This is a genomic window from Actinophytocola sp. (genome assembly GCF_035762905.1).
In the GTDB taxonomy this organism is placed as follows: domain Bacteria; phylum Actinomycetota; class Actinomycetes; order Mycobacteriales; family Pseudonocardiaceae; genus DASYTH01.
Genome location: NZ_DASUCC010000041.1, coordinates 1 through 57,671, shown reverse-complemented (window position 1 = coordinate 57,671; position 57,671 = coordinate 1). Strand labels below are relative to the sequence as shown.

The 57,671-nt window shown below is 69.6% G+C and carries 45 protein-coding genes (1 of these 45 running past the window's edge); 14 read left to right on the top strand and 31 right to left on the bottom strand.

What is annotated here, in order from left to right; translation table 11 throughout:
* The 5 genes from fxsT to VFV67_RS07710 form a co-directional block, all read right to left on the bottom strand.
* Positions 1–2,967, bottom strand: partial view of an FxSxx-COOH system tetratricopeptide repeat protein gene (gene fxsT, locus VFV67_RS07730; protein WP_326468360.1) — the 5' portion only. It extends 1,395 nt beyond the left edge of the window; the window shows 2,967 of its 4,362 coding nt (coding positions 1–2,967); the start codon lies at positions 2,965–2,967; the stop codon falls past the left edge of the window.
* Positions 2,964–4,073: a MoxR family ATPase gene (locus VFV67_RS07725; protein ID WP_326468358.1), complete on the bottom strand. Its 1,110-nt coding sequence runs from the start codon at positions 4,071–4,073 to the stop codon at positions 2,964–2,966. The genes fxsT and VFV67_RS07725 overlap by 4 nt, the downstream gene beginning before the upstream one ends.
* 12 nt (positions 4,074–4,085) lie before the next feature.
* On the bottom strand, positions 4,086–5,849 hold the full coding sequence (locus VFV67_RS07720) for a hypothetical protein (protein ID WP_326468355.1): 1,764 nt from the start codon (positions 5,847–5,849) through the stop codon (positions 4,086–4,088).
* Positions 5,850–5,979: 130 nt separating this feature from the next.
* On the bottom strand, positions 5,980–7,203 hold the full coding sequence (locus VFV67_RS07715) for a cation:proton antiporter (RefSeq protein ID WP_326468354.1): 1,224 nt from the start codon (positions 7,201–7,203) through the stop codon (positions 5,980–5,982).
* Between the two features lie 3 nt (positions 7,204–7,206).
* Complete coding sequence (locus VFV67_RS07710) at positions 7,207–8,796, bottom strand: tryptophan halogenase family protein (protein ID WP_326468352.1); 1,590 nt, start codon at positions 8,794–8,796, stop codon at positions 7,207–7,209.
* A 161-nt stretch (positions 8,797–8,957) separates the two neighbouring features.
* On the opposite strand from VFV67_RS07710, the gene VFV67_RS07705 reads away from it, so the two are divergent.
* The 3 genes from VFV67_RS07705 (at position 8,958) to VFV67_RS07695 (ending at position 12,161) form a co-directional block, all read left to right on the top strand.
* On the top strand, positions 8,958–10,193 hold the full coding sequence (locus VFV67_RS07705; protein ID WP_326468351.1) for a sigma-70 family RNA polymerase sigma factor: 1,236 nt from the start codon (positions 8,958–8,960) through the stop codon (positions 10,191–10,193).
* 97 nt (positions 10,194–10,290) lie between these two features.
* Complete coding sequence (locus VFV67_RS07700) at positions 10,291–10,569, top strand: YidH family protein (RefSeq protein ID WP_414636198.1); 279 nt, start codon at positions 10,291–10,293, stop codon at positions 10,567–10,569.
* A 131-nt stretch (positions 10,570–10,700) separates the two neighbouring features.
* Positions 10,701–12,161, top strand: a complete 1,461-nt coding sequence (locus VFV67_RS07695) for a sialidase family protein (protein WP_326468349.1) — start codon at positions 10,701–10,703, stop codon at positions 12,159–12,161.
* Positions 12,162–12,209: 48 nt separating this feature from the next.
* Here VFV67_RS07695 and VFV67_RS07690 read toward each other — a convergent pair whose 3' ends face one another.
* From VFV67_RS07690 to VFV67_RS07665, 6 genes are all read right to left on the bottom strand, one after another.
* Positions 12,210–13,463, bottom strand: coding sequence for a cytochrome P450 (locus VFV67_RS07690; protein WP_326468492.1), 1,254 nt, complete (start codon positions 13,461–13,463; stop codon positions 12,210–12,212).
* Between the two features lie 105 nt (positions 13,464–13,568).
* Positions 13,569–15,161, bottom strand: coding sequence for a heme peroxidase family protein (locus tag VFV67_RS07685; RefSeq protein ID WP_326468347.1), 1,593 nt, complete (start codon positions 15,159–15,161; stop codon positions 13,569–13,571).
* Positions 15,162–15,387: 226 nt separating this feature from the next.
* On the bottom strand, positions 15,388–17,061 hold the full coding sequence (locus tag VFV67_RS07680; protein WP_326468345.1) for an endo-1,4-beta-xylanase: 1,674 nt from the start codon (positions 17,059–17,061) through the stop codon (positions 15,388–15,390).
* A 98-nt stretch (positions 17,062–17,159) separates the two neighbouring features.
* Positions 17,160–19,886 carry a cellulose binding domain-containing protein gene (locus VFV67_RS07675; protein ID WP_326468343.1) on the bottom strand — a complete coding sequence of 909 codons (2,727 nt, stop codon included), beginning with the start codon at positions 19,884–19,886 and terminating at the stop codon, positions 17,160–17,162.
* 196 nt (positions 19,887–20,082) lie between these two features.
* Positions 20,083–22,647, bottom strand: a complete 2,565-nt coding sequence (locus tag VFV67_RS07670) for a glycoside hydrolase family 9 protein (RefSeq protein WP_326468341.1) — start codon at positions 22,645–22,647, stop codon at positions 20,083–20,085.
* Between the two features lie 79 nt (positions 22,648–22,726).
* Positions 22,727–25,603 carry a glycoside hydrolase family 48 protein gene (locus VFV67_RS07665; protein ID WP_326468339.1) on the bottom strand — a complete coding sequence of 959 codons (2,877 nt, stop codon included), beginning with the start codon at positions 25,601–25,603 and terminating at the stop codon, positions 22,727–22,729.
* 307 nt (positions 25,604–25,910) lie between these two features.
* On the opposite strand from VFV67_RS07665, the gene VFV67_RS07660 reads away from it, so the two are divergent.
* Positions 25,911–27,107, top strand: coding sequence for a lytic polysaccharide monooxygenase (locus tag VFV67_RS07660; protein ID WP_326468337.1), 1,197 nt, complete (start codon positions 25,911–25,913; stop codon positions 27,105–27,107).
* A 351-nt stretch (positions 27,108–27,458) separates the two neighbouring features.
* On the opposite strand, the gene VFV67_RS07655 is transcribed toward VFV67_RS07660, so the two are convergent.
* Positions 27,459–29,240, bottom strand: a complete 1,782-nt coding sequence (locus VFV67_RS07655) for a glycoside hydrolase family 6 protein (RefSeq protein WP_326468335.1) — start codon at positions 29,238–29,240, stop codon at positions 27,459–27,461.
* Between the two features lie 290 nt (positions 29,241–29,530).
* Positions 29,531–30,076, bottom strand: a complete 546-nt coding sequence (locus tag VFV67_RS07650) for a hypothetical protein (protein WP_326468333.1) — start codon at positions 30,074–30,076, stop codon at positions 29,531–29,533.
* A 218-nt stretch (positions 30,077–30,294) separates the two neighbouring features.
* Here VFV67_RS07650 and VFV67_RS07645 point away from each other — a divergent pair, with 218 nt between their 5' ends.
* Positions 30,295–31,536: a helix-turn-helix domain-containing protein gene (locus VFV67_RS07645; protein WP_326468331.1), complete on the top strand. Its 1,242-nt coding sequence runs from the start codon at positions 30,295–30,297 to the stop codon at positions 31,534–31,536.
* A 274-nt stretch (positions 31,537–31,810) separates the two neighbouring features.
* A complete protein-coding gene (locus tag VFV67_RS07640; protein ID WP_326468329.1) occupies positions 31,811–33,142 on the top strand; it encodes a helix-turn-helix domain-containing protein in 1,332 nt (443 codons plus the stop codon).
* An 82-nt stretch (positions 33,143–33,224) separates the two neighbouring features.
* On the opposite strand, the gene VFV67_RS07635 is transcribed toward VFV67_RS07640, so the two are convergent.
* Together VFV67_RS07635 and VFV67_RS07630 are read right to left on the bottom strand one after the other, a co-directional pair.
* Complete coding sequence (locus tag VFV67_RS07635; protein ID WP_326468327.1) at positions 33,225–33,869, bottom strand: LPXTG cell wall anchor domain-containing protein; 645 nt, start codon at positions 33,867–33,869, stop codon at positions 33,225–33,227.
* Between the two features lie 297 nt (positions 33,870–34,166).
* Entirely contained in the window at positions 34,167–34,496 is a 330-nt protein-coding gene (locus VFV67_RS07630) for a hypothetical protein (RefSeq protein ID WP_326468326.1), read from the bottom strand.
* Positions 34,497–34,610: 114 nt separating this feature from the next.
* Between VFV67_RS07630 and VFV67_RS07625 the strand changes: the two genes are divergently transcribed.
* The gene (locus VFV67_RS07625; RefSeq protein WP_326468324.1) at positions 34,611–35,417 is read left to right on the top strand and encodes an SAM-dependent methyltransferase; all 807 of its coding nucleotides are present in this window, start codon (positions 34,611–34,613) and stop codon (positions 35,415–35,417) included.
* Positions 35,418–35,453: 36 nt separating this feature from the next.
* Complete coding sequence (ligD, locus tag VFV67_RS07620) at positions 35,454–36,470, top strand: non-homologous end-joining DNA ligase (RefSeq protein ID WP_326468322.1); 1,017 nt, start codon at positions 35,454–35,456, stop codon at positions 36,468–36,470.
* 54 nt (positions 36,471–36,524) lie between these two features.
* On the opposite strand, the gene VFV67_RS07615 is transcribed toward ligD, so the two are convergent.
* From VFV67_RS07615 to VFV67_RS07605, 3 genes are all read right to left on the bottom strand, one after another.
* Positions 36,525–36,680: a hypothetical protein gene (locus tag VFV67_RS07615; protein WP_326468321.1), complete on the bottom strand. Its 156-nt coding sequence runs from the start codon at positions 36,678–36,680 to the stop codon at positions 36,525–36,527.
* Positions 36,681–36,774: 94 nt separating this feature from the next.
* The gene (locus VFV67_RS07610) at positions 36,775–37,752 is read right to left on the bottom strand and encodes a glycosyltransferase (protein ID WP_326468319.1); all 978 of its coding nucleotides are present in this window, start codon (positions 37,750–37,752) and stop codon (positions 36,775–36,777) included.
* On the bottom strand, positions 37,749–38,000 hold the full coding sequence (locus tag VFV67_RS07605; RefSeq protein WP_326468317.1) for a hypothetical protein: 252 nt from the start codon (positions 37,998–38,000) through the stop codon (positions 37,749–37,751). Before VFV67_RS07605 ends, VFV67_RS07610 begins: the two co-directional genes overlap by 4 nt.
* A gap of 86 nt (positions 38,001–38,086) precedes the next feature.
* On the opposite strand from VFV67_RS07605, the gene VFV67_RS07600 reads away from it, so the two are divergent.
* A complete protein-coding gene (locus VFV67_RS07600; RefSeq protein WP_326468316.1) occupies positions 38,087–38,281 on the top strand; it encodes a DUF2795 domain-containing protein in 195 nt (64 codons plus the stop codon).
* Positions 38,282–38,306: 25 nt separating this feature from the next.
* Here VFV67_RS07600 and VFV67_RS07595 read toward each other — a convergent pair whose 3' ends face one another.
* The 6 genes from VFV67_RS07595 to VFV67_RS07570 form a co-directional block, all read right to left on the bottom strand.
* A complete protein-coding gene (locus VFV67_RS07595; protein WP_326468315.1) occupies positions 38,307–39,608 on the bottom strand; it encodes an ABC transporter substrate-binding protein in 1,302 nt (433 codons plus the stop codon).
* 24 nt (positions 39,609–39,632) lie between these two features.
* Positions 39,633–40,751 carry a branched-chain amino acid ABC transporter permease gene (locus VFV67_RS07590; protein ID WP_326468313.1) on the bottom strand — a complete coding sequence of 373 codons (1,119 nt, stop codon included), beginning with the start codon at positions 40,749–40,751 and terminating at the stop codon, positions 39,633–39,635.
* Positions 40,748–41,635, bottom strand: a complete 888-nt coding sequence (locus VFV67_RS07585; RefSeq protein ID WP_326468311.1) for a branched-chain amino acid ABC transporter permease — start codon at positions 41,633–41,635, stop codon at positions 40,748–40,750. Before VFV67_RS07585 ends, VFV67_RS07590 begins: the two co-directional genes overlap by 4 nt.
* A gap of 94 nt (positions 41,636–41,729) precedes the next feature.
* Positions 41,730–43,598, bottom strand: a complete 1,869-nt coding sequence (locus VFV67_RS07580) for an AMP-dependent synthetase/ligase (protein WP_326468309.1) — start codon at positions 43,596–43,598, stop codon at positions 41,730–41,732.
* Entirely contained in the window at positions 43,595–44,425 is an 831-nt protein-coding gene (locus VFV67_RS07575) for an ABC transporter ATP-binding protein (protein WP_326468307.1), read from the bottom strand. Before VFV67_RS07575 ends, VFV67_RS07580 begins: the two co-directional genes overlap by 4 nt.
* Entirely contained in the window at positions 44,422–45,249 is an 828-nt protein-coding gene (locus VFV67_RS07570; RefSeq protein WP_326468305.1) for an ABC transporter ATP-binding protein, read from the bottom strand. The genes VFV67_RS07575 and VFV67_RS07570 overlap by 4 nt, the downstream gene beginning before the upstream one ends.
* A gap of 245 nt (positions 45,250–45,494) precedes the next feature.
* Here VFV67_RS07570 and VFV67_RS07565 point away from each other — a divergent pair, with 245 nt between their 5' ends.
* A complete protein-coding gene (locus VFV67_RS07565) occupies positions 45,495–46,667 on the top strand; it encodes an 8-amino-7-oxononanoate synthase (protein ID WP_326468304.1) in 1,173 nt (390 codons plus the stop codon).
* Here the strand turns inward: VFV67_RS07565 and VFV67_RS07560 are convergent.
* Together VFV67_RS07560 and VFV67_RS07555 are read right to left on the bottom strand one after the other, a co-directional pair.
* Positions 46,624–47,079 carry a GNAT family N-acetyltransferase gene (locus VFV67_RS07560; RefSeq protein ID WP_326468303.1) on the bottom strand — a complete coding sequence of 152 codons (456 nt, stop codon included), beginning with the start codon at positions 47,077–47,079 and terminating at the stop codon, positions 46,624–46,626. The two genes, VFV67_RS07565 and VFV67_RS07560, sit on opposite strands and share 44 nt — an antisense overlap.
* A 12-nt stretch (positions 47,080–47,091) precedes the next feature.
* Positions 47,092–47,850: a serine protease gene (locus tag VFV67_RS07555; RefSeq protein WP_326468301.1), complete on the bottom strand. Its 759-nt coding sequence runs from the start codon at positions 47,848–47,850 to the stop codon at positions 47,092–47,094.
* Positions 47,851–47,967: 117 nt separating this feature from the next.
* On the opposite strand from VFV67_RS07555, the gene VFV67_RS07550 reads away from it, so the two are divergent.
* Positions 47,968–48,852 carry a M15 family metallopeptidase gene (locus VFV67_RS07550; protein WP_326468300.1) on the top strand — a complete coding sequence of 295 codons (885 nt, stop codon included), beginning with the start codon at positions 47,968–47,970 and terminating at the stop codon, positions 48,850–48,852.
* Here VFV67_RS07550 and VFV67_RS07545 read toward each other — a convergent pair.
* The gene (locus VFV67_RS07545; RefSeq protein WP_326468298.1) at positions 48,849–49,922 is read right to left on the bottom strand and encodes a M48 family metallopeptidase; all 1,074 of its coding nucleotides are present in this window, start codon (positions 49,920–49,922) and stop codon (positions 48,849–48,851) included. The two genes, VFV67_RS07550 and VFV67_RS07545, sit on opposite strands and share 4 nt — an antisense overlap.
* A gap of 100 nt (positions 49,923–50,022) precedes the next feature.
* Here VFV67_RS07545 and VFV67_RS07540 point away from each other — a divergent pair, with 100 nt between their 5' ends.
* Genes VFV67_RS07540 through VFV67_RS07530 form a run of 3 tightly spaced genes read left to right on the top strand, consistent with a single transcriptional unit; the run spans position 50,023 to position 52,655 of the window.
* Positions 50,023–50,559 carry a YbhB/YbcL family Raf kinase inhibitor-like protein gene (locus VFV67_RS07540; RefSeq protein WP_326468296.1) on the top strand — a complete coding sequence of 179 codons (537 nt, stop codon included), beginning with the start codon at positions 50,023–50,025 and terminating at the stop codon, positions 50,557–50,559.
* Between the two features lies 1 nt (position 50,560).
* Positions 50,561–51,961: a mycothione reductase gene (locus VFV67_RS07535; RefSeq protein ID WP_326468294.1), complete on the top strand. Its 1,401-nt coding sequence runs from the start codon at positions 50,561–50,563 to the stop codon at positions 51,959–51,961.
* A gap of 10 nt (positions 51,962–51,971) precedes the next feature.
* A complete protein-coding gene (locus VFV67_RS07530; protein WP_326468293.1) occupies positions 51,972–52,655 on the top strand; it encodes an alpha/beta hydrolase in 684 nt (227 codons plus the stop codon).
* On the opposite strand, the gene map is transcribed toward VFV67_RS07530, so the two are convergent.
* The 4 genes from map to ispG form a co-directional block, all read right to left on the bottom strand.
* Positions 52,656–53,513: a type I methionyl aminopeptidase gene (gene map, locus VFV67_RS07525; protein WP_326468292.1), complete on the bottom strand. Its 858-nt coding sequence runs from the start codon at positions 53,511–53,513 to the stop codon at positions 52,656–52,658. It lies immediately after the preceding gene.
* A gap of 59 nt (positions 53,514–53,572) precedes the next feature.
* Complete coding sequence (locus VFV67_RS07520) at positions 53,573–55,384, bottom strand: penicillin-binding transpeptidase domain-containing protein (RefSeq protein WP_326468290.1); 1,812 nt, start codon at positions 55,382–55,384, stop codon at positions 53,573–53,575.
* Between the two features lie 55 nt (positions 55,385–55,439).
* Positions 55,440–56,291, bottom strand: a complete 852-nt coding sequence (locus VFV67_RS07515) for a GNAT family N-acetyltransferase (RefSeq protein ID WP_326468289.1) — start codon at positions 56,289–56,291, stop codon at positions 55,440–55,442.
* Positions 56,292–56,371: 80 nt separating this feature from the next.
* Positions 56,372–57,529 (bottom strand): flavodoxin-dependent (E)-4-hydroxy-3-methylbut-2-enyl-diphosphate synthase, encoded by a 1,158-nt coding sequence (gene ispG, locus VFV67_RS07510; RefSeq protein ID WP_326468288.1) that lies wholly within the window; start codon positions 57,527–57,529, stop codon positions 56,372–56,374.
* Between the last annotated feature and the right edge of the window lie 142 nt (positions 57,530–57,671).

The window sequence follows — 57,671 nt, the reverse complement described above, 5'->3', positions numbered from 1 at the left end:
GGGAGAAAGGGGGTCGTTGGGGTCGTAGCTGGCGAGCAGGACGTGGGCGCCGTGTTGCATGACTTCGCGTTGTTGGGGGGACATTCGGTTGCGTAGGACGAGTTGGACGAGGCGGTGGAGTTGGAGGGTGTTGTTGCGGTGGTCGATCTTGGCAAGGCCGTAGCGGTTGATGTCGCGGATGGCGCGGCCGAGTTGCATGGGGTCGCGCAGGGCGACGTCGAGCTCGGGGGAGATGGAAACACCGCGGGCACCGGCGAACAGGGCGCGGGAGATGGGTTCGGGGGCGAAGAAAGCGCATACCTGGAGGAGTTGGTGGGCGGCGGGGCTGCGGTGTTTCAGCGCGTCGAAGGAGACGTTCCAGGCGGCGGCGACGGAGACTTCGTAGCCGCTCGGTGCGGAGGTGTCGAGGATCTCGGCGACCTTCTCGTCGAACAGCCGCAGGTACTCGCGGACCGGCATGCCGGTCTCGGCCCGCCAGGCGGCCGCCTGTTCGATGGCCAGGGGCAGGTCGCCGAGCGCCTCGGCGAGTTGATCCGCCTCGCCCTCGTCGATTTCCGGGCCCCGGCGCTTGAGTAGCTCGATGCTTTCCGCACGGTTGAACACCGTGATCTCGAGCGGACGGGCGATGCTGGCCCAGTCCGGATTTCGTGAGGTGATCAGAATGTCGCCGGGTCCGTTGCTGGGGAAGTAATGCCGGATCGTCTCCGGGCTTTCCGCCGCGTCGAACACCAGCAACCACCGGTCGTACGGATCGCCGAGGCGCAGGGCTTCGAGAACCTCGGGCACGGCGGCGTTGGCCTCGGAGGCGCCGGGCAGCCGCAGCCGCCGGGCCAACTCGGTGAGCCCGGCCCGGACCTGCCCCACCTGGGCGGCCTGAATCCACCACACGACGTCGTACTTGGCCAGGTGCCGGTAGATGTACTCCACCGCCATATGGGTCTTGCCGATCCCACCCATTCCGTGCAGCGCGGCGGGGAGGATGGCCGTCGTGCCGGTTTCCAGCCGCCGGTCGAGCTCCTCGAGCAGTTCGGTCCGGCCGGTGAAATTGGGGTTGCGCGGCGGTACGTTGCCCCACACCGGCGGGTTTCCGTCGGTCCGTCGCTCCTTCGGCGGCAGACCGACCGCGGGCGCGGGATCGTACGGCACAACGGGTGTCGGGTCGGTGGGGCCGGTCCGGTCGACCACCGGGGTTTCCGGATCAGCTATGGAAGTCGCACTCCGCTGGCTGGGCAGCTCGGCGTGCTCGGCTACGTCTGGCATGTTTTCGCTCACCGTATTCTTCGAAGCACGTGTTGCAGTTTCTGAGCTTAAGGTAACCGGGGCCGGTTGGTGAGAACTCGTCGATTGGCTCAGTCGATCGGCCCGGGAAAGATACGGTCCGCTCAGTGCCCGCATGACGGTGCGCTCAATCGCTACTAAGTAGGCATTGTCCGCGGTGAGATCGGGATCCGGCGTGGCGTCCGGCTTGTCCAGGGCGGCCCGGACCCGGCCGAGCACACCGAATCGTTCCGCCACAAGGCGGATCACCTTCGCCGTCTCGGACCGCCGGGCTCCGCTCAACAGCACCTGGCGGACCGAGTCGTTGATGTCAAAGGTAACCGCTTCCCAAGATCGCTCATCGGTACCGGGATCCGGCGGGTGCAGCAGCCCACTGTTGAACACCTCGGCGAGATGCGCCGGCCCGGAGTCCGGAATCAGCTCGGCCTGCACGAAACGCGCGATCGGCATGCTGACCGGAACGGCCGCAAGCAGCGTGGCGAGCCGATAGGCCGGCGGCGAGGCCACGCTGAGAAAGCGGAGCACCTCGGCCTGCGCGTCGCGGTCCCCGGCCGGCGCCGTGCCGGCGGGGGTTTCCGGCCGGGGCGGCCACCCGGCCGGGTTGGCCAGCAACACCATCGCGTTGGCGGAACTGCTGTGCTGCCCGGCGACCAGCCGGGCCCACCAGCCGAGCCAGCGCGGCTCCAACTCGAGAATCGGCACCGGGACGGTGCCGGCCGGGATGAGCGAACCGGGGTCGGCAAGTGACCACGCGTCCGGCAGTTCCAGTCCCCACCGCCCGTTCGGCCGCAGCGAGCCCGGAACGGTCAGCCGGGCGCGGTGCAGCGCCAGGCCTCGGCGGCCCCATTGCCACTGTGGCAACGGGTTCAGCACGGCCACCGGCATGGTGGTCCCCCACCGGCACAGCATCGGCGACACCTGCTCGGTCCGCCAGCACTCGCTCACGCAGTCGCTCACCACGAGCACGATCCGCCGGCCGGACGGATCCAGCAGTTCGGCGGGACCGCGCACCGGCGTTCCCGGGGTGCCGCCGCGCAATGCCGGGATCGTCGGTGACCCGCCCGCCGACCGGTGCGTGTCCAGCAACCGGAGCTGGATGGTGCGAAACGCGCCGAGCTGTTGCACCAGCGACAGGAACGCGGTGACCGTCGACCGCCAGATCGCCATGGACGGCCCGGTGTCCACCACCACCGTGAGGTCGAGCCAGCGGGTGGTGTCCGGCTTGGTGACCGGCAGCCACAGGCCGTCCTGGGCCGCGCGCTCGGCCGTGGCCACCTCGTCCAGGATCACCTCGTCCTGGTCCGCGGACGGCACCTTGCGGCGCAGCGGCCGCAGCGCGCGCACGATCTCCGCCGACCGCCGCAGCAGCTCGGTGGCGGCCGGCGCACCGTCGCCGATGGCCGGCAACAGGCGCACGACGTCCTCCTCCCGGCGCGGGGCCGGGGCGGCGGTCGTCACATGGCCGTCCAGCCAGTCCCGCGCAGGTGGTTCGGCCGCAGGACCGGAATCGGCGGGTGGCGGGCCGGCGAACGGCTTCGCGGCCGGCGTGGTCTCCGGTTCGGCCTCCGGCTCGCATCGCTGGGTCGCCGCGGCCAGCCAGACCGCGTCGGCGAGTTCCTTGTACACGAGGTCCTCGACCCGGAGGCGGTCTATCCCGGGTAGGTCGTTGCCGGCAGCGTCCACGTTCACGGCACCATCGAGCTGAGCGGGCGCCACAACGCGTCGATCAGGCGGCGCCAGGAGGCGTCGTTCTGGCGGTAGGCACCCGACGTCGCCAGGAACATCGTGTCCAGCAGTTTGTCCGCCGGCAGCCCGCCGCTTGCCTTGCCGCGCTCCACGAACTCGCGGACCAGCGGCCGCAGCTGGCCGTCCCGGTCCAGCAGGTGATTGGCGGCCATCTTCACCAGCTGGCTCTCGGTCGGTGGTTTGATGTCCAGCCGCACGCACCGGCGCAGAAACGCTGGCGGGAAGTCACGCTCACCATTGCTGGTGATCACGATGATCGGGAAGGCATTGCACAGCACCCGGCCGCCGACAATCGTGGCGGACGCACCCGGATCGTCGGTGAAAACGGTGATCTCAGGGGTGCGCTCGCGGACCCGGTGCAGCTCAGGAATGGTGAACTCGCCGTCCTCGAAAATAATCAGAAGATCATTGGGCAGGTCGGCTTCGCTCTTGTCCAGCTCGTCGATCAACAGCACCCGCGGCCGCCTGCGCGGCAGAAACGCGGTGCCGAGCGGACCGAGCCGCAGAAACTCCCCGAGCGGCGGCTCCCACCGGACCGGCGCGTCGCCGGCCGGCCCGTACCGTGCGGCGGCGTGCAGCGCGCCGGCCGCCTGCGCCCGCGCGATCGCGTCGTACTCGTACTGACCGGACCGCAGGGTGGTGTGGCTGGTGATCGGCCAGCGCAGCACCCGGCCGAGGTTCAGCTCCCGGGCGATCTGGAAGGCCAGACCGGACTTTCCCGTGCCCGGCTGACCGGTCACCAGCAGCGGACGGCGCAGGTACAGCGCCGTGTTGACCATGTCGACCTCGTGCGGGTTCACGTCCTGCTCGGTCAGGTGGTACTCCGAACCGAGCCGGCGGGCTGCCTGACCGTCGTCCTCGGGTGGCTCGTCGGGCTCCGGCAACGGGCCGCCGTTGAAGTCTCGCCACGGCGGCGGAGGTGGTAGGTCCACGTCCAGCCGGACGCCGTCCTGCGGCCGGCTGGTGCCGCGATAGATCCACCAGTCCGGCGGAACAAAAGACGATGCGCCGTCCGGCTGTTCGTCGGGGGAATGCTCGTTCGCGCTCATCTGCGGTATTCCTCACAACCGCGGGCGTCCTGGCGACTGATCGAGAACGACCACCCGAGAAGGATCATCCCACAATATCACCAAATCACGTACCAACTCCGCGTCGAATGGCGGCGTCGGTTCCAGCAAGGGAGCAAGTCGGCAGGCCTGTGCACGCTGCGGAAGATCATTCATGCCATCGCCCTTGACCAGCCAGTTGACAATATCCCGCAATGCTTCCGACGAGGCCTCGGAATGCCATATTAGTGCCGGCATCCCGGCGCGCAAGGCCGCGGTCAGTTCGTCCGGCGATCCGGCCGCCGGGTCGTGCTGGACCGGCGGGGCCCGATTCAACACCATCAGTGTCCAATGTGTACTGCTCAGGATCGCGTCGACCCGGTGCCGGTCGGCCAGGTTCTCCGGTTGGCTGAAGTGCACCCGGTCCGGGGACGGGTCGTGCACCATGGCCTGCCAACGCTCGTGCCAGACCCGGTGCCAGTGCGGAGAAGTCATGCGTTCCAGGGAACGCACCACGATGGGATAGTCCAGAAACAGTGGCCGCGGGTCACCCGAGTCGTGTTCCTTGCACCACCGGTGCACCGGCAGGTGCAGCAACGCGCGCGGCAGCAGAAACTCCAGCAGCACCGATCCGCCGTGGCCGGACCAGGCCCGCTCGGCGTCCAGGACCAGCTCGTCCACCCGCGGTTCGAGCTCATCAAGGGCGACCTCCCGGATTTCCCCGCGGGTCGGTGGCCACACCGCCGGATCGTCCTGCCGCCAGCTGGACAGCAGGTAGCGTCCGGGATCGATGCCGTCGTGCAGCACCACGATCATCAGGTGCAGCCGGGTGTCGGTGAACGCCCGCGCATGGTGCTCCCGCCGGACCCGCATCGCCGGGCCGAGCCGCAGCCGGCGGGACTGGTTCTCGATCCACTCCGCGAGCTGGTCCCGAGCGGGGCCGGTGAGTTGCGCGGTGATCAGCTCCAGAAACGCCAGTGCCGGCGGAATCCCGTCGGCACCGGCGTTGAAGTCGGCCAGATGCAGGAACGCTTCCCAGGCGTCGGCCCCGTGCGGCGCGGGTTGCACCCCCGGACCGCCCGCGCGCTGCACCAGGGTCGGCAGTTGGGTCACGGCCACATCGGAGAGCCAGGTCCGCAGCCGGTCCAGGTCGCGCGCCGGCAACAGGTCGAGCACCGCCTCCGGTACGTCCGAGACGGTGGCCGGCCGGTCCGGCAGGCGCAGCCAGGCCAGCGTCGAGGTTTCCTTGACCAGCACCAGGATCCGCCGGTACGTGTCCGGTGCGGTCCCCGGGTCCTGGACGATCACGTCGCGGTAGAACTGATCGGACGCGATCACGGCCAGCACACTGTTTGACATATTAAGGGCATTTTTGGCGTCCGAAGCGTCCAGAATGCGAAATGCGAGGTTGATGGCCGGGCCGACCGAGCCGTGGGCGTTCTGGTGCACCTCGCCGGCGTGCAGAACGAGCCGGAGCGCAACGGTGGCCGCGGCGGAATGGACCGCGTTGTACCGGCGCAGTCCGGCCACCAACCGGTCCGGAAGGCGGTCAACCAGAAGACTTTTGGGAATATCCGGGGGCAGCAGGATCAATGCGCCGTCGCCCCGGTCCTCGACCCGACACTTACCGAGGTTCACCCCCGCTTCGGTGAACGCCTGGTTCAGTACCTCGTAAAGGCCCTCGTGCACCGCGGTCTGGTGCACCAACGTCCGCATCGGGTTGGTGAAGCCGGCCACATCAACGGCGACGATCGTCCGGTGGAGTGGCAGCGGCTGCACATGACATCACTCCCAACGAGCGCCGTCCGCGGGCGGAGACCGGGTGCTGGCAGCATTCATTTCAACATGACGCCAGTCACCTGGACAGCACTAGTTCAGGACAAACTCAATTGCCAGATGCCGAAAATGGCTATTGAACCGATGTGGCCCGGTCCAACTCGGGGTCGGAGGCGGGTTTTCTGCCGATCAGGTGCAGCATCGGGCCGGCCATGCCGGTGGTCACCAGGGCCATGACGACCATGAGGGAGTAGAGGGTGGTGTCCAGTACGCCGAGCTGCAGGCCGACGGTGAGGATCACCAGTTCGGTCAGGCCGCGGGTGTTCATCAGGGTGCCGAGCACGGCGGCGTCCCGGGCACCGACGCCCTGCAGGCGGGCACCGGCGAAGGCACCTGCGAACTTGCTGAGCACCGCGACCAGCAGGATCAGGCTCAGGTCCAGGATCCCGATGGCGTCGATGCCGGACAGGTCGACCTTGAGCCCGGCCACGACGAAGTAGACCGGCAGCAGCAGGGTCATGCTGACCTGCTCGACCGGGCCCAGGATGTCCTCGCGGAGCAGGGTTCCGCGCGGCATCACCACGCCGAACAGGAACGCGCCGAAGATGAAGTGCAGGCCGAAGTACTCGGTGAGGGCGCCGGAGAGGAGCAGGCCGACCAGCACCACGGCGAACCGGGTGCGCGCCGGCGTGCGCTCGCCGCCGACCAACCGGCGCAGCACCGGCCGCACGAACGCGAACATCACCAGCAGGTACGGCACGGTGAGTACCAGCTGCCACTGCATCGCCCCGCTGACCATCGCCACCACCACGGCCAGCAGCGACCAGGCCAGCACGTCCGCGATCGCCGCGCTGGCCAGCGCCAGCCCGCCGATCACCCCGCGGTGCAACCCCCGGTCGGTCAGAATCCTTGCCAGCACCGGGAACGCGGTGACCGACATGGCCGCGCCCATGAACAGGATGAAGCCGAGCCGGTCCCCGGTCGGATGGTGCCGAAACAGGTAGAGGGCGAGCAGCATGCCCAAGCCGAGCGGCAGCAGCATCGAACCGGCCGACACGCTCAGCGCGACCCGCAGCTTGCCGCGCACCAGGCCCTGATCCAGTTCGAGGCCGACCACGAACATGAACAGCGCGACGCCGAGGTTGGCCAGCGCCGCGAGGAACGGGCGCACGTCGGTGGGGAACAGCGTCTCGGACAGCGTCGCGCCGATCAGCGTCGGCCCGAGCAGGATCCCGCCGGCCACCTCGCCGATCACCGCGGGCTGGCCGAACCGGGTGGCCAGCGACCCGAACAACCTGGTGACCACCACGATCAGGGCGAGGTCGAACAGCAGGACCGTGGCTTGGTGCGTGGTCACCGGCTACTTGCCGTGCAGCAGGCGCAGGTACTCGTACGTCGTCGGCAGCGTGTCCAGCAGTTCGCGCTGCCTGCGCTTGATGTCGGCGAACACCGGATCCGCCTGGCTGATCACCTCCGGCCGGGCGGCCAGCGTGGGCAGCGGGTGGTCGGGCAGGAAGTCCAGCCCCGCGTAGATGCAGTAGTAATTGGAGTTGTTCCAGAAATTGCGGAACTCGGCGTCGAAGTTGCCGTAGTAGTTGGTCTCGTCGACGATCGGCATGTTCACCGCCAGCCCGGCCCGGTACATCGCGATCTTCTCGCTGATGTTCGGGGACAGGTCCAACTCCTTGCAGGCCCGCCAGAACGCGGTGTCGTTGCGCGGGGCGAAGCTGAAGTGCGCCTGCACGAAGTCGCGCGAGTCGTCGAACATGGTCTCGATCTCGGCGTTGAACCGGCGGGACATGATCGGGTCGAAGTTCTTGTCCGGGAAGTGCTTGGCCAGTTGGTAGAGCGCGGCGTAGATGAAGTAGATGCCGGTGGACTCCAGCGGCTCGAGGAAGCACGAGGCCAGGCCGATGCTCACGCAGTTCTTCACCCAGGCGCGGCGGTTGCGGCCGACCCGGAACTTGATCTGGTTCAGCGGCTGGGTCTCCGGGTCCAGCCCCCACATCCGGCAGAACTCCAGGGTGGCGTCGTCCCGGGACTGGAACCGGCTGGAGAACACGTAGCCGGTGCCGAACCGGCCGAGCATCGGGATCTTCCAGGTCCACCCCGAGGTCATCGCGATCGAGGAGGTGTACGGCTCGACGCCGAGCGCGGCGTCGTCGTTGGGCACCTGGGTGGCCACCGCGCTGTCGTTGAGCAGGTGGTCGCTCATGTCCAGGAACGGCTCCTTCATGACCTGGTTGATCAGCAGGCCGCGGAAGCCGGAGCAGTCGATGAACAGGTCACCGTCGATGGTGCGACCGCCCTCGGTGCGCAGTGACGTGATGTGCCCGCGCTGGTCGATCACCGCCTCGGTCATCTTGTCCTCGATGTGGATGGCGCCCTGTTTGCCCACCGCGAACCGGCGCAGGAAGTCGGCGACCAGCGCGGCGTCGAAATGCCACGCGTAGTTCGTCCACTTGGTGCCGTCCAGGAAGCGCGGCGAGAGCTTGGCGTCCAGTGCCGGAGCGCCGGGGTAGCAGGCGTAGTCGAACGGCTCGTCGGTCGCCCCGGCCAATCGCTTGTGGACCCAATAATGTGACAGGGGTACGTTGTTGACATTCGGCAGCAGTCCGAACTGGTGGTAGTAGTGGTCGGAGCCGCCCCGGTGCGGGCGCGGCGCGGCCGCACCGGCACCGTCGGTGCGCCAGTTGACGAACTTGATGCCGATCTTGAAGCTGGCGTTGACCTCGCGCATCCAGTCTTCCTCGGATAAGCCCAGGAAGTCGAAGAACGTCTTGTGCAGGTTCGGAACGGTGGCCTCTCCGACGCCGATCCGGGGGATCGCCGGTGCCTCGAGCACCGTGATCGTTACGCCTGGCCCAAGGGCCTTACCCAGGTAGGAGGCCGCCATCCAGCCGGCCGTGCCGCCGCCGACGATTACGACACGCGCGATCTTGTTGTCCATCGGACCCCGTTCAGCCTTCGCCTGCATCGATCTTGGAACGAGCCGGAAGTTTTCCAGGATGATGTCCGGTCAGGACACCGCCAAACGGGTTTTGCTCGTTACTACATACGGTGTCCGCACGGAACGCGACAACTCCACTCTCGTGCCGTAATGTTTCGGCGATGTCTCCCGAGTCCGCGAGCGACGCCGCATTGATCGCCGCCGTACGGCGTGGCGACACCACCGCCTACGGCGTCCTGTACCAGCGGCACCTGCCGGCGGCCAACCGCATGGCCGGGTGCCTGACCCGCACCCGCGCCGAGCGGGAGGACCTGGTTGCCGAGGCGTACACCCGGGTGCTGCAGGCATTGCGCTCCGGCCGGGGCCCGACCGAGGAGTTCCGTCCTTATCTCTTGGTGACGATGCGGCACCTGGCGATCAACTCCGGCCGGCGCAACCTCGCCACGGCGCTGTTCGCGGATCTGCCGGAGGCGATCCTGTCGGAGATGCCGGCCGAGCCGGCCGGCGACGAGTCGCACGCCAAGGCCGCGCACGCGTTCGCCGGCCTGCCGGAGCGCTGGCGGATGGTGCTCTGGCACACCGAGATCGAGGGCGAGTCGCCGACCGAGATCGCGCCGCTGCTCGGCATGACCCCGAACGGGGTGGCCGCGCTGGCCTACCGGGCCCGGGAGGGACTGCGCCAGGCCTACCTGCGCCAGCACGTGCCGGCCGGCAGCCATCTGCGGGAATGCCGGGTGGCAAGGGACAAGCTGGCCGGCTGGGTGCGCCGCAGCATCTCCGCCCCGCAGCAGCGGAAGATCGACGCGCACCTGAACCGGTGCGGCCGGTGCCGGGACCTGGCCGACGGGTTGGCCAGGGTCAACGGGGACCTGCCGGCCATCCTGGCCGCGATCGTGCTCGGCGCGCCGCTGGTCTCCGGGTATCTCAAGCCGGTGGTCTGGACCGGTGTGGCGGCGGCGTCCTGGCTGACCGGGGTGAAAGCGCTACTGTCCACCGGCGCGGCACAGGCCGGCGCGGCCGCGGCCGTCGCCGCGGTGACGGCGGTGACCGTGACGGCCAGCGGTCCCGGCGAGGCGGTCCCGGCGCTGCCCGGCGGTGACCGGGCGATCTCCGGCCCGCAGGCGCCAGGGCCGGGCGCCGGCCGGCGGCCGGGCGCGGTTCCGGTCCCCGACCGGAACGGGGACGAATCCGGCGCGGTGAATGCGCCGCAACCGGCGGACCCGCAGGACGAGTCGGAAACGCCGGCGGAGAATTCCGCGGAAAACAGCCAGGGGTCGCCCAACCCGACTCCGGGAAAGCCGCCGAAGAATCCTGGAAAACCAGCCGGGAACGGTAATCCGAACGACCAGGGAGAACAGAACCAGCAAGGGCGGTCCCGAGGAGAGAACGGCCAGTAGAATGGCCCGAATTCGGGGGTGGACTCCGGACCGGTCGGTCCGCGAGGTCGGCGAGCCGCCGGACTACCGTTTCTCGCTGGCCAATGAGCGCACTTTCTTGGCTGGCATCCGCACCTCGCTCGCGCTGCTGGCCGCCGGCATCGGCGTCATACAGTTCCTGTCCCCGACCATTCCCCGGGCGCCCCGGCTGATTCTCGGGCTGCTGCTGATCGGCCTCGCGCTGCTGCTGGCCGCGACCGGCCACCGGCGCTGGCTCCGGGTGGAGCGGGCCATGCGGCTGGGCGAGCCGCTGCCTCCGTCCTGGACCGCGTGGATCCTCGGCACCGGACTCACATTGGCCACCGTGCTGGCCGCGGTGCTGATGCTGATCGTCTGACAACCGCTGCGGCATTCCACTAGGGCTCTTGCCGTTTCGCCGGACCCGGTGCTACACCTCAACCGCCAAGGCCGGCCTTTTCCCTACCTAAAACGCCTAAAACGCCCACCACAAACGGGAAGGGAACGCTCATGCGTCTTGTCGGCCTATTTGCGCGCTTTGGCGTCGCCACCATTTCAGCCGCCACCGCGGTCCTGCTCGCGGCACCTCCGGCCATTGCCAACGTCCCCGTCACCCCGGTCAGCAGCGATCCCTACACAGATGCCCAGGCACAACACCAGACTCAGGTCCAACCGGACACCTTCCAGTTCGGCAGCACCATCGTGTCGGCCTTCCAGAGCGGCCGGGTGTTCGGTGGCGGCGCGTCGAACATCGGCTGGGCCACGTCCACCGACGGCGGGTCCACCTGGACCCGCGGCTTCCTGCCCGGTCTCACCGCCAACAGCAGCCCGCGCGGTTCGTACGGCCAGGTGTCCGGTCCGGCGGTGGCCTTCGACGCCCGGCACAACGTGTGGATGATCACCTCGATCGGCATCACGTCGAGCACCGGCGACATCCTGGCCAGCCGCTCCACCAACGGCGGACTGACCTGGTCCAACCCGGTCCGGGTCGCCTTCGGCGAGTTCCTGGACAAGCCGTGGATCACCTGCGACAACAACGCGGCCAGCGAGTTCTACGGCAACTGCTACGCCACCTACGACATCGTCGCCGGCAACGTCGTGCGGATGAAGACCTCCACCGACGGCGGGCTCACCTGGGGTCCGGGCCGGTCCCCGGCCGACGCGGGGGTCGGCATCGGCGGGCAGCCGGTGGTGCTGAACAGCGGCGCCGTCGTCGTTCCCTACTACGACCTGGTCCTCGACCAGATCCGCTCGTTCCGCTCGGTGGACGGCGGGGCCTCCTGGCGGGCCACGGTCGGCGTGGACACCGTCCAGCACGACAACCCCTCGGGCGGGCTGCGCGAGTTCCCGTTCCCGTCCGCCGACCGGGACGGCCCGGGCACGATCTACCTGGCCTGGGCGGACTGCGGGTTCCGGGCCGGCTGTGCCACCAACGACATCGTGCTGGCCAAGTCGACCAGCGAGACGACTTGGGGCCCGACGGTCCGGGTGCCGATCGACCCGGTGACCAGCGGGGTCGACCACTTCGCCCCGGGCATCGCGGTGGACCAGACCAGTGGCGGTGCCGCCGCCCGGATCGGCGTCACCTATTACTACTACGCCAACGGTTCGTGCACGGCCGCGACCTGCCAGCTCAACGTCGGGTTCATCTCGTCGACCGACGGCGGCTCGACCTGGAGCGCGCCGACCCAGATCGCCGGACCGATGTCGCTGTCCTGGCTGCCCAACACCTCGCAGGGCCGGATGTTCGGCGACTACATCTCCACGTCGATAGTGCCGGGCGGGAACGCGTTCCCGGTGCTCCCGGTGGCCGGCGCGCCGTCCGGCGGCTCGTTCCGGCTGCCGATGACCGTGCCGACCGGCGGGCTGGAGCTCACCGGCGGGACGGTCGCGGCCACCGCGCGGACCTCGTCGGCGCCGGCGACCGCGACGAAGGCGGCGGGTGCGGCGCCGAGCCTGCGGTTCCACTGAGCGGTTGCTCCGGTGGCCCGGTCGCCGTGGCGGCCGGGTCACCGCCGGTCAGTGCAGCAGCACCGGCAGCGAGTCGACGCCGTAGACGATCGAGGTGGGGCGGAACGACAGCGCGTCGTCGTCGATGGCGAGCCGGATCTTCGGGAACCGCCGGACCAGCGCCGGATAGGCGGCGCGCAGCTCCATGCGGCCAAGCTCGGCGCCAACGCACCGGTGGATGCCGTAGCCGAACGCCAGGTGCGAGGTGGGCGCGCGGCGTGGGTCGAACTCCTCCATGCCGGGGCCGAGCTTGCCGTCCCGGTTGGCGGCGCTCAGCGAGACCACCACGATGTCGCCCTTGGCGATCCGCACCCCGGCGATGTCCATGTCCGCCGTGGCGAACCGGGGGAAAGCCACCTGCACCACGGTCAGGTAGCGCAGCAGGTCCTCGACGAACCGGTTGACCGAGTCCTGGTCGCGCACGACCAGCTCGGCCGAATCGGGGTTGCGCAGCAGCACCAGCGCGCCGAGGGCCAGCATGCTGGCGGTGGTCTCCAGCCCGCCGGTGAGCAGGCCGTCGGCCAGGCCGGCGAGCTCCCGGTCGTCGATCTCGTGGCCGTGTTCCTTGATCAGCATGCCGAGCAGCCCGTCGCCGGGCGACTCGCGCTGCTTCTTCACCACGTCCAGCAGGTAGGTCAGCGACTCGGTGATCGCCCCGAGCGAGGCGTTGGCGCCGCCGAACAGGTCGAACCTGGCGGTGGAGAGTCGCTGGAAGTCCTCCCGGTCCTCGTAGGCCACCCCGAGCAGCTCACAGATGGTCAGCGACGGGATCGGCAGCGCGAACATCCGCCACAGGTCGACCGGCCCGTCCACCTCGGCCATGGCGTCGAGCTGGTCGGTCACGATCGCGTCGATCCGCGGGGTGAGCCGGCCGAGCCGGCGCATGGTGAACTCGGGCGTGAGCAGCTTGCGCAGCCGGGTGTGCACCGGCGGATCGGCGAACCCCAGCCCGCCGGGATTCTGCTCGGCCGACGCACCGAAATTCCCCATCAAATTGGTGAAATCGTTGCTGAATCCCTCGTTTTTGCCGAGCACGGCCTTGGCTTCGTCGTAACCGGAAACCAGCCACACCGTCACACCGAGTGGTAGTCGGATCCGACTGATCGGCTCCTCTTCCCGCCGCTCCCCCAGCTCACGCACCGGATCCAGGCCGTCCCGCCGCAGCGGCATCAGCGCGGCATCCGGCAACAGCGAAAGCTTTGACAGGTCAAAGCCGTCTTTTTGGGTGCGCGCGAGGTATCGCCGCCCGATCCAGGCGATTATTCGTGAACGAAGAGGCCCCACGCGGCAGATACTAGACACCACTTTCCGCGGCCCGCGCGAGGCTCCCGCCCGGTCACCGTGTGTGGCCGGGCGGGAGCGGATCCGCTACTGACCCCGGCTGGTGGGGTCGACCTGGGCGAACGTGAGCAGGTCGACCATCCGGAAGTCGCCGGTCGGCGCACCACCCCGGCGGGGCAACGTGGGCACCCAGTTCGGGTTGGTGGCCAGGAACGACGTCGGGTCGAGTTGGAGCAGCCCGATGAACACCTCACCGACGATCCGGGCGCCGACGCCGGCCAGCCGCAGCCCGCCGGCCATGACCTCGGCCTCCTTGAGGATGTAGTACCAGAGCGGCGTGCTGCTCGGCAGGCCGTGCGCGAACTGCTGCAGCTCGGGGAAGTTCTGCGCCCACAGCGGCGGGATGCCGAGGGCCTGGGCGATCGCCTGACCGCTCGGGATCGACCAGGTGATGTGCCGCAGCAGGTTGCGCGCCGGCAGCGCGGTCGGCGGCGTCCCGTCCGGAAGCGTCTGCAGTGGCAGGTTCAGCAGCGCCGAGGAGATCTTGGTGTCGATCCGCTTGTTCGGCCGCACGTGCTGGGTCTGGTCGCCGCCGAAGTCGAAGAACGTCTGCCAGCCGATGAACCGCCGGGGGGCCCGCGCCCCGCCGCGCAGGTCGACCGGGTCGGCCTGGCCCTCGCCGGCCGGGTCGAAGATCATTCCGAAGAAGGCCGGAGCGCCGATCGCCGGGTTTCCGTTGGGGTCGCCGCGCAGGTTGGCCCGGTAGGACGGCCGGACCTGGCTGTGCCCGAACCGGTAGCAGGCGCCCTGGAACTCCACCGGGATGAACTGCTGCCCGGCGGGCGGCCGGTAGACCCGCCGGCCGTTGCGCAGGATGTCGTCCACCAGTGCCTGCCCGAGGATCGCCGGCAGGAACTCCTTCAGGATGATCCACTGATAGTGCCAGCGGACCTGCTGCTGCGCGGCGGCGAACACATTGGTCTGGCCCTGCGAGCGCAGCCGGTCCACCACCCGGTTGTGGAACAGCAGGAACGCCGCGTGCAGCCCGGAGATCATCAGGTTCTCGTCGTTGCGCGGGTCGGCGATGATCGCGGTGCGGTTGGCCTGCCGGGGCAGGTCCTCGAACAGCCCGCCGCTCTCGACCCGGAACTTGTCCCGGTCCCCGGTCTGGTAGAGCTGCGGGTCGCCGCTGGGCCCGCGCCCGTACACCGAATCGAGGTCCAGCGCCGGGGTGCGGGTGTTGGGCGAGGTCTCCGGCGCGGTCACCACGCCGAGCGGCGAGGTCTGGTCGAAGGTCATGTCATGGTCGAGGAACTGACCGAGGAAGGTCACTCCCGCCGTGTTGTTGGGGTTGTCCAGGTTGTTCGGGCTCAGTGCCGGCTCGGTGATCAGCCGCACCGGTCCCACCTCCACCGGGTCCCTGGCGTCGACGACGCCGCCCGGCCGGCCCATCGCCATGAGCGCGTTGCGCAAACCGGTGGCGTTGAAATCGGCGAACGGCGCCAGGTTGAAGATCCGGCCGAACCGGTCCGGACTGGTGGCGAGTCCGCCTGCGGCGTCGGTGACGACGCTGGCGATGGCTTCCATCGGACGCAGCGCGAGCACACCTGCGCCGGCGCCGATACCGGCGAGGAGACCGCGCCGGCTCACCGTGGTTCTGCTGTTGCTGGGCTTCGACATCGTGCCGACCCTCCTGTCGACATGACCGCCCCTCCACCGGAAATTGGAACCAGTAAAGGGAAGCGGATTGCCAGCCCATTCCACCAATGTTAATTGGTGTTTCCCAGACCCTGTTCCCACTAGGGGAATGACCACAAAGGACTGAAGGCAGAGCGAAGAGACCCAACCACGGAATCTGTCGAATTCGACAGATTCCGCGGTGGGTCTGCTGTGGACCTCTGGTCGGTCAGACCACGGTGCAGGCTGTGTTGTTGATGGTGAAGGCGGTCGGCTCAGGGTTGCTGGAGCCGGTGAACGAGCCGTTGAATCCGATCTGGACCGAACTGCTCGGCGGGATGGTGGTGTTCCAGGAAAGTGGCGTGGCGGTGACGTTCGCGCTGCCCTGCGGCTGGTTCCAGGTGGCGCTCCAGCCCTGGCTCACCCGCTGGCCGGCCGGGAAGCTGAACGCGAGGGTCCAGCCGTTGATCGCCGCCGTGCCGGTGTTGGTGATCGTCACCCCGCCGGTGAACCCGCCGCCACCGCCCCAGTTCGTTGCGGTGTAGGCCACCTGGCAGGTGCCGGTGACCGGTCCGGCCAACGTGGTGAACGTGGCCGTCGCCGAGGTCGGCGACAGGTTGCCGGCACCGTCCCTGGCCCGCACCACCACCACGTACTGGGTGGACGGGGTCAGGCCGGTCAGCGTGGTGGAGTTGGTGGTGGACTGGCTCAGCAGGGTGTCCGTGGTGCCCTGCCGGCGGTAGATGTTGTATCCGGCCAGACCGCTGCCGCCGGTGTCGGTGGACGCCGCCCAGGTCAGGTTGGCGCTGTTGGAGGTCACGTTGGACGCGGCAGGCGTGCCCGGCGTGGTCGGTGGGGTCGGGTCGGGCGGCACCGGCTCATTGCCACCCAGCGCGTCGTGCACCGCGGTGTAGGCCGGCTTCGGGCTGTAGTTCTGGTCGTACAGCAGGGCACAGCACTCGCTGGGGAAGGTCTCCGGCACCCACGAGTACCGGTCGGTGAAGCCCCAGATGGTGATCTGGTTGCACCGGGTGACCGCGAGGCAGGCGTTGACCATGTTGCGGTAGTAGGTGGCCTGCGTGTTGTCCTTGGTGGCGTCCCGCGGGTTCTGCATCCGGACGTCCAGCTCGGTGATCTTCACGTTCAGCCCGAGGTTGGCGAACCGCTGGAAGTTCTGCTGTACCTGGTTGGGGAAGCTGAACTGGATCGCCAGGTGGCCCTGGAACCCGACACAGTTGATCGGGACACCCTGCTGGACCAACGACTGCACCAGGTTGAACAGGCCGTTGCTCTTGGCGCCCATCCCGTCGGTGTTGAAGTCGTTGATGCACAGCTCGGCATCCGGGTCGGCCGCCCGCGCGAACCGGAACGCGTCGGCGATGTAGCTCTGGCCCAACGTGTTGAACCAGAACGACTGCCGGAACGAGCCGTCCTCGTTGAACGCCTCGTTGACCACGTCCCAGGACCGGACGCTGTTCGCGTACCGGCCGACCACCGTGTTGATGTGGTTCTGCATGGCCGCACGCATCTGCGTCGCGCCCAGTCCCTGGATCCAGCCCGGCGTCTGGCTGTGCCATACCAGCGTGTGCCCGTGGATCTGCTGGTTGTTGGCCTGTGCCGCGGCCACCACCTGGTCCGCCTGACCGAAGGTGAACTGGTTCTGGTTCGGCTCGGTGGCGTCGAACTTCATGGCGTTCTCGGCGGTGACGATGTTGAACTCGCGAGCGCCCACGGTGCGGTAGCTGGCATCGCTGCCCTGCGCGGTGAGGTTGAGCGCGTAGCCGATGAACCGGCTGCCGGCGTGGCTGCGCAACGGGTCGGCCGTTGCGGTCGTGCTGAGCGCGACAAGCCCGAGCGCACTGAGCGTCGCGCAAATTGCCGCAGCAAGCAATTTCCTTCTCATCAAAGGCCACCTGTATTCAGTTCAGAGGGAGCCCGTCCCGTCGCCCAGGGCGGGCCACCGCGTCGTGTGCGGCGACCCGCCCAGGTGTCCAGCGCTCCCTAGCCGGTTGTGCACTGGTTGTTGTTCAAGGTGAAACTCGTCGGCGGTGGGTTGCTGCCGGCCCACGTGCCGTTGAATCCGACTTCTACCGAGTTGCCTGCTCCAATCGTCGAGTTGTAGGACACGTTGGTTCCGGTCACGTTGGCGCCGGCCGCCGCCTGGGTCCAGGTCGCGCTCCAGCCGGGTGGCGTGATCCGTTGCGTGCCGGGGTAGGTGAACGCGAGCGTCCAGCCGTTGATCGCCGCGCTACCGGTGTTGGTGATCGTGATGTTGGCCGTGAACCCGGTGTCCCACTGGTTGGCCCGGTAGGTCACCCGGCACGGACCGGCCGGCGGGTTCGTCGTGGTCGTGGTGGTGGTAGTGGTCGTCGTCGTGGTCGTCGTGGTGCTTGAACTCGTCGTGGTCGTGGTCGTCGAGGTGGGTAGGGTGCCCGACGGGTCGGCGTAGAGGATGCCGCGGCCGTTGGTGCCCAGGTAGACCCGGCCGTAGATCCTCGGGTCACCGGTGATGGCCTCGCCCATGTTGCCGTACTGGTGCGCGTCGTCGTTGATCCGCACCCAGGCGGCGGCGGCGTTGTCCGACCGGTACACGCCCTCCACACCGTCCACGGTGGCCACCGCATACAGCGCCGGGTACGTCTGGTTCGGCGCCGCCCGGCCGAAGCCGATGTTGCGTGCGGCGGTCACATTGGTCACCTTCGTGAAGCTAGTCCCGGAGTTGGTCGAGTGGAACAGGCCGGTGTCGCCGGCCAGCCAGATGTCGCCCTCCCGGCCGGGCACCACCTGGAACTTCGCCGTGGTCGGCAGTCCGGTCTGCACGGTGGCGGTGAAGCTCGCGCCGCCGTTGGTGCTCACGTAGAACCGGCCACCGTTGAACCCGTAGAACTTGTTGGCGTTGACCCGGTCCGACTCGACGATCGACTCGGTTGGCAGGCCCTGGATCTGGGTCCAGGAGTTGCCGAAGCCGACCGAGAAGACCGGGGTCTGTCCGCGGGGCGCCCAGACGAACCGGCTGCCGTCGGCGGCCGCGGCGACCTTGCCACCCTCGTTGATGCCACCGGGCTCGGTGCCCTGGAACCAGTTGGCGCCGCCGTCGGTGGAGAACGCCACGTGACTGTCGTTGGGCCGGTCGGCGTCGTTGAAGTTGCCGGCCCGCACCATCACGCTCGGGTTGCGTTCGGCGAAGTCCAGGCTGGTGGTCGAGGTGAAGTTGGGTTGGGTGAAGATCATCGGCGGCACCGCGTCCAGGTTGGTGTGCCGGAAGCCGCCGATGTCGCCGAGCCCGGAGACCAGCGGTGCGCCGGTCGGCGGGCTGATCAGGTCGAGCACGGCGGTCTCCTCGAGCCCGGCGACCATCGGCCTGATCTGGAACTGGGTGTTGGTGTCCCAGTTGGTGAGGTTGGTGGTGCCGTAGATGGTGGCGCCGGTGCCGTACATCAATCGGTTGGAGTTCAACGGGTCGATCTCCACCGACGCGTTCATCCAGCCCAGCTTCGGCGTGACCTCGGGCGGTTGCGGGTTGGTGCCGAAGGTCAGCCACGGTGCGGCGGCGACGTTCATCGTGTACCGGAAGCTGCGGTTCGGGAAGGAGGTCCAGTCCCAGATCCGGGTCCAGGTCGCCCCACCGTCGGTGCTGCGGAAGAAGATGGCGTCCGGCCACCAGGAGATCTGGGTGGCCACCATGATCGTGTTCGGGTTCTGCCGGTCGATGGTCAGGCCGCTGTAGCCGAAGTAGTCGTCGGCGCTGCTGGACGGGATCGGGCTGATCTGGGTCCAGCTCCCGGATGCGATGGCGTACTTCCACACGTCGCCCTTGGCGCCGCTGTACGGGCCGGCGGTGTCGCTGGTGGTGATGTACAGCACCTTGTTGACCGGATCCACGACACCCTTGTGCGCGAGGAAACCGGTTGGCTGGCCGGCGATCCGCTCCCAGCTGGTGCCGCCGTTGGTCGACCGGTACACCGTGTTCTGCTTGTCCGCCACCCCGACGTAGATGCCCTGGGTGGTGTTGCCCGTTGTCCCGGTGGACTTGTCGAACGCCACCCAGACCACGCCGGGCTGGTGGCTGTTGTAGCCGTTGGGATCCGCCGGGTCGTCGGCATAGTTGCCGGCGTTGGTGAAGCTGGTCACCCGGGCCCAGGTGGCGCCGAAGTCGGTGCTGCGCCACAGGCCGTTGCCGTTGGGCGCGCCGAAGTAGACCACGCTGTTCCGGTTCGGGTCGACGGCGAGCCGCTCACCCATGGCCCGGCCGGGCATGTTGCCGCCCAGCTTGAACGGCAGCGTGGTGATCTGCCAGCTGTCGCCCTTGTTGGTGGACCGCAGGATCGCGCCGTTGTTGGGGTCCCAGCTGTTGGTGTACATGCCGACCGCGGCGTAGACCCGGTTGGTCTGCACCGGGTCGGTGGCCATGCTGTGCACCCCGTTGTAGCCCCAGTTGTTCCAGCCGACGAAGTCCAGTAGCGGCGTCCAGCGCTGGGTGCTCTCGGTCCACCGGTAGGCGCCGCCGATGTCGGTGCGCGCGTAGATCAGGTTGCGCTCGGTCTGGTTGAAGATGATCCCCGGGACGAACCCGCCACCGGCGATCTGCACATTGCGCCAGTTGTGCGGCTGCGCTACCGCGGTGATGTCGGCGGCCGCCGACCCGGCCTGGACGGCCCCCTGGGCCACCACCACGGCCGAGCCGGCGACCACCATCCCGGTCAGCAAATGTGCAAGCTTTTTCCGCATAGGTCGGCCCTCCATTGTGGGTGCTGCAGCCCAATTCGTTGTCGACCCCTCCAGCAGACCTACACTAGGTAGGAATCTGTGGACAATGCCGCACTACCTGTAGACGATTCGGTTTGCGCAAACCTCCTATGCGGAATGAAAAGGTTTCTTCGTGCGGCGATCGTGCCCGCCTGACCGTTGAGCGTGCTGTCCTCGATCAGGCGGTCGTGCAGGGTTGGCCGTTGAGGGTGAAGCTGGTCGGTGCCGAGTTCGTGCCCGTGTGGGTGCCGTTGAAGCCGATGTTCACCGAGCCGTTCGACGGGATCGGCTGGTTACCCGACGCGGACACGTTTCCGCTGCCGGCTCCTTGCGTCCAGTTGGCGTTCCAGCCGGCCGTCACCCGCTGCCCGGCGGCATAGCTGAAGGCCAACGTCCATCCACTTGGGATGGTCGAGGTGGTCAGGTTGGTGATGGTGATGCTGGCGGTGAATCCGTTGGAGCCCGTTCCCCAGTCGTTGGCCGTGTAGGCCACCCGGCAGGTGGTGACCGGACAGGGTGGTGCGGTGCTGAATGCGATGGCGGCCGTCGCCGTGGACAGGTTGTCCGCGCCGTCCCGGGCCCGCACGTACACCTGGTAGGCGGTGCTCGCGGTGAGCCCGGTCAGCGTGATCGAGTTGGTGGTGGTCTGGCCGATCAGCGGGTCCGCCGCGCCCTGTTCGCGGTAGACGTTGTACCCGGCCAGCCCACTCCCGCCGGTGTCGGTCGCCGGTGGCCAGGAGATCGTCGCGGTGCTGCAGGTGATCGTCCCGACCACCGGGCTGCCCGGCGTGGTCGGCGGGGTGGTGTCGTCCACCGGGGGTGTCCCCCCGCCCGGCGGGTTGCCCCAGATCCGGGTGCTGCCGGCGAACAGCTCCATGTTCTGCACGGTCACCGGAGTGGCGCCCGGGGTCTTGGCCACGTCCTGGTAGGACCAGTCGTTGGTCGGGTCCCAGGTGGCCGAGCTGGCGATCCGGAACTGGATCTCCCTGCGGTGCTCGGACTGTCCGGCCGGGATGATGTTCTGCCCGGCGCAGTTGATCGTGACGTAGTAGACGTTTCCGGAGAACTGCGTTGGTCCGGTCGGCGCCGCGCACTGGCTGAACGCGGTGGACAGGGTGATCTGGCTCGGCGTGGTGGTCCCGTCCAGCGTGAAGTAGTACCGGAACGAGCCGTTGGTCAGCGCCCGCGCCGGCCACGCCGACCGGTTGAAGATCATGGTCTTGATCTCGGTGAAGTTGCTGCCGGCCGCGTTCACCGATGCCTGCAGGAAGATCTCCGGGCCGTCCGGCGGCTCGGCCACCGGGAAGTTGGCCAGCGGGGTGCCGCCGAACTCGGCGTACATCCGGGCCAGCGCGCCGGTGAAGGCGGCGTTGTAGTCGGTGGCCACCTCGTTCATCACGAAGTCCTGCCGGCTGTCGGTGTAGGCGTCGTTCGGATCCGGTGGCCCGCCGACCAGCGCGCCGTAGAGCACGTGCCGGCTGGCGACCGGTTCGGCGATGTTGTTCGACCACGAGCCGTGCGCACCGCGATGGTGCGGGTTGCGCGGCGGGTTGGCCCCGAACCCGACCAGGTAGGAGGCGTTGCGCGGGTTCTCGCCGAGCGTGTAGTTGATCTGGCGCACGGCGAAGTCGTGGTAGCGCGCCTTGCGGGTCGCGTCGGTCAGCCAGTCGCTGTAGACGAACGCGGCGAACGCGGTGTTCGCCGCGTAGCGCAGCGATCCCCACCGGTCCAGCACCGCCTGGCCGCCCGGCGAGTAGCGCACCCGCTGACCGTTGACGCCGACCGTCCAGAAGTCCAGCCAGCGGTTGGCGTCGTCGACGTACTTCTGGTTTCCGGTGATCCGGGCCAGCAGGATGTAGGTGCCGAACGACTTGTCGTCCCAGGCGATCGTCCACTTGTACGGGCGGAATCCGGTGCCCTGCTCGGTGGGCAGCCGGTCGTACTCGGCCTCCGCCTTGGTCAGGTAGGCCTGCTCGCCGGTGGCCCGGTACAGCCAGGCGGCACCCCAGACCAGCTCGTCCTGGAAACCGCTCCACGAGTTGTAGAACCCGGAGGCGTCGGTGATGCACTCGGAGTACTTGCGCCGCACGGTGTCGGCGAACGTGTAGAGCTGCCGGGCGTGCGACAGCAACGTGTTGGCATAGCCGGAATCGGTGCTGCGGAACACCATCGAGGAGGCGGCCATGGCCGCGGCGGTCTCCCCGGCGAGGTCCGAGCCGCCACAGCTGGCGTCGATCCGGAACGCCGGCCGGGTCATCCCCATGGCCTCCGGCGGACCCCAGAACGCGTGGTCCTGTCCCCCGTTGCCGACCTGTCCATAGAGGACATTGGCCGACGGGTGTGCCTTGATGAAGTAGTCGTTGACGAACCGCAGGTTGTTCAGCAGGTGGGTCAGTTGGCCGGACTGGCTGTACGCGGACCGGTACTCGATCGCACCCCAGGCCAGCATGGTGGCCGACGCGGCCATCGGGAAGCCGAACTTGACGTGGTCACCGGCGTCGAACCAGCCGCCGGTGAGGTCGGCGCCGGTACCCGAACCGTCGGTCATGGCCGAGTTTCCCCGCCAGTTGACCCGGTTCCACGCCGGTTTCGGACCGGACTGCTGTGCCTCGTAGAACCACAGCGACTTCTGGAGTGCTTCGGCGTAGTTGAACACCGCGGCGTGTGCCGGCGGCGCCGTCGGCGCCACCAGCACGACACCCAGTGCGACACCGAGCGCGGTCAGCATCGCTCGAACACGCATGTCCAGGTCCCTTCGCGTCATTGGGAAGGGGGGCGGGGCCCGCGCGGCGGGTTGGTGCAGCGGACCCCGCCTCCCGGGATCAGGACGGGAACAGCCGGGCGAAGTCGTTCATCGCCATCGCGATGTCGGCCTGCGCCCAGAACCGGTGGTAACGGAAGGTGGGCACCGCGCCGCCGTTGAGGTACGTCTGCACCTGCGACCAGGCCGGGTCTTGGCGGTACCAGGATCGGAGGCCGATGAACGTGGAACTGGCGTTGATCGGGTCTCCGTTCGCCATCGTCCCGGTGAAGCCACTCGGGATGAAGACCGGGTCGTCGAACCGGTTGTAGTCGGTCCGCGGCTCGACCGTGGTGATACCCCTTGTGCCCTGGTTCGGGGTCGCCCACATCGCGTCGAGCAGGTTCTTGGCCATGTCACGGGATGCGGTGTCGCCGGAGCGCGCCGCGTAGTACATCAGCGTCTTGGCCAGGGCCGCGGTCACACCCACGTCCTGTCCCCGCTCCAGCACCGAGACGTGCAGGCCGGCGTTGGCACCCGGAGTGGTCGGGTTCCAGGTGTCCGGCGCCCCGGACCAGCCCAGCTTGCTCGGCACCTGCCAGGTCCCGGCCGCCGCGTTCACGGTGGTGTTGGCCCTGGCCCATGCGGTCCACTTGTCCAGGACGGTCTTCGCCGTCGCGTTGCCGGTCACGTTGTAGTACTCCGCGACCCGCTCCATCGACCAGACCTGCATGCCGAACCACTCGTTGCTCGGCGGGTCGTGGTAGACGGGATCGACGTCGTAGAACATCCCGTAGAAGGTCGGCAGCCCGGCCGGCGGCGTGGCGTACCGGCCGGCCCAGCTGTTGGTCGCGCCACCGGCGATGCCGCCCTCCGCGGACTGCAGCCACCGGTAGAACTCGACCTGCCGGGTCAGGCTCTGCGACCAGTCGGTCACCGCGGACGGCGACACCGGGCGCAGGGCGGGCACGCTCGACAGCGCGAAGGCCGCGAGCGGGTTCTGGTAACCGAAGTGCGCCTGAGACGAGCCGATCCGCCAGGCCCAGCCGCCGTCCAGCGCGCCACCCCATGCGTAGTACCAGGTGAGCAGTCCGGTGGAGCTGTTCTTGCCGCTGCCGGCCGGGCAGGTGGTCGGGCCGACGCAGTTGCCGACCTGCTTGAAGTACTTGTCGTAGAACGAGTACCGCAGGTAGTCACCCATCTTGGCGGCCTTGGTCATGATCGGTGCCACGGCGGCCGCCTGGCCCTGCTCGGTCGCCCAGACATTGGCCCAGTAGGCCGCCTGGACGGCACGCGCGTCGGCGTCCGGCGCGTTGGTGTAGCGCCACTGCCGCGCGTAGGACGAGTCCTGGATGTACAGCGGGAGGAACCCGTTCGGGCCACCCTGGCCGCTGTTGAACGGTTCCCAGGACGGCTGCGGGACGGTCTCCCACACCGACTCCTGCGGGCCACGCTGGAAGGTGTTGATGTAGGACGGGCTGCCGGTGCGGTCGCCACGGCGGCCGTAGCCGTACCGGTTGTCCACGTCGAGCAGCCAGTGCATGCCGTAGATGTCCCGGGTGCCGTACGCGCTCTGCAGCTCGTTGGCCAGCGGGTCCGGACCGGTGGCGACGTTGGCGTCCAGCGGTGACGGGTACTGGTTGGGCAGGTCGAACTCCGGGGCGAAGGTCGCCGTGTCGTTCGGGTTGTAGGCCGCGTTGCTCGGCTGGTCGGTTGCGGTGGGGATGATGTGCGTCTCCATCGACGTCCAGGCCGTGTTCAACCGGGTCCAGTCCCGGGTCGCCTGGCCGTACTGCGCCTCGAGCCAGATCCAGTAGCTGTACGCCTCGGACGTGGTCACGTGGCCGTAGTCCGGCGCCTCGACGATCAGCGTCTCCACCGAGTGGTACGGGATCGGCGGGTTGTGGCTGCTGAAGTAGCCGTTGGCCGGAGCCTTGATCTTGTTGTACAGCTCCATGAACCGCTGGGTGTAGACCGACTGGTCGTTGTCCGCCTCGGTCGCCGCGATGGTGGCCGCGGTGTGGCCGGTGGCGGTCGCGGTGAACGTGGCCGTGCCGTTGGCGTTGTCGGCGTCCTCGGCGGCGGCCAGGGTCACGTTCTGCGGCGTGTTCCAGGTGGTCTGGTTGAAGGTGAGCGCGGCACCGGCGGACACGGTCAGGTTGGTGTCACCGGAGGTGCGCGCGGTGTTCACCGTGACCGAGCCGGTCGGCTGCTGGGACAGCCGGACGGCCACCGGTGCGGTGCTGCCCTCCGGCACGTTGATCGCCGCCGGGGCGACCACGACCGACGGGCCGGTGTTCGGGGTGACGGTCACGTCGACCGGCGCGGAGTTGGTGAACGCGCCTGCGTTGTCGATCGCGCGGGCCACCAGGACGTAGTTGCCGGCCGCGACGTTCTGCCAGCTGCCGGTGTAGGGGCTGGTGGTGTCGGTGGCGATCAGGGTGTTGCCGGCGTAGAACTCGACCTGGGTGACGCTGCCGTCCGAGTCGGCCGCGGTGGCGGCCAGCGCGATGTTCGAACCGGCGGTGAACGTGGAGCCGGTGGTCGGAGCCGTCATCGTCGAGGTCGGCGCGGTGTTCGCGCCGCCGCAGGTGACGCCGTTGACCGCGAAGCTGGTCGGCGCGGTGTTGGCGGTGCCGGTGAACGTTCCGTTGAAGCCGATGTCGGTGGACTGGTTGGCGGCCAGGTTGCGGTTCCAGTCCAGGCTGGTGGCGGTCACGTTGGCGCTGCCGGCGGCCTGGCTCCAGGTGGCGTTCCAGCCCTGGGCCACCCGCTGGTTGCCGGGGAAGGTGAAGCTCAGCGTCCAGCCGGTGAGCGGGTCGCCGAGGTTGGTCAGCCGCAGGCCCGCGGTGAAACCGCCACCGCCACCCCAGTTGCTGGCGCTGTAGTTGACCGAGCAGGCGATCGCCTGTGGCGAGATGTCCGAAGCTGTCGCGACAGGGGCTGCCGCAAGCAGCAAGGCCAGGGTTACGCTTGGGAGCGCTCCCAGCCTGTGGTGTCGTCTCATGTAGTGCTCCAGGTGGTCATGCCGCGTCCGGGTGGCCGCATGGGCGGTGCGAGACATTCTGGGAGCGCTCCCAGAATTCCGTAAACAAGTTGTTACCAGGTCATCACCTGAGGTGTCAATGTTTCACCAGAGCCAACCCGCCTGATGTGGCACATTGACAGCTTGATCAGCCGGCATGGGATTGACATGCACATGTAACCCTCTAGATCCTGGGAGCGCTCCCAATCGCTTTCGGTAACTGAGAGGAGACGGTGGGCGCATGAGAGCACTCCACAGGATGGGGGCCATCGGCACGATCGCGACCCTCACCAGCACACTTCTGGTGGTGCTGCCCGGACCGACGGCATGGGCACACGGCGCGTCGACCTTCCCCATGTCGCGCACCTACGCGTGCTTCGTGGACGGGTTGGCCGGCGGAAACGGGGGGAACCTGAACCCCACCAACGCCGCCTGTGCCAACGCCTGGCAGCAGGGTGACAGCTTCCCGTTCTGGAACTGGTTCGGGAACCTGATCAGCAACGCCGGCGGCCGGCATCAAGAGATCATCCCGGACGGCAACCTGTGCGGGCCGCAGGAGTCGTTCGCCAAGTTCCGCATGGCGCGGCAGGACTGGCCGACGACCGCCCTACTACCGGGGGCGAACATCACCTTCCGGTGGAACGCATGGGCTCCACACCCCGGCACGTTCACGTCGTGGGTGACCAAGGACGGGTGGAACCCCGATGCGCCACTGAAGTGGTCGGATCTCGAGGCCACCCCGTTCAACACGGTGACCAACCCGCTGCAGAACGGAAGCGGTCCGCACGGCTCGGAGTACACCTGGCCGGCGACCCTGCCCGCGAACAAGGCCGGCCGGCACATCATCTACTCGATCATGCAACGCTCGGACAGCCCCGAGGCGTTCTACAACTGCTCCGACGTGTGGTTCGGCCCGGGCGCACCGCCGCCCCCGCCGCCGCCACCCCCGCCCCCACCGGCGGACTGCTCGGTGCAGTACGTCCCGGGAACGGCGTGGAACAACGGGTTCCAGGCCGAGGTCCGGGTGACCAACAACGGCACCCAACCGGTGTTCGGCTGGACCGTCCGCTGGACCTTCCCCAACGGGCAGCGGATCAACCAGGGTTGGAACGCAGACATCCGACAGAACGAGGCTGAGGTCACCGCGATCAATATGCAGTGGAACCTCAGAATCAACCCAGGTCAGACCGTGTCCTTCGGCTTCACCGGGTCCCATACCGGAACCAACAACCCACCGACGGACGTCGTCGCCTGCGGCGTCCCCACGGCGGCCACCGTCGTCGCCCCCGAGGCCACCCCGCTGGCCCCGGTGTTCCAACGAATCCGTCAACTCCCCGCCATGATCGCGACCATCGCCGCCGGCCACGACGCCCACGCCGGTCACGACATGCACACCAGTCACGACACCCACGCCGCCCACCTGCACCACGGCGGCTGATCCACCCAACCCGAAGGCCGCCTTCACACCCCGAAGGCGGCCTTCGGCCTACCCAAAGCGTCCAACCCCCGACCCGAACCCCGCCCCCACCCCTCGACCCGAACCCCCCAACGCCCGACCCGACCCCCCACCCCACCCCTCGACCCGAACCCCCGCCCCCAACACCTGAGTTCTCGATTCGGGCAGCCGAGCTCCGGCGTCCAGCACCCGAACTGCCAGTCCGGCACCCACGCGCGGCTCCCGGCTCGGTGACTCGACTGCCCGAGCCGGGAACTCGCGCGCATGAACCGGGCCGCCTTCCCGGCGGGGACCGGGAAGGCGGCCTGGATGGTTACCGCAGTCAGCTATCCCTTACAGCGGCGGGAAGGCGTTCTGCATCAGCTGCGTCAGCTGAGCCGGGAAGAAGTGCCCGGACAGCGGCGCGTCGCCGAGTGCGCCGGACATGTGGTTGTTGTTGCGCGGGTTACCCGTGTAGGTGGGGTCGCACATCCGGTCGAAGCCCTTGCCCTCGTCGTTCGGGATCTCGGTGCTCGATCCGTCCGACTCGCCCGGAGGCTTGATCCAGACGTAGGCGTCGATGCCGCTGGCCGGGGCCGAGCGCGGACGCTCGCCGAGGCCGGCACCACTCTGGTTGCACCAGTTGCCGAGGTGGATCCGGCGGTCGATGCGGGACTGCTCCATGAACGTGATCGGGTCGGTCGACGTGCTCGCCGCGGTGGGCCGGTTCGGGCCGCCCCAACCGTTGCGCGAGGTGTCGATCAGCATGCCGATGTTCGCGTCGAAGCACTGCGAGTCGGCCTGGTTGCGGAACGCCTGCGCGAACGTGAGCTCGTCGACGTACCGGTTGAAGTCGACCCAGCCGCCGGACACCTCGCGCAGCACCCGGCCGCCGACAACGGTGTTGGCGTTGAAGAACGGCTCGGACAGCGCGCTGTAGTTGGCGGTGTTGGCGATGAAGCCCCACACGTCGGCCGGCGTGGCGCCGGAGGCGTTGGCGGCCTGGCACATCAGCTGGACGGTCGGGTTGAAGTTGTCGTCCCAGCCGATCCAGCCGTGGTGCCCGGCGTCGATGTAGTTGTACACGTTGGGCACGTCGCCCAGCCGGTTCAACGCGTAGCCGACACCGTTGACGTAGTTTCCGTTGGCCTTCATCGTGTCGCACTGCGGTGTCTGCGTGTTCCGCGGCGCGACGTTGGTGATCAGGTTCGGCAGCGAGTCGATCTCGATGATCGTCACGATCCGCAGGTTGGCGTACGCCGGCCGGGCCAGGATCGTCGCGATCGGGTCGATGTACTGCGTGCGGTACCGGTCGATCTCGGTCGGGCCGAGCTCACCGTTGGAGGCCAGCGCCGCACAGTCCCGGCCGGGCAGGTTGTAGATCACGACCTGGAACACCAGGCCCTGCGCGCCGTTCGCCGCGTCCTGCTGCACCGCGGCATCGAGGTGCGCGGCCAGGCCGCGGGCACCCGTCGTGCCGTTGATCGCCGCGATCCGGTCCATCCACACACCGGTCGGCTGGTTGGCGATCCGGCTGCCGCCGGCCACGCCGTTCACCCGGGCCGCCCAGTCCGCGTTCACGTACACGCTCGCGCCGGCGTACGGGTTGTTCTGCCGGTTGCCCGGGTTCGGGTTCTGGCTCGTGGTCGTGGTCGTGGTCGTGGTCGACGTCGGCGGGGTGGTGGCGCCGGTGCAGGTGGTGCCGTTCAGCGCGAAGCTCGTCGGCGCCGTGTTCGCCCCGGTGAACGTGCCGTTGAAGCCGATGTCGACGGCCTGCCCGGTGGCCAGGTTGCGGTTCCAGTCCAGGCTCGCCGCGGACACGCTGGCGCTGCCGGCCGCCTGGTTCCAGGTGGCGTTCCAACCCTGGCTGACCCGCTGGTTGCCCGGCCAGGTGAAGGTGAGCGTCCACCCGGCCACCGGATCACCGACGTTGGTGATCCGAACACTGCCGGTGAAGCCGCCACCCCCGCCCCAGTTCGAAGCGGAGTAGTCGACCCGGCATCCGGGTGCGGCCCCGGCCTGGCCGGTGCTCGCCAGCATGAGCGTGGCGGCCGCCACGACGACGGTCGCGCCCGCGGCCGCGGCCGCGCGACCTCGGCGCGCGCCGATCTTGGGTGGTCTGGGGGTGAGCCTCATGGGGATCGTCCTCTTCCTCGACGCCATTGCCGGGCAGCGTTGAGCCGCCCCTTCTGGGAGCGCTCCCAGACCGGGATAGTAACGGGGTTAACACGCCCTGTACAGAGGCTTTGCCGGCTCGAAACACACCGCAATCACGCCGCCGCCGGGCGCTCCGGCACGGCGGATGCGATCACCGCGCCGGCCCTTCAACGATTCCCGCGCACTTAACGGTCCAAACACGGAATGGCGGCCGGCGCATTATCGGAATTGCCCGATGAATGATAATTCCGGCGCGGCCGGCGTCGATTCTATTCGGCCGAGCCGTCGACCTTCTGGCACGTCGGAGCCTTGCCGAACGCGGTGTTCAGTGCCGGATTCGCCTTCAGGTCCTTGGTCGGCCCCTCCACGCCGCCGACCTCGGCCAGGCCGTTGCCGACCTCGGTGAGCGCCTGCTGGAAGCCGGCCGGATCGGTGGTCTCCAACCGCGCCACCCGATTCTTCGCGGAATCGAGCGCGGCCCGCAACTCCGTGATCGTCCGCAGCGCGTCGTCCACCGCGCGCTGCCCGTCGTCGACCGGGGGCGCTCCGGCCTCGCGGATGCCACCGGCCACGGTGTCCAGCGCCTGCGACACCCGGCCGAGATAGTCGGCGAGCACGACCTTGGCACCCTGGGGATCGTTCGGGTCGGTTGCCGGTGGCGAGGCCAGGGTGGCCGCGCCGCGTTCCACGCTGGCGCACACCTGCTCGGCCCAGGCGACGGCCGGAGCGTCCGGATCCTCGTCCGTGCCGCAGCCCACCGCGACAAGGCCGGTGAGCAGGACCGACACGACGAAGGGAAGCACACGGCGCGACATGGTGGCCGACGTTACAAACCGGACCCGGACCCGGCAAGGCCGGCGCCGGGCGGGCCGGCAAAATTGTGTGGACTTTGACAAACAACCGGCCGGACATCCTCCGGTACCGCCAAAACGCGCGCCCACCGCTTTGACAGCCCGGCGGAATCGAACTTATGGTGATCCGCCGCGAGACCCGTACATTCATGGCCAGGTCGCGACGATTCCAGGGAACAATCATGTCAGCCGAATTGGCCGGCACAAAGGACCGGGCGAGCACGTTGTGGGCCGCCCTGCCGCGCGACGCGGTGATCCGGTTCCGGCCGATGGTCGGTCAGCTCACCCGGGAGATGATCCGCGAGATCCAACGGGCCGTTCCGGCCTACGCGCAGCCGCTGACCGGCCGGTTCGGCGCGGTCATGACGATGGGCGTCGAGCAGGCCGTGCTGTCCGTCCTCGACTCCGCCGGCACCGGCCGGCCGCTGGACGAGAGCTGGGCCAACGTGTTCCGCCGGCTCGGCCGGGTGGAGTTCCACGAGGGGCGCAGCCTGGACGCGCTGCAGACCGCCTACCGGGTCGGCGGCCGGGTGGCCTGGCGGCACGTGTCCGCCTGGGCACAGCAGCAACGCCTGCCGGTCGGCCTGTTCAGCATCGCCGCGGAGGCGATCTTCGCCTACGTGGAGGAGATCTCCACGCTGTCCATCAAGGGCTACACGGCCGCCAGGGCCGAGTCCGCCGAGTTGGTCGACCGGCACCGGCGCCGGCTGGTCGAGTTGGTGCTTGCCGAGCCGCCCGCCGCGCACCAGGCGATCGCGAAGCAGGCGACGCTGGCGCACTGGCGGATTCCGGACACCGTGGCCGCGGTCGTGGTCGAGCAGCGCGACGACCAGCACGAGCTGTCCGGCATCGCGCTGCCCGGCGACGTGCTGGCCGATCTGGACGGGCCGGCGCCGTGCCTGATCCTGTCCAACCCGCGGCCACCCGAGCCGCTGCTCGGCGGCGCGTTGGCCGACCGCACCGCCTGCGTCGGCCCCACCGTGCGGCTGGCCGACGCCGCGCAGTCGCTGCGCTGGGCCCGGCGCACGCTGGACCTGGTCCGGCGCGGGATCATCGCCGCCGACGGGCCGGTCTGGAGCCGCGACCACCTGTCCACCCTATGGCTGTCCGCGGACGAGTTCGTGGTCGGCGAGCTGGCCCGGCGGGCGCTCGCCCCGCTGTCCGGGCTGACCGACAAGCAGCGCGCCCGGGTCGGCGAGACCGTGCTCGCCTGGCTGGACACCCGCGGCAGTGCCCCGGAGATCGCCCGCCGGCTCGGCATCCACCCGCAGACCGTGCGGTACCGGATGCGCCAGGTGGACAAGCTGTTCGGCGCCTCGCTCGCCGACCCGGGCGCCCGGCTGGAGCTGGAGATCGCGCTGCGGTCACAACGTCTGAGGTGGCCGGAATTGGAACCCCTTGGCAGCGGGAACGACATCCGGTAAGGAGCGTTTTCGGACAGAAGAGGCATTACAGATACCTGCGCTGACAACAACCGCGCGGCGCACCGGGTTGTCACGGACGGATGATTTTCCGCTCCGGACATCGTCTGCCTGGCACAGAAAACGATGCCGGCCCGGCCAGTCGGGTGACAACTTCGCGCGCCCATCAGCCGTTTGTTTGACACATGATCGGGCCGATTCTATCGTCTGCTGAGCAAAGTCGTTGCCGGCGGATGGTGCGTGAACAGCGTTAGTTGTCACATCGAGGTGGCGGGTCATGGCGACTGAACGAAACGGCGGTACGGCTCGTGTCGCGACCGTCCGGGCCCCGCGCCGACCGCCCGGGCCGACCGTGGCCGGCACCGAGATGGGTGCCGCGGCGCCGATCTGGTCGTCGATCCCCCGCGACCTCGCCGTGCGGCTGCGCCCGATGACCGGCGTCATGGTCCAGGACGCGATCCGGGAGATCCAGCGCAACGTCCCCGCCTACGACCAGCCGCTGCGCGGCAAGTTCCGCGAGGTGCTCGTCGGCGCCGTCGAGATGGCGATCACGAAGTGCTTCGACGACATCTGCGACCCCGACACCGAGCAGACCGACTGGAAGGCGGTGTTCCGGTACAGCGGCAAGGTCGAGTTCATGGAGGGCCGCACCATGGACTCGCTGCAGACCGCGGTGCGGATCGGCGCCCGGGTGGCCTGGCGGCACATCAGCGTGATGGGCCGGCGGATGGGCGTGCCCACCGACCTGCTGTTCACCGTGGCCGACGCGATCTTCGCCTGGGTGGACGAGCTGAGCACGGTGGCCATCGAGGGCTACACCGAGGCCCAGGCGCACGCCTCCGGTGCGCTCGAGCGGCGCCGCAAGCAGTTGCTGAAGCTGATCCTCGCCGAGCCGCCGGCCGGCCGGCAACAGCTGGTCGACCTGGCCGCCACCACCGACTGGACCATGCCGGACCGGGTAGCCGTCGTGGCCCTGGAGTACTTCGACGACCAGCACCACCGGCCGGCCGTCTCGCTGGGTCGGGATGTGCTGGTCGACCTGGAGAGCGGCGAGCCGTGCCTGGTGGTCGCCGACCCGCACCGGTACCTGGGCCGGCTCGAGGAGGCGCTGCACGGCCAGCGCGCCGCGGTCGGTCCGCTGGTGCCGCTCGCGCAGGCCCGCCGCTCGCTCGCCGTCGCCCGTCGCGCCCTCGGCTTCGTGCAGCGCGGCGTGCTCCCGGACGTCGCGGTCACCTGGTGCGACGAGCATCTGTCCACTCTGGCCCTGCTCTCCGACGAGTTCCTGATCGCCCAGCTCACCCAGCGCACCATGGCACCGTTCGAGGGGCTGCGGGTCAAGCAGCGCGAGCGGCTGGCCAGCACCCTGCTCGCCTGGCTGGAGACCCGGGGCGGCGTCAACGAGATGGCCGGCCGGCTGGACATCCACCCGCAGACCGTGCGGTACCGGATGCACCAGATCGAGGAGCTGCTCGGGGACCGCCTCGCCGACCCCGACGAACGGCTCACCATGGAGATCGCCCTGCGCGCCCGGCGGCTGCTCGACCCCTGCCCGGCCGTGCAGCCGGTCACCGAGGACGACGACGAGAAGCCGCTGCGCGACGCGGTCTGAGGTTTCGATCATCCGGACCAGATGAAAAACGCCGCGAGGTGGTCGTGGAACCCACCCCGCGGCGTTGGTCGTTATGTGCCGGTCAGGCCTTGTCGCGCCGGCGCAGCACGAACAGCAGTCCGGCACCGCCGATCAGCAGCAGCGCCCCGATCCCGATCGGCAGCGCGATGCTGGCGCCGGTCTCGGCCAGGTTGGCGTTCACGCCCACGGCCACGGTCGTGGTGGTGGTCGTGGTCTCCTCGGCCGGCGGCTGCTCCTCCTCGGCCGGCGGCTGCTCCTCCGACGGCGGCTGGGTCGCGGTCGAGCTCGACGGCGGCGTCTTCACGCAGGCCTTGACCGTCTTGCTCTCGTCGACCTGGCCGTAGCCGTTGTGCGACGTGACCTTGAACGTCAGCTTGTGCTCGACCGTGGGGTCGAGATCGATCTTCGTCTCCTTGACGGCCGAGCCGAAGTCGTTGCTCGAGGCCAGGACCGTGTCGCCGTCCTTCAACACGAACTTGTTGACCTTGTTCGGGTTCCTCGAGTCGTCGTAGAACTTCAACTCGAACTTCACCCAGGCCGCGGCCGCCGTCTCACCCTTCGCCTCATCGCAGCCGGCCGACCACTTCGGGGTGTGCGCACTGGCAGGCACCGCTAAGGCGACGAGCGCGACCGCGCCGGCGGCGGTGAGTGCGAACGCTCTGCGGGCGAATACGGCCCAGTTACGCGGGGCCGGGGTGGCTGCCATTGATCCTCCGAGCTGGTGCGAGTCCCGACACGCGAGAGTGACCCTGCGACTACGCAGAGATCACCTTCGCCAGTGATTGGGCGAACATTACTCACACTTCCGGGTGAACTTTCAGGGGGGCCATATTCGACTATCTCCGCAGCTCAGCCGGCGTGTCGTGACCCCTGTTCTCGGCGTGAAGTCGGTGTGAAGATCAATTGATCATCCATTCGAGATGAACCTGTTATCAAAGGGCGAGCGACCGTTGATCAAGCAACTTGCAGGCCGCACGGCGGCCGGCGCCGAGGGGGTGCGATGTCACGTCGCGTCCCACCCCGCTGGCTCGTAGTAGTGCCGGAAGAAGGCGGTGGAGTTGAGCACCTGAAGCCCCTCCTGGGTGAACACCAGGAACGAGCCCGGTGACAACTCGTGGCGGCCGGCGCCGGTGTGCAGCACCCCGACCAGCGCGCCGGCCCGGCGCTCAAGGGCGAACCGGACGTCCGGCGGGATCCGGCCCTGATCGCGGAGTCCGGCGATCCACCGGGCGATCTCCGGCAGCACAGCCGGGCCGGTGAGGCACGCGGCGAGGACCGGCGCCGGCCACGGCTGGTAGAGCTTGATCACGCGCTCGGATCCCCCAGAACTCACCCGCCGAGTCTATCGAACACCCATTCGATCAACTAGCCCAATCGGGGGATTTTTGTTCCCACACGCGTATACGGAGAGTATTCTCCCCGCGACACCGCGACCGAAGGTGGGACCGTGACGCGACAGCAGGCGGACTGGATTCCGGACACCATCGACATCGGCAAGCCGAGCACTGCCCGGATGTACGACTACATCCTGGGCGGCGGGCACAATCTGGAGGCCGACCGGCTGCTCGTCGAACGGCTGCTGGCCCTGCAGCCCGAGATGCGCCGGATCGCGATCATGAACCGGGCGTTCCTGCGCCGCGCGGTCCTGTACATGGTGGGCAACGGCGTCCGGCAGTTCCTCGATCTCGGCTCCGGCATTCCCACCGTGGGCAACGTGCACGAGATCGCCCAGCAGGCCGACCCCTCCTGCCGCATCGTCTACGTGGACATCGAGGCCGTCGCCGTGGCACACAGCCAGCTCGTGCTGGAAGGCAACGACCGCGCCGTGATGCTGCACGCCGACATCACCGAGCCGGACGTCGTCCTGCACGCCCAGGAGACCAAGCTGCTCGACTTCAGCAAACCCATCGGCCTGCTCGCCATCACCATCGGCCACCACGTCGGCCCGGACCGCGACCCGGAGGGCGTCTTCGCCCGCTACCGCGCCGCCCTGGCGCCGGGCAGCTACCTGGCGATCACCCACTGGACCAACGACTTCGCCACCGCGCGCAGCGAGGCCGCCGAGAAGGTGGCCAACGAGCAGATCAACATCTTCCCGCGCACCAGGGCCGAGGTGCTGGAGCTGTTCGGCGACTTCGAGCTGGTCGAGCCGGGCCTGGTGACCACCTCCCAGTGGCACCCGGACCGCGGCGACGACGTGGCCAAGGACCCGGCGGTGGACGCCTTCTACGCCGGCGTGGCCCGCAAGTCGTAGCCCGAAGCCGCGCACCGGCCGGAGTACGGTCGGTCCGTGGCCAAAGCCGACGACGCCGAGGTGCTCGAGGTTGCCGGGCATCAGGTGCGGATCACCAGCCCGGGCCGGGTGCTGTTCCCGGAGCGCGGCGAGACCAAACTGGACCTGGCGCGCTACTACCTCGCGGTGGCCGAGCCGCTGATGACCGCCATGGGCGGCCGGCCGGTGCTGCTGCAACGGTTCCCCAACGGTGCCACCGGATCCTCGTTCTTCCAGAAGCGGGTCGCGCCGACCAAGGCCGATCCCTGGCTCACCACCACCGTGGTGTCCACGCCCAACGGCACCACCTCCGACGCGCTGGTCGCCGTGGACCTCGCGCACGTGCTGTGGGCGGTGAACATGGGCTGCCTGGGCTTCCACGTCTGGCCGAACACCGCGGCCGACCCGGAGCACGCCGACGAGCTGCGAATGGACCTCGACCCCAGCCCCGGCGTCACGTTCCCGATGATCCGGGAGGCGGCCGCACACACCCGGGCGCTGTTCGACGAGCTGGGCATCGAGAGCCACCCGAAGACCACCGGCAGCCGCGGCATCCACATCTACGTCCGGCTGCAGCCGCGCTGGGACGGCTACCAGGTCCGGGCCGCGAGCGTCGCCGCCGCCCGGGAACTGGAGCGGCGGCACCCGGACCTGCTCACCGCGGCCTGGTGGAAGGAGGAGCGCGGCAGCCGGGTGTTCATCGACTACAACCAGAACGCGCCGCACCGGACCGTGTTCGGCGCCTGGTGCGTGCGGGCCAGCCCGCACGCGCAGGTCTCGACCCCGTTCGCCTGGGACGAGCTGGCGACGATCGACCCGAGGGAGCTGACCATCGCCACGGTGCCGGCCCGGCTCGCCGAGCTGGGCAGCCCGTGGGCCGCCATGCCGGCACGTCCGCAGTCGCTGGAACCGTTGCTGGCCCTGCACGAACGGGACATGGCCGCCGGGCTGATGGACGCGCCATGGCCGCCGGTCTACCCGAAGATGCCGAACGAACCCCCGCGGGTCGCCCCCAGTCGCGCCAAGAAGGGTTGAGCCGGCCGGCTCCGCTCCCACGGAGCGGAGCGAGCCGGGCAACCAACCCTCAGGTCACTCCCGGCCGCGGATGATCGTCGGCTCGAACGGCTCGTCCTCCGCGGGCGCGCACGGTTCCCAGCTCTCGGCACGGCCGCCGATCAGGATGGTCTCGTCCGGTAGCGGAACGGGCTCGATGCCCGGGCTGTCGAACTCGGTGACGTGGAACATCGTCGGCTCCTCCCTCGACGGAACCCAGGATGCATCCTCGGCTACCCCGCTACAGCGCGACTCAACCGACCGTATGAACATCAACAGTTCCGGGCTATCGAGCCGTGTGGCGCAACAGGTCGTCCCAGCGACGCAGGAACCGGGCCAGGCCGTAGTTGTTCAGGGCGTACTCGCGGGCGTGCTTGCCGAGCTGGTTGGCCCGCGGCCGGTCGGCGACCAGCTCACGCAGCGCCGCGGTCAGGTCGTCGATCCGGGTCGAGACCACGCCGGCCTCCTGCGGCACCGCGCGGACCGTCTCGGTGGTGGCCAGCGCGACCACCGGCATGCCCAGGTGCATCGCCTCGAGCAGGGACGCCCCGAGCGAGGTCCAGCGCACCGTGTGCAGGTACACCCGGCGCCGGGCCATCGCGTCGTGCAGCTTGCCCGGCGCCAGGTCGCCGACCGGGTGCAGCCGGTGCTCCCCCAGGTTCACCGCGCCGTTGAGGCCGGCCAGGCCCCTGCCGAACACGTCCAGCTCGGCGCCCTCGGCGAACCGGGGCAGCAGGTCGGTACCGGTCAGCCGCCAGTGCCGGAGCGGCTCGTCGACCACCACGGCGGCCCGGGCCAACTCCCCGCTGTACCGGTGGCCGGGATCGACGACACCGTGCTCGATCACCGTGGTGGGCGTGGTGCCCACGTCCCACATCAGGTCGTTGAAGTGCGTCACGTGCACCAGGCACAGGTCCCGCCGGTCGGCCACCGGATGCCTGGTGTCCGGCACGTCGCCGCGCGGCGTGTCGTGCTCCACGTAGATCGCCGGCACGTCCCGGCCCGGGGTCCGGCGCAGCCACCGCGCGGCGAACCCCAGCTCCTCCGGGCGCTGCAGCACGACGACGTCCACCCCGGCGTCGGCCAGCTCGGCGGCCGGCACCTCGGTCACCGAGTCCGGCAGCTCCCGACCGGCCCGGCCACCGCCCCACGGACCGCCCTCGGGCAGCGTCGGCAGCAGGTACTCGTGCCCGCCCCGGACGAACGCGTCCAGCCAGGACCCGTGCACGGGCCAGACCAGGACCCGTAGCCGCCCCGCCTTCATGCCGCGTCCAGCACGGTCCGCACCGCCACGGTCAGCAGGCCCCGGCCGATCCCGGACTGGTTGGTCAGCACGCCGGTGCGCAGCCCACGCAGCCGCACCGTGTCGACCGCCTGGTTGGCGCCCGGCATCACCCGCACCCGTGCCGGGTCGGCGTTGTAGGGGACGTCCTCGATGAGGGTCCCGGCCCGATCGAACAGCACCGCCCGCAGCGCGCTCCGCATACCCGGGTTGTTTCCGGGCAGTGCCAAGGTAAACGTGTACGCGCCGACTACTACTCTGCGTGTTGGACGCTCACCCACGTTTGTGGGGTATGTGAGCGGGAACACATCGACACATGGATGGACGTCGGGAGATCACGGTCCGGCAGGTGCTGCACGGTCTCACCTACCCTGCCGAGAAATGGCAGATCGTCACCCAGGCCGATCTCTACGGGGCGGACGCGGGCACGATCCGCGACCTGTTCCGGCTGCCCACGCGGGAGTACCGCGATCCGCACGAGATCACGGCAGCGCTGGACGCGGCGTCCTAGCCGCGCCCAGCGCCCCGCGCGCTCGCTACTGGTAGCAGGGTTTGCTGAAGTCGAAGTCCTTCGCGGTCGGGCCGGTGAAGAACTTCTCGATCACCTTGACCCCGGACGCGGCGGTCTCGTCCGGTTGGGAGATCTCCGTCTGCCGGAACACGGCGTCGTTCGGGTCGTCCGCGTAGTTGCCGGCGCCCTGGGGCAGCATGCCCTCGTAGTCGACCGACTTCAGCGACTTCACCGCGGCCAGCAGGCCGGCCCGGGTGAGGTCCTTGTTCTCCGCGGCCTTGGTCAGCGCCGCCTTCAGCGGGTACGACCAGACCCAGCCGGAGGTGTAGCCGTCGTTCTTGCTCGGAATGTTGCCGAGCGCCTCACGCATCGCCTTGTGCCCGGGGCTGTCGGTGCCGAACGGCTCCCACGGCCCGGACTGCAGGTACAGCGCCTTGATCGCGGGCGCGGCCGGGCTCTGCAGCAGTCCCGGGTTCCACGTCGGCGAGGTGCCGATGAACTTGCCCTTGAAGCCGCGCGCGGCGGCCTGGCCGATGATCACGGCGGCATCGGTCGGGCTGTTGGTCAGGATCACCACGCTCGGGTTGCCGGACACGATCGCATCGATCGCCGCGCTCTGGTTGTCCTGACCGGTGGCGGTCTTGACGTCGGTGAAGGTCATCCCGCGCTTCTCGGCGGCGAACTTGGCACCGGCCGCCGCGTCGTCGCCGTAGTCACCGGCGAGGTGCACCGCCATCACGCTCTTGGCGCTGAGCTTGTCCACGGCGTAGTCCACCGAGTTCATCGACTCGATGCAGTAGTTCGCGCCGGACTCGATCAGCACGTCCTCGAAGCCCCACAGCGAGGTCCAGGACGCCGGCGCCGCCACGATGTTGCTCGACTTGAGGTCGGGCAGGATGGCCGCCGTGGTCGGCGAGCCCAGGGTCTGGGCGATGGCCAGGATGTTCGGCTTGATCTCCTGGTAGACCTGGTTGTGGATCTGCGGGTTGTACTTGTTGTCCTTGACGTACTTGGTGACGTCGATCTCGTAGCCGCCGATGCCGCCCTGCTGGTTGACCCGCTTCCAGAACGCCTTCTGCGAATCGGTGATCGGCACCGCGAGGGCGCGGAACGGACCCTCGGTGAGGTCGGAGATCGTGCCCAGGTAGATGCATCCCTTACTCTTGTCGATCGCCTCGGGGCACGGCTCGTTGGTCACCCCGAAGTCGACCTTGTTGCCCTCCTTGCCCTGTTGTGGCGCGGTGGACTCCTGAGCCCGGCAGCCGGTGAGCACCATGGTCACCGCTAGCGGCACAGCCAGCGCCGCGGTAATGCGTCGCACTGACATGTGACGCCTCCTTCCTGGGCCGTCTCAGTAGGAGAACGGCCACGCCTTCCAGTAATTGCGAACCCGAATCCAGATCCCGAACAGACCCCTCGGCTCGAACAGCAGAAAGCCGATGATCAGCAGGCCGTACAGGATCGCCTCGGCCTGAACAACGGTGATCCCCCCACCCGTCGCGCTGTCGCTGATGAACGGCAGCACGGCGGGCAGCTCGCTGGTGATGCGCGGCAGCAGGGTGATGAACAGCGCCCCCAGGATCGATCCCGAGATCGTGGCCACGCCGCCGATCAGGATCATCGCGATGAACTGCACCGACATCAGCAGGCTGAAGTTGCCCGCGGTGAACGTCTGCGGGATGACGTAGAGCAGGGCGCCGGCCACCCCGGCGTAGAACGACGAGATCGCGAACGCGATCACCTTGTACCGGGTGAGCGGCACCCCGATCACCGCCGCGGCGATGTCCCGGTCCCGGATCGCGGCGAACGCGCGCCCGGTGCGCGAGCGCACCAGGTTCCGGGCCAGCACCGCGAAGATCACCAGCACCACCAGCATCAGCCAGTAGAGCTTCTGCACCCGGGTGATGAACTCGCCGTCCACGTCGATCCGAACGCCGAACAGCGTGGGCACCGGCGCCGGCCGGCCGATGTCGGGCGGGCCGGCCACGTCGGTCCACTCGCGGAACACGAACTGGCCGATGAACACCAGGCCGAGCGTGACGATGGCCAGGTACAACCCGCGCAGCCGGGCCGCCAGCGGTGCCACCAGTGCGCCGAACGCGGCGGCGAGCAGGCCCGCGGCGAGCAGCCACACCGGGACCTCGGTGACGCCGAAGCCGAGCACCCGGCCGTCCGGATCGCCGGAGAGCACCGAGGCCGTGTACGCGCCGATGGCCACGAAGAACGCGTGCCCGAGGGAGACCTGGCCGGCGTAGCCGGTGACGATGTTCAGCCCGATCGCGCCGACCGCGAACACGCACGCGGTGGCCAGCAGCTGCAGGATGTCGTCGTCCACGGAGAACGGCATCAGCAGCGCCAGCACGAGCAGCACGCCGACGAACACCTTCTTCGGCGTCGTGTTCAGCAGGGCCATGTCCTGCTGGTAAGAGGTGTACAGCTCGGGCCGCCCGCGCAGCCTGGTGCCCCTCATATCCGCACCACCTCACGGGTTCCGAACAGCCCGTAGGGCCGCACCAGCAACACGATCATCATCACCAGGTACGGGGTGACCAGGGAGAACTCGCCCCCCATCCACGGCGCGATACCCGCGCCGTAGGTGCCGATCAGCGACTCGATCACCCCGACGATCAGGCCGGCGATCACCGCCCCGCCCAGCGAATCCAGCCCGCCAAGGATGATCACGGGTAACGCCTTCAGCGCGATGATCCACAGCTGCTGATCGACACCGGCCCCGGTGGAGACGAACATTCCGGCCACCGCGGCCAGCGCGCCGGCGATCGCCCAGGACAGCGAGAACACCGTGCCCACCGAGACGCCCTGGGCCAGCGCCACCTCCTGGTCGAACGCGGCCGCGCGCATGGCAAGTCCCATGCGGGAGTATCGGAAGAACGCGAACAGGATCGCGACCAGCACCATGGTCGTGACGAACATGGCCAGATAGCGCTGCTGGACCTCGGTGCCGAGCAGCGACACCGTGTTGAGCTGCCAGGGGTCCTGCACCGGCCGCACGTCCAGGCCGAGCCAGCCGCCGACCAGCACCCTGATCACGACGTCCACGCCCAGCGTGATGATCGAGATCACGAACACCGGCTTGCCGATCATCGGACGCAGTACCGCCCGCTCGACACCCATCCCGAGCAGCGCCACCCCCACCGCCGCGACGATCACCGCCAGGTAGAAGTTCATGCTGGTGACCAGGTAGGTGACCGTCACGGCGCCGGCGAGCATGAAGGCCGGCTGGGCGAAGCTGATCACACCCATCGACTTGTAGATGATCACGAAGCCGAACGCCAGCAGCCCGTACACCGAACCGTTGCCCAGCCCGCGGACCAGACTCTGAATGAACTCGCTCATCGGATCCGCACCTCGCAAGCTCGGTGCTGCTCGACCCCGCCGCCTCGCAGGCTCGACGCCGGGGCAGTGCCCAATGATTCGCTCGCAAGCTCGCTCATCGCTTACCCGAGCGGTACATCGCCTCGACCTGCTCGGCGAACATCGTCGCGATCGCCGAGCGCTTCACCTTCTGGGTCGCGGTCAGCTCGCCGTCCTCGTGGTCCAACTCCTTGGGCAGCATGGAGAAGGTCTTGATCTGCTCCACCGAGGCGAACCGCTCGTTCACCTTGTCCACGATGGACTGCACCAACGCGCGGACCTCCTTCTTCTCGGCCAGGTCCCGGTAGGTGGTGTAGCCCAGCTTTCGGCTCTGCGCCCAGTGCCCCACCGTGTCCAACTCGATGCCGATCAGCACGGTCAGGTAGGCCCGCCGGTCGCCGATCACGATGGCCTCCTTGATGTACGGCGAGGCCTTCAGCGCGTTCTCGATCTCCGACGGCGCGACGTTCTTGCCGCCGGCCGTGATGATCAGGTCCTTCATCCGGTCGGTGATCTTGATGTGCGTGCCGTCCACCCACTCGCCCACGTCGCCGGTGTGCAGCCAGCCGTCCTTGGTCATGACCCGGGCGGTGGCCTCCTCGTCGCGCCAGTAGCCGACGAACGTGCCCGCGTGCCTGGTCAGGATCTCGCCGGTGGTCTCGTCGATGCGCACCTCGATGTCCGGGTGCGGCTCGCCGACCGTGCCGACCTTGACCCGGCCCGGCCGGTTCGCCGTGGCGATCGCGGAGTTCTCGGTCATCCCGTACACCTCGTGCATGGGAATCCCGATGCCCATGAAGAACCGCAGCACCTCGGGCGCGATCGGCGCGGCGCCGGAGGCCGCGTAGCGCACCTTGCGCATCCCGATCCGGTCCCGCAGCGAGCGGAAGAAGAACAGCCAGCCGATCGCGTAGCGCAGCCGGCTACCGGCCGTGTGCTTTCCGCCGGTGCGCACCAGCGTCTCGGCGATGCTGTCGGCCACCCGCAGCCAGTACTGGCCGGTCAGGCGCTTGAGCCGGCTCGCCGAGCTGATCCGGATCCGCACCCCGGCCAGCACCTTCTCCCAGATCCGCGGCACCCCGAACAAGATCGTCGGCTGCACCTCGCGCAGGTTGGCCTGCACCGTGTCGATGGACTCGGCGAAGTGCACCTGGATGCCGGAGCAGGCCGAGAACCAGGTGGTGAAGATCCGCTCGGCGACATGGCACAGCGGCAGGTAGGAAAGCGACACGTCCGAAGTGGACGGTGGCGGGTCGGTGAACCCGCCGCCCTCGACCAGCACCTTGATGCAGAACTCCACATTGGACACCGAGAGCATCGCACCCTTGGGCGGCCCGGTGGTGCCCGAGGTGTAGACCATGGTCAGCACGTCGTCCGAGGTGGCCTCGGCCATCCGCGCCGCCACCGCGTCCGGGTGCGCGGCCCGGTGCTCCTCGCCGAGCGCCAGGAAGTCCGTCCAGGACATCAGCTTCGGCTCGGTGTAGCGGTTGTGGATGCCGCGCGGCTCGATGTAGACGATCTTCTCCAGGTCCGGCAGCGCGCCGAGCACCTCCAGCGCCTTGTCCACCTGCTCCTGGTCCTCGGCGATCAGGATCCGGGCCCCGGAGTGGGACAGCAGGTACTCCACCTCGGCGGCCGGGTTGGTCGGGTACAGCCCGACGGTCACCGCGCGCACGCCCACCGCGCCGATGTCGGAGTACAGCCACTCCCGCCGGTTCTCCGAGTGCACGGCCACCCGGTCGCCCGGCTCGATGCCCATGGCCAGCAGGGCGTGCCCGACCAGCTCGGCCTTTTCCCAGTACCCGGCCCAGGTCACCTCCTGCCAGACGCCGAAGTCCTTCTCCCGTAAGGCGATCCGGTCCGGCATCTGGCGGGCTCGGTCGCGCACCCGGCTGGCGACGGTGACGGTGGTGGTGGCTGCGGTCTGCTGCGCCAATGCGGTCATGCTCCGCCTCCCGAGGTTCTGTGCTCCTCGCCCAGATACGCCCGGATCACGTCCGGGTTCTGCTGCACCTCTTGCGGTGTCCCGGTGCTGATCTGCCGGCCGAAGTCGAGCACGGTGACCCGGTCGGCCAGGTCCATCACCAGACCCATGTCGTGCTCGACCATGATCAACGGGATACCCAGCTCGTCCCGCACGTCGAGGATGTACCGGGCCATGTCCTCGGTCTCCTCGAGGTTCATCCCGGCCACCGGCTCGTCGAGCAGCAGCAGCTTGGGCTCCATCGCCAGCGCCCGGCCCAGCTCGACCCGCTTCTGCACACCATAGGGCAGCAGACCGACCGGGAACCGCCGCCACTGCTCGAGTTCGAGGAAGTCGATGATGTCCTCGACCGCCGCCCGGTTGGCCACCTCGGACCGGCGCGCCGGTCCGATCCAGGCCAGCGCCGCCAGCACGCCGTAGGTGTTGTGCTGGTTGCGGCCCAGCATCAGGTTGTCCACCACGGTCAGGTTCGCGAACAGCTCGATGTTCTGGAACGTGCGGGCGATGCCGAGCTGAGCGATCACGTGCGGCCGCTTGCCGACCAGCTCGGTGTCGGCGAACCGGACCTGCCCGGCCTGCGGCCGGTACACCCCGGACAGCACGTTGAAGATCGAGGTCTTGCCGGCGCCGTTCGGGCCGATGATCGCGAACAGCTCGCCCGGCCGCACCGCGAACGACACCCCGTCGATCGCCTTCACGCCGGCGAAGGACAGCCGCACGTCCTCGAAGACCAGCACCGGCTCGTCGACCCGAGGCGTCGCCTCGGTCCGTTCCTCCGTCGTGGTCACGACAACCACCTCTTGCGCCGCTTGTAGTGCTTGACGTCCCGGAACGACTTGGCCGAACCCTCGGCACCGAGGCCGAGATAGAACTCGCGCACGTCGGAGTCGGCCAGCAGCTCCTTGGCCGGCTTGTCCATGACGATCTTGCCGTTCTCCATCACATAGCCGTGGTCGGCGATGGACAGCGCCATCGTGGCGTTCTGCTCCACCAGCAGCACGGTGGTGCCGCTCGCGTTGATCTCCACGATCAGATCGCGGATCTGCTGGACGATCAGCGGCGCCAGGCCGAGGCTCGGCTCGTCGAGCAGCAGGCAGCTGGGCTCGGACATCAACGCCCGGCCCATCGCGAGCATCTGCTGCTCACCGCCGGACAGGTAGCCCGCGGTGCGTTTGCGGCGCTCGGCAAGCACCGGGAACAGGCCGTAGACCCGCTCCATGTTCTGCTTGACCGAGCGCGGCGCCACGTGCCCGCCGACCCGCAGGTTCTCCTCGACGGTCAGCTCGGCGAAGATCCGCCGGCCCTCCAGCACCTGTTTGATACCCAGCGAAGCGATCTTGGTCGGCGGCAGGTGGTGGATCTTCCGGCCGGCGTAGATCACCGAGCCCTTGGTCACCTCGCCGTCGTGCACGTCCAGCAGGCCGGATAACGCCCGTAACAGGGTGGTCTTGCCCGCCCCGTTCGCCCCGAGCAGCGCGACGATCCGGCCTTCCTCGACGCGCAGGCTCACGCCTTTCAGCACGTGGATCACGTCGTCGTAGACGACCTCGAGGTTGGTGACGGACAAGAGAGCGGGAGCATCGGTGTCTGCCGGACGCATCGTTGCTGCCATGCCCCTCTCCGCGCCGAGCCTTACCACGCAAACGGGCAAGTCTGGCGTGACCGGGCTCACGCCAGACACGGACCGTAGCTGCTGCCGACGAGACCGGGCAAGCGGCAGGCCGAACTGTTACCGGCCGGTTCGGCACGTTGTGCGTGGCCACAGCCCAGGGGTGACGAGATTGGGCACAAGTCCCATTGCCGGCGGCCGACCGGGGCTCGGCGCGCCTGCCGGGACCCGGCTGCGAGACTCGTCCGGTGAGTGTGGACCCCGCGCGTGTTTTCGACTGGCTGGACGTTCGGGCCGGTGAGCGGGCCGCCGCCGGGTTGACCCGGCGGCTGCGGCCGCGCCGGGCCGACTCCGATCTGCTGGACCTGGCCGGCAACGACTATCTCGGTCTGGCCAGGGACAAGCGGGTCGGCGGGGCGGCCGCGGCGGCCACGCTGCGTTGGGGTGCCGGCTCCACCGGGTCCCGCCTGGTGACCGGGAGCACCGAACTGCACAGCGAGCTGGAGCACGAGCTGGCCCGGTTCTGCGGCGCGCCGGCGGCACTGGTGTTCTCCTCCGGGTTCGCCGCCAACCTCGGCGCGGTGACGGCACTGTCCGGACGGGACAGCGCCGTGGTCACCGACGCCTACATCCACGCCTCGCTGATCGACGGCTGCCGGCTGTCCCGGGCCGACGTCGCGGTGGTCGCGCACGCCGACCCGGCCGCGGTCGCGCACGCGCTGGCCACCCGGCGACACCAGCGGGCCCTGGTGGTCACCGACGCGGTGTTCTCGGTGGACGGCGACGTGGCCCCGCTCGGCGAGCTGCACCGGGCCTGCCGCGCGCACGGCGCCGCGCTGGTCGCCGACGACGCACACGGGCTTGGCGTGCTCGGGCCGGCCGGCGCCGGGGCGGTCGCCGCGGCCGGGCTGTCCGCCGAGCCGGACGTGGTGACCACCGTGACCCTGTCCAAGTCCCTCGGCGCGCAGGGCGGTGCGGTGCTCGGCCCGCGCCGGGTGATCCGCCACCTGGTGGAGTCGGCGCGCAGCTTCATCTTCGACACCGGGCTGGCCCCGGGCAGCGCCGCCGCCGCACTGGCCGCGCTGCAGATCCTGCGGGAGGAGCCGGACCGTCCGGCCCGGGTGCTGCGCGCGGCCGCCACCCTGGCCGGCCGGCTGCGCGCCGACGGGCTTTCGGTCAGCGAGCCGGCCGCGGCCGTGGTGTCGGTCCGCGCCCCGTCCCCGGAGCTGGCCCTTGCCTGGGCCGACGAGTGTCGCGCCGCGGGCGTCTGGGTCGGCTGCTTCCGCCCGCCGTCCGTGCCCGACCAGGTCTCCCGGCTGCGGCTGACCGCGCGGGCCGACCTCACCGATGGCGAGCTGGACCGGGCCGTCGAGGTGATCAGCCGCTGCGCCCCACCCGCTGCCCGGGCCGGCGCATCATGACGTGCGGCACGCCGAAGTCGTCGTACGGCTCGCCGACCGGCTCGAAACCGAACCGCGCGTAGAGGTCGCGCACCGCCGTCTGGGCATCCAGCACGGCGTCCCGGTCACCGATGTCGGCCAGCGCGGCCGCGGTCAACCGGCTGCCCAGCCCGGTGCCCCGCGCGTCCGGCGCCACGCACACCCGGCCGATCCGCAGCGCGCCGTCCGGCTCGGTCAGCAACCGCAGGTACGCCACCGGTTCGTCGCCGGGCGCCCACCAGTAGTGCACGGTGTCCGGGCGCAGATCCCGCCCGTCCAGGTCCGGATAGGGGCTGCGTTGCTCCACCACGAACACGTTCACCCGCAGCGTCAGCACGGCGTAGAGCTGGGCGACGGTGAGCTGGTCGCCGGTCACCCGGTGCAGGTCGGTCACCTGTCCTGCTTATCAGAGCTGGGCGGCGACCAGTGCGGCGTACTCCGACACCCGGGTGTAGACCCCGGGCTTGCCGGCCTGCGCGCAGCCGTCGCCCCAGGACGCGATGCCGATCAGGGTGCGGCCGACCAGCAGCGGCCCGCCCGAGTCGCCCTTGCAGGTGTCCACGCCGCCCTGCGGGTAGCCGGCGCACACCATCGAGGCCGGGGTGAACTTCTCGTACATCTCGGCGCACTCGGCGTCGGCGACCACCGGCACGCCGGCGGCGAGCAGGTAGCGCGACGGATGGCCGTGCTCGGCGGTGCGGCCCCAGCCGAGCACCGTGCCGTAGCTGTCGGCCCGGTATCGCCAGGCGTCCGCCGGGTCGGGCAGCCGGGCGGTGCGGTAGTGCAGCCGGGAGTCGAGGGTCAGCACGGCGATGTCGTCGCCGGCCTGGACGTCGGTGTAGCCGGGGTGCACCCAGATCGCGGTCACGCCGGTCACCACGCCGGCCCGGCTCTCCTTGTCGTCCCGCCCGGCGACCACCCGCAGGCGCTCCGGCGCCCGGTCCACCACGCAGTGCGCGGCGGTGATCACCTTGCGCGCGGCGAGCAGCGTGCCGCCGCAGAACTGGAATCCGGTGTCGGTGATCAGGAACACCGCGAACGGGAAGTGGATGGTGCTGGTCCGGTTGCCGCCGACGACGTGCGGGCCGGCGGCGGCGGGCGGCGCCGCGGCCCCGATGGCGACGGCGAGGCACAGCGCGGTGAGCAGGCGCGAGACATCCCGCATCGGGTACTCCTCACACGCGGGGGGACGAGAGGCACCGTGGCCCCGGTGCCGGCGCGCGGCAACTCGAACCCGATGGTGTCGCCCGATCGGGTCGAGTGCGTCGGGCATCCTGGGGTCATGAGCGGCAGACCTCGGACCCTGGCGCCGGCGGTGGTGCTGGCGCCGGCGGTGCTGCTGCTACTGCTGTCCTGCGCGCCGGATCCGGCCGCGCCCGCGGCGCCCCCGTCGTCCGGGTCGTCGTCCGGGCCGCCGAGCTCCGCCGGGCCTCCGGCGACCACCGCGGCCGCGCCGGCGACCCCGCCCGCTCCGGTCTGGCAGGTGGGCGCGACCCCGCTGCCGTTGCGCCCGGACGGTTTCGGCCAGGTGCTGCCCACCCCACAGGTGCTCACCAACCGCAGCCTGCCCACGGTCGACCGGCTGCCGCCGCCCGAGGGCGATCGCTGGGCGGCCACCGTGCGGCCGGTCCCGGCCGAGGTGCTGGCCCGCAGCACCTGGCGAGCCGACTGCCCGGTCGCCGCCGCCGACCTGCGCTACCTGACCATGTCGTTCTGGGGCTTCGACGGCCGCACGCACACCGGCGAGATGATCGTCAACCGGCGGGTGGCCGACGACGTCACCGGCGTGTTCGCCACGCTGTTCCGCAACCGCTTCCCACTGGAGGAGATGCGGGTGACCGCCCGCCCGGAGCTGGACGCCCGGCCGACCGGGGACGGCAACAACACCACCGCGTTCGTCTGCCGGCCCGCGGTCAACCTGACCCGGTGGTCGGCGCACGCCTACGGGCTGGCCATCGACGTCAACCCGTTCTGCAATCCCTACATCCGCGGCGACCTGGTGCTGCCCGAGCTGGCATCGTCCTATGTGGACAGAGGCAACGTGCGCCCGGGAATGATCCTGCCGGGCGACCCCACGGTGCGGGCGTTCGCCGCGATCGGCTGGACCTGGGGCGGCACCTGGACCTCACCCAAGGACCTGCAGCACTTCAGTTCCACCGGGAACTAGGAGTTGGCGCCCCCGTTGCCCCGCGGCTGCTCGTCCGAGCCGCCCTCCGAGCCGCGGCCGCCGAACCGGCTGAACACCCGGCCGGCCGCGTCGCCGAGCGACTCCCCGACGTCGCTGAGGATCTTCACCAGCGGGTCGTTCGACTCCGACCAGGAGTCCCGGTAGGACTTGGCCGCCGCCTTGAGGTCCTCGCTCCAGGTGGTGTGCGGGGTGTCGTCCTCGCGACGCGGATACTCGCCGGCGAGGATCGCCCGGTACTCCTCGGATGCCGCCCACTTCTGCAACTGCGCCGCGCGCACGACCGCGAGCGGGTGGGTCATCCAGGTGATGTAGCGCAGCTTGTGGATGCTGTCCCGGATGTCGTCGACCGCCTCGTACTCTTCGGCCTGCTTGAGGAACGAGGGCACGTCGATCTCACCCGTCGCGGTGCCGCCGGCCATCATCACGTGCGCCCGCAGCGCCGCCGCCGGGTCCTGGCCGCACAGCAACCCGGCCCGGTCGCAGGACAGCTCCGCCTTGCGGTACCACTCGTGCAGCGCCAGCAGGATCGCCCGCAGCCCGATCGAGCCGATCGCCATCCAGGACAGGCTCTGCTGCATGCCGAGTAGGACCCGCATCATCGTCCGGTACACCGCGTGCCCGGACAGCACATGGCCGACCTCGTGGCCGATCACGAACCGCAGGCTCTCGGTGTCCAGCGCCTCCACCATGCCGCTGCTCAGCATGATGATCGGCTCGTCGATGCCGACCACCTCGGCGTGCGCCTGCGCGTCGCGGTAGACGAACAGGTTCGGCTTTGTGTCCAGGTCCAGCGTCTCGGCGCACTCGTTGCGCAGCCGGTACAGCGTCGGGAACTGCCGCTCGTCGACCCGGATCGCCGAACCGAGCACCATCAGCCGGCCGCCGCGTTCGTGCCAGAACCCGGCAACCGACTTCAGCACGGCGGCGAAACCCGGCACCGTGCGCAGCGTCGCAAGGGCACCGCGATCGGCCGGATGCTCGTACGCGCGTGGGCTGATCCCCGGAAACCGCACCCAGTTCGACCGCTCGATCGTGTTGTCCTCGGTCACCGCGACCACCCCTCCCTCGGTCCTGGGGCCAACGATAGGCCAAATCACTAGAGTTGAGTCGTCCCGAGGAAAAGATCATCGCGAAGGAGGAGACCCGACGATGAGTCTCGAGCGCCCGGTCGCACCCGACCCGTACGAGCTGCTGCCCACCGCCGGCTCGTTCTCGGTCACCTCGACCGACGTTGCCGACGGTGCGCAGCTCCCGCTGACCTTCGTGCACGACAGTGCCGGCGGCGAGAACCGGTCTCCGCATCTGTCCTGGAGCGGGTTCCCGGCCGAGACCAAGAGCTTCGTGGTGACCTGTTTCGACCCGGACGCGCCGGTCCCGTCCGGCTTCTGGCACTGGGTAGCGGTGAACATCCCCGGCTCGGTCACCGAGTTGGCCACCGGCGCCGGCGCGGACGACGCCGGCCTGCCCGGGGACGCCTTCCATGTGCGCAGCGACTTCGGCGCGCGGGCCTACGGCGGAGCCGCGCCGCCGCAGGGCGACATGGTGCACCGCTACTACTTCGTGGTGCACGCGGTGGACGTGGACGCGCTGGACGTCGGCCCGGACGCCTCGCCCGCGGTGGTCTCGTTCAACCTGGCCTTCCACACCCTGGCGCGGGCCATCGTCACGCCCACCTACCAGCACTGACGTGCCGCACTACGACCTGGTCATCGTCGGCACCGGCTCCGGGAACTCGATCCTGGACCAGCGGTTCGCCGGCTGGCAGGTGGCGCTCGTCGAGAAGGGCGTGTTCGGCGGGACCTGCCTGAACGTGGGCTGCATTCCCACCAAGATGTTCGTGCACGCGGCGGACGTCGCGGCCACCCCGGGCGGCGCGGCCCGGCTCGGCGTCGACGAGGCGCTGACCGGGGTGCGCTGGACCGACGTGCGGGACCGGATCTTCGGCCGGATCGACCCGATCGCGACGGGTGGGCGCGAGTACCGGATCGGGCACGCGGACAACGCCAACGTCACCGTGTACGAGGGGACGGCCAGGTTCACCGGCGAGCGCACGCTCTCGGTGCTGCCGAACGCGGGCGGCGCGCCGGAGACGATCACCGCCGATCGCGTGGTGCTCGCCGCCGGCAGCCGGCCTCGGGTGCCGGACGTGGACGGGATCACCGAGGTCGGGTTCCACACCAGCGACACGGTGATGCGGTTGGCTTCGCTGCCGGACAGCATGATCATCGTGGGCAGCGGGTTCGTGGCCGCCGAGTTCGCGCACGTGTTCTCCGCGTTCGGCGTGCGGGTCACGGTGATCGGGCGGTCCGGGGCGTTGCTGCGGCACGAGGACGTCGACATCAGCAACCGGTTCACCGAGCTGGCCGGGCGCCGGTGGGACGTTCGGCTCAACCGCAAGGAGTTGGGCGTCGTCCGGGACCCGGACGGGCAGGTGGTGCTGCAGCTGGACGGGCCGGACGGACCGGAGTCGGTGCGCGCGGACGAGCTGCTGGTGGCGGTCGGCCGGGTGCCCAACTCCGACCTGCTCGACCTCGACGTCGCCGGTGTCGAGGTCGGCGCGGACGGGTACGTGGTGGTGGACGAGTTCCAGCGCACCACGGCCGAGGGGATCTGGGCGCTCGGCGACCTCTGCTCGGCGCACCAGCTCAAGCACGTGGCCAACCACGAGGCCCGGGTGGTGCGGCACAACCTGCTGCACCCGGACCGGCCGGTGGCCGCCGACCACCGGTTCGTGCCGCACGCCGTGTTCACCTCGCCGCAGATCGCCTCGGTCGGGCTGACCGAGCAGGACGCGGTGCTGCGCGGCACCCGGTTCGTCATGTCCACTCAGGACTACGCCGGCATCGCGTACGGCTGGGCGATGGAGGACACCACCGGCTTCGCCAAGCTGCTCGCCGACCCGGACACCGGGCAGCTGCTCGGCGCGCACATCATCGGCCCGCAGGCGGCGACCCTGATCCAGCCGCTGATCCAGGCGATGACCTTCGGGCTGGACGCCCGTACGATGGCCGGCGGCCAGTACTGGATCCACCCGGCCATGCCGGAGTTGGTGGAGAACGCCCTGCTCAACCTCCCGTTGGACGGCTGACGTGCCGACCGTGACGATCGTGCTGGTGCACAGCCCGTTCCTCGGGCCGGCCAGCCTGCGCCCGCTCGCCGACGCGCTCGGCGCCGAGGCGACTCCGACCGTCCTGCTGGACCTTCGCCCGTCGGTGGTGGCCCCACCCGTCCACCAGGTGCTGCTCGGCGTGTTCGCCGACGTCATCGGCGACGCCGCGCTGCCCGGCCCGGTGGTCCTGGTCGGGCACAGCGGGGCCGGCCCGCTGCTCCCCGCCTTCGCCGACACCCTCGAGGACTCGGTCGCCGGCCTGGTCTACCTCGACGCCGGCCTGCCCACCCCCGGCCGCAGCTGGCGCGACACCGTCCCGCCCGAGCTCTACACCCGCCTGCGCGACCGCACCCGCGAAGGCCTTCTGCCCCGCTGGCACCTGTGGTTCGACCCCGACCCCCTTGCCCCCCTCGACCCGGCCCTGCGCGCCGACATCGCCGACGAGGCCCCCGAGGTCCCGCTGGCCTTCCTCAAGGAGGCCCGGCCCGACGTCGAATGGCCCGGCCCGGCCGGCTACGTCGCCCTCAGCTCCGCCTACGACCCCGACCTGACCCAGGCCCGGTCGTTGGGCTGGCCGGTCGCCCAACTCGACTCCAGCCACCTCGCCCCCGCCACCGACCCCGACCCGGTGGCCCGCGCCATCCTCCAGGTCATGTCCCAGATGCTCGCCTGATCACGGCAGGGTCAGAATCTCCTGGCCGGTGTCGGTGATGACGATGGTGTGCTCGAACTGGGCGGTCCACTTCTTGTCCTTGGTGGTCGCCGTCCAGTTGTCCGCCCACATGTCGTGCTCGATGGTGCCCAGGGTGATCATCGGCTCGATGGTGAACGTCATGCCGGGCTCGATCAGGGTGTCGTCGCCGGGGTGGTCGTAGTGCAGGATCACCAGCCCGCTGTGGAACGAGCGGCCGATGCCGTGCCCGGTGAAGTCGCGCACCACGCCGTAGCCGAACCGGCGCGCGTAGGACTCGATCACCCGGCCGATCACGTTGAGCGCCCGCCCCGGCCGCGCGGCCCGGATCGCCCGCATGGTGGCCTCCTGGGTGCGCTCGACCAGCAGCCGGGCCTCCTCCGCCACGTCGCCGGCCAGGAACGTGGCGTTGGTGTCGCCGTGCACGCCGCCGATGTAGGCGGTCACGTCGATGTTGACGATGTCGCCGTCCTCGATCCTGGTCGAGTCCGGGATCCCGTGGCAGATCACCTCGTTGAGCGACACGCAGCAGGACTTCGGATAGCCCCGGTAGCCCAGCGTCGACGGGTAGGCGCCGTGGTCGATCAGGTACTCGTGCACCACCGCGTCGATGTCGTCGGTGAGCGCCCCCGGCTTGACCGCCTTGCCGCCCTCCTCCAGCGCCCGCGCCGCGATCCCCCCGGCCACCCGCATGGCCTCGATCACCTCGGGCGGCTGCACGTAGGAGTCGGTGTTGCGGGCCGGCGCCGGCTTGCCGACATACTCCGGTCGCACGATGTGCGCCGGCACCGGCCGGCGGGGCGTCTGAACACCAGGCGTCAACGGGGCACGCGGAGACATACCTCCACCCTACGACGCCCCCGGCGCCACAATCGGCAACCCGGCCTGCTCGGTAGCACTCAGCGCAGCGCGGTGAGGAAGCGCAGGGCGGCCTGGACGGCCTTGCCGGACTCGCCGGCGTCGGTGATCAGGACGGAGAAGGCGAGGTCGCCCTGGTAGCCGGCGAACCAGCCGTGGGCGTGGGTGCCGTCGCCGAACTGGGCGGTGCCGGTCTTGCCCCGCACGTCGGGCAGGCCGGCCAGGGCTCCGGCGGTGCCGCCGGTGACCACCTCGCGCATCATGCCGCGCAGCGCCTCGAGGGTCGGGGCGGCGATCGGCTCGGGGGCGCCGTCCGCCTTGGTCTCGACGCCGCGCACCAGCGACGGCTTGGGCATGGTGCCGCTGGCCACCGTCGCGGCGGCCAGGGCGAGGCCGAACGGGCTGGCCACCACCTTGCCCTGACCGAAGCCGTCCTCGGCGCGCTCGGTCTTGCCGGTCGCCGGCGGCACCGAGCCGGTCACCGTGGTGATCCCGGGCACCACGAAGTCCACCCCGATGCCGAGCTTGCGGGCCGCGTTGGTCAGCGCGTCCTGCGGCATGTCCACGGCCAGCGAGGCGAACGTGGTGTTGCAGGAGAACGCGAACGCGCTGTGCATCGGGATGGTGCCCTTGTCGAACTTGCCGCTGTTGGGGATCACCCGGCCGTCGATGGTGACCGTGGCCGGGCAGCCGACCGGAGTGTCCGCGGTGACCTTGCCGGACTCCAGCGCCGCCACCGCGGTGGCCATCTTGAACGTGGACCCCGGCGGGTAGCGCCCGGTCAGGGCCAGCGCGCCGGACTCGTCGGCGATCGGGTTCTGCGCCACGGCCAGCAGCTCGCCGGTGGACGGCTGGATCGCCACGATCATCGCCGCGGTCGGGACACCGTCCAGCGCCGCCTGCGCCGCGTTCTGCGCCTTGCGGCTCAGCGTGACGCTGACCGCCTTGGCCGGCGTCGCGGCCTTGGCGTACAGCTCCTGGACCTCGTTGCCGGACACGTCCGCGGTGACCACGCGCCAGCCGGACGTCCCGGCCACCTGGCCCTCGACATACTTGCGGATGCCCGGCAGCAGCTGGGGCGCCAGCTTGCGGTCGACGGCGAGCAGTCGCGGACCCGAGGTGAACCGCACCCCGGGCAGCTCGTAGATCTGCGGCTTGACCGCCGCGTAGTCCGCATCGCGCAGGGCCACCACCTGGTACGGCTGGCCCTGCGGCGTCTTGGCCGCCCCGTCCTGGATGGACTGCTGGGTGATCGTCGGGTCGAAGCCGGACAGCGCCGTGGCGAGCTTGCCGGCCACCCCGGCGGCGTCGCCGGCCTTGCTCGGCTCGAACAGCACCGAGATGACCAGGTCCGGCTCGAGCAGCAGCTCCGCGTCCCGGTCCAGCACCGGGGCCAGGGACGGCGCCTGAACCTGCAGGTCGATCGACTGCTGCTCGGCCAGCTTCGGGTGCAGCACGGTCGGCGCCCAGTGCACCCGCCAGGTCTCGTCGATCAGCCGCAGCTGAAGTGCGCTGGCGTAGCTCCACTTGCGGTTGACACCGAGGTCCCAGGTGAGGGTGTACTCGGCATCGGCGGTGTTGCCGTCCTCGGCCTCGGCCACCTTGGTCAGCTCGGTGCTCACCGCGGCCGGCTTGAGACCGGCCCGGACCTGGTCCATCAGCTTGCGGGCGGAGTCGGGGGCGTCGGTCTGACCGGACGCGGTGCCGGTGTCCCCGGCGGCGAAGGTGGCCAGGAACTCCTGGGCGGCCGCCTCCGCGCTCGGGGTGTCCGACCCGCAGGCGCTCAGCGGCAGTAGGGCGGGCAGCAGCACCGCGAGCGCGGTCAGCCGGCGGCGGAGGGTGTCGAGACGCACGGCGGCGAGTATGCCCGGGGCCGTGCTCGACGTAGGTGAGATCCGGCGAAACCGGTCAGAACAGCACCGTGGCGTACTCGCCGACCTGGCCGAACCCGATCTTGCGGTAGGCCGCCTTGGCCACCACGTTGTACGAGTTGACGTACAGGCTCGCGACCCGGCCCATGCCGCGGACCAGCCGGTCCACAACGGCGGCGGTGCCGGCCGCGCCCAGCCCGTGCCCGCGCCGGTTGGGCCGCACCCACACACCCTGGATCTGCCCGACCGTGTGGGACAGCGCGCCGATCTCCGCCTTGAACACCACGTCGCCGCCCTCGAACCGGGCGAACGCGCGGCCGGTCGCGATCAGCTCGGCGACCCGGGCCCGGTAACTGGCCCCGCCGTCGCCGGCCCGCGGGTCGACGCCGACCTCCTCGATGAACATGGCGATGGCCGCCGGCAGGTACCGGTCCAGCTCGTCCGGGCGCACCGGGCGCACCAGCGGGTCCGGCAGCACCATCGGCTCGCCCATGGTGGCCATCAACGGCTGCTCGGCGCGCACCTCGCGGGCCGGGCCCCAGTCCAGCTCCAGCTCCGACCAGATGCCGAGCACCTGCTCGGACGGGCCGACCACCGAGGAGCAGATCCGGCGCCGGGACAGCGCCCGGTCGGCGAACGCTCGGAGCGCAGACCTGTTGCCCTGCAACGGGATCAGGTTCGGACCGGCGAAGCACAGCGCGTCCAGCCGACTGGTCCGGCCGCGTGGCTCGCAGCCCCACAACTCGCCGCCCAACCGCCACGGGTCCAGGCCCAACGCGTCGATCCGCGCCGCGACCATGCAGGACGCTACGGGGTCGACCGCCAGGGCGGCGCGCACCGACGCGCGATCACGCTCATCGAGCAGCCGCGCTCCAGCAAGGCGCAACACGGAGTCAAGCCTGCCAGATGAACGGCGGTTTGCGAAAAGCCGACGCCCAACCGTGGCCGTCGAGTTTTGCCGCGGTGGCCTCAGCTGACCGTGACGACCGGCGCGCCGTCGCCTTCGGCTTCGCCCAGCTCCTCGGCGAGCCGCAGCGCCTCCTCGATCAGGGTCTCGACGATCTGGTGCTCCGGCACCGTCTTGATCACCTGGCCCTTGACGAAGATCTGCCCCTTGCCGTTGCCGGAGGCCACCCCGAGGTCCGCCTCGCGCGCCTCGCCGGGCCCGTTCACCACGCAGCCCATCACCGCCACCCGCAGCGGCACCGCCATGCCCTCCAGGCCCGCGGTCACCTCGTCGGCCAGCTTGTACACGTCGACCTGGGCGCGACCGCAGGACGGGCAGGACACGATCTCCAGCTTGCGCGGCCGCAGATTCAGCGCCTGCAGGATCTGCGCGCCGACCTTGACCTCCTCGACCGGCGGCGCGGACAGCGACACCCGGATCGTGTCGCCGATGCCCTGCCGCAGCAGCGCGCCGAACGCCACCGCCGACTTGATCGTGCCCTGGAACGCCGGACCGGCCTCGGTGACGCCGAGGTGCAGGGGGTAGTCGCACCGCTCGGCCAGGATCTCGTAGGCGCGCACCATGACCACCGGGTCGTTGTGCTTGACGGAGATCTTCAGGTCGTGGAAGTCGTGCTCGGCGAACAGCGACGCCTCCCACAGCGCCGACTCGGCGAGCGCCTCCGGGGTGGCCTTGCCGTACTTCTTCAGCAACCGGGGGTCGAGCGACCCCGCGTTGACGCCGATCCGGATCGGGGTGCCGTGGTCGCGCGCGGCGGCCGCGATCTCCTTGACCTTGTCGTCGAACTTCTTGATGTTGCCCGGGTTCACGCGCACGGCGGCGCAGCCTGCCTCGATCGCCGCGAAGACGTACCGGGGCTGGAAGTGGATGTCCGCGATGACCGGGATCTGCGACTTCGCGGCGATCGCGGGCAGCGCCTCCGCGTCGTCCTGGGACGGGCACGCCACCCGGACGATGTCGCAGCCCGCCGCCGTCAGCTCGGCGATCTGCTGCAACGTCGCGTTGACGTCCGCGGTCAGGGTGGTGGTCATCGACTGCACGGAAATCGGGGACTCGCTGCCGACGCCGACCTTGCCGACCATCAGCTGTCTGGTCTTGCGCCGCTCCGCCAGCACGGGCGGGGGCGTGGCCGGCATGCCCAGCATGATGCCTTCGGTCATCGAGTCGCTCCGCAAGCTCCACTCATGCTTTCAGCCTACTGGCCTATTCGGATCGGGTTCACGAAGTCGGCTGTGATGGTCAGCAACATGACCGCGCCACCGATGAAGATGAACACCATCGTCACCGCCGACAACATCGTGT

Coding starts and splice junctions, on each gene's coding strand:
- VFV67_RS07600 (WP_326468316.1), top strand. CDS start 38,087: ATGGATGGACGTCGGGAGATCACGGTCCGGCAGGTGCTGCACGGTCTC.
- ispG (WP_326468288.1), bottom strand. CDS start 57,529: ATGACCGAAGGCATCATGCTGGGCATGCCGGCCACGCCCCCGCCCGTG.
- VFV67_RS07670 (WP_326468341.1), bottom strand. CDS start 22,647: ATGCGTGTTCGAGCGATGCTGACCGCGCTCGGTGTCGCACTGGGTGTC.
- VFV67_RS07580 (WP_326468309.1), bottom strand. CDS start 43,598: ATGACCGCATTGGCGCAGCAGACCGCAGCCACCACCACCGTCACCGTC.
- VFV67_RS07655 (WP_326468335.1), bottom strand. CDS start 29,240: ATGAGGCTCACCCCCAGACCACCCAAGATCGGCGCGCGCCGAGGTCGC.
- VFV67_RS07705 (WP_326468351.1), top strand. CDS start 8,958: ATGTCTCCCGAGTCCGCGAGCGACGCCGCATTGATCGCCGCCGTACGG.
- VFV67_RS07675 (WP_326468343.1), bottom strand. CDS start 19,886: ATGCGGAAAAAGCTTGCACATTTGCTGACCGGGATGGTGGTCGCCGGC.
- VFV67_RS07635 (WP_326468327.1), bottom strand. CDS start 33,869: ATGGCAGCCACCCCGGCCCCGCGTAACTGGGCCGTATTCGCCCGCAGA.
- VFV67_RS07555 (WP_326468301.1), bottom strand. CDS start 47,850: ATGCGGGATGTCTCGCGCCTGCTCACCGCGCTGTGCCTCGCCGTCGCC.
- VFV67_RS07550 (WP_326468300.1), top strand. CDS start 47,968: ATGAGCGGCAGACCTCGGACCCTGGCGCCGGCGGTGGTGCTGGCGCCG.
- VFV67_RS07585 (WP_326468311.1), bottom strand. CDS start 41,635: ATGAGCGAGTTCATTCAGAGTCTGGTCCGCGGGCTGGGCAACGGTTCG.
- VFV67_RS07570 (WP_326468305.1), bottom strand. CDS start 45,249: ATGGCAGCAACGATGCGTCCGGCAGACACCGATGCTCCCGCTCTCTTG.
- VFV67_RS07540 (WP_326468296.1), top strand. CDS start 50,023: ATGAGTCTCGAGCGCCCGGTCGCACCCGACCCGTACGAGCTGCTGCCC.
- VFV67_RS07695 (WP_326468349.1), top strand. CDS start 10,701: ATGCGTCTTGTCGGCCTATTTGCGCGCTTTGGCGTCGCCACCATTTCA.
- VFV67_RS07645 (WP_326468331.1), top strand. CDS start 30,295: ATGTCAGCCGAATTGGCCGGCACAAAGGACCGGGCGAGCACGTTGTGG.
- VFV67_RS07595 (WP_326468315.1), bottom strand. CDS start 39,608: ATGTCAGTGCGACGCATTACCGCGGCGCTGGCTGTGCCGCTAGCGGTG.
- VFV67_RS07590 (WP_326468313.1), bottom strand. CDS start 40,751: ATGAGGGGCACCAGGCTGCGCGGGCGGCCCGAGCTGTACACCTCTTAC.
- VFV67_RS07615 (WP_326468321.1), bottom strand. CDS start 36,680: ATGTTCCACGTCACCGAGTTCGACAGCCCGGGCATCGAGCCCGTTCCG.
- VFV67_RS07660 (WP_326468337.1), top strand. CDS start 25,911: ATGAGAGCACTCCACAGGATGGGGGCCATCGGCACGATCGCGACCCTC.
- map (WP_326468292.1), bottom strand. CDS start 53,513: ATGTCTCCGCGTGCCCCGTTGACGCCTGGTGTTCAGACGCCCCGCCGG.
- VFV67_RS07610 (WP_326468319.1), bottom strand. CDS start 37,752: ATGAAGGCGGGGCGGCTACGGGTCCTGGTCTGGCCCGTGCACGGGTCC.
- VFV67_RS07685 (WP_326468347.1), bottom strand. CDS start 15,161: ATGTCGAAGCCCAGCAACAGCAGAACCACGGTGAGCCGGCGCGGTCTC.
- VFV67_RS07650 (WP_326468333.1), bottom strand. CDS start 30,076: ATGTCGCGCCGTGTGCTTCCCTTCGTCGTGTCGGTCCTGCTCACCGGC.
- VFV67_RS07640 (WP_326468329.1), top strand. CDS start 31,811: ATGGCGACTGAACGAAACGGCGGTACGGCTCGTGTCGCGACCGTCCGG.
- VFV67_RS07680 (WP_326468345.1), bottom strand. CDS start 17,061: ATGAGAAGGAAATTGCTTGCTGCGGCAATTTGCGCGACGCTCAGTGCG.
- VFV67_RS07725 (WP_326468358.1), bottom strand. CDS start 4,073: ATGAGCGCGAACGAGCATTCCCCCGACGAACAGCCGGACGGCGCATCG.
- VFV67_RS07710 (WP_326468352.1), bottom strand. CDS start 8,796: ATGGACAACAAGATCGCGCGTGTCGTAATCGTCGGCGGCGGCACGGCC.